Annotated in this window: 45 protein-coding genes, 1 tRNA gene and 1 pseudogene (1 of these 47 running past the window's edge); 29 read left to right on the forward strand and 18 right to left on the reverse strand. The window is 53.5% G+C overall.

The window, feature by feature from the left end; genetic code table 11:
• Positions 1–609, reverse strand: a 609-nt coding sequence (locus DW937_RS05220; protein ID WP_133300965.1) for a helix-turn-helix domain-containing protein, incomplete at its 3' end; no start/stop codon positions are given.
• 415 nt (positions 610–1024) lie between these two features.
• Between DW937_RS05220 and DW937_RS05225 the strand changes: the two genes are divergently transcribed.
• The 5 genes from DW937_RS05225 to DW937_RS05245 all read left to right on the forward strand — a co-directional run bounded on the left by DW937_RS05225 (position 1025) and on the right by DW937_RS05245 (position 8093).
• Positions 1025–1276 carry a DUF6061 family protein gene (locus DW937_RS05225; protein WP_120120332.1) on the forward strand — a complete coding sequence of 84 codons (252 nt, stop codon included), beginning with the start codon at positions 1025–1027 and terminating at the stop codon, positions 1274–1276.
• 391 nt (positions 1277–1667) lie between these two features.
• A complete protein-coding gene (locus tag DW937_RS05230) occupies positions 1668–2513 on the forward strand; it encodes a PRD domain-containing protein (RefSeq protein WP_120120333.1) in 846 nt (281 codons plus the stop codon).
• A gap of 256 nt (positions 2514–2769) precedes the next feature.
• Entirely contained in the window at positions 2770–4479 is a 1710-nt protein-coding gene (locus DW937_RS05235; RefSeq protein WP_242700197.1) for a PTS transporter subunit EIIC, read from the forward strand.
• A 117-nt stretch (positions 4480–4596) separates the two neighbouring features.
• Complete coding sequence (locus DW937_RS05240; RefSeq protein WP_120120472.1) at positions 4597–6333, forward strand: carboxylesterase family protein; 1737 nt, start codon at positions 4597–4599, stop codon at positions 6331–6333.
• Positions 6334–6656: 323 nt separating this feature from the next.
• Positions 6657–8093: a glycoside hydrolase family 1 protein gene (locus DW937_RS05245; RefSeq protein ID WP_120120334.1), complete on the forward strand. Its 1437-nt coding sequence runs from the start codon at positions 6657–6659 to the stop codon at positions 8091–8093.
• Here DW937_RS05245 and DW937_RS15030 read toward each other — a convergent pair.
• Genes DW937_RS15030 through DW937_RS05265 form a run of 4 tightly spaced genes read right to left on the reverse strand, consistent with a single transcriptional unit; the run spans position 8048 to position 11315 of the window.
• A complete protein-coding gene (locus tag DW937_RS15030) occupies positions 8048–8377 on the reverse strand; it encodes a transposase (RefSeq protein WP_243111436.1) in 330 nt (109 codons plus the stop codon). The genes DW937_RS05245 and DW937_RS15030 overlap by 46 nt on opposite strands.
• A 42-nt stretch (positions 8378–8419) precedes the next feature.
• Entirely contained in the window at positions 8420–9361 is a 942-nt protein-coding gene (locus DW937_RS05255; RefSeq protein WP_120120335.1) for a hypothetical protein, read from the reverse strand.
• A 12-nt stretch (positions 9362–9373) separates the two neighbouring features.
• Entirely contained in the window at positions 9374–10909 is a 1536-nt protein-coding gene (locus DW937_RS05260; RefSeq protein ID WP_120120336.1) for a relaxase/mobilization nuclease domain-containing protein, read from the reverse strand.
• Positions 10881–11315 (reverse strand): plasmid mobilization relaxosome protein MobC, encoded by a 435-nt coding sequence (locus tag DW937_RS05265; protein ID WP_097840115.1) that lies wholly within the window; start codon positions 11313–11315, stop codon positions 10881–10883. Before DW937_RS05265 ends, DW937_RS05260 begins: the two co-directional genes overlap by 29 nt.
• Positions 11316–12162: 847 nt before the next feature.
• Here DW937_RS05265 and DW937_RS05275 point away from each other — a divergent pair.
• The 5 genes and pseudogenes from DW937_RS05275 to DW937_RS05295 all read left to right on the forward strand — a co-directional run bounded on the left by DW937_RS05275 (position 12163) and on the right by DW937_RS05295 (position 18956).
• A complete protein-coding gene (locus DW937_RS05275; protein ID WP_097780795.1) occupies positions 12163–12843 on the forward strand; it encodes a response regulator transcription factor in 681 nt (226 codons plus the stop codon).
• 9 nt (positions 12844–12852) lie between these two features.
• Complete coding sequence (locus DW937_RS05280) at positions 12853–13890, forward strand: HAMP domain-containing sensor histidine kinase (RefSeq protein ID WP_120120337.1); 1038 nt, start codon at positions 12853–12855, stop codon at positions 13888–13890.
• A 101-nt stretch (positions 13891–13991) separates the two neighbouring features.
• Entirely contained in the window at positions 13992–14675 is a 684-nt protein-coding gene (locus tag DW937_RS05285) for an ABC transporter ATP-binding protein (RefSeq protein ID WP_120120338.1), read from the forward strand.
• Positions 14672–17026 (forward strand): ABC transporter permease, encoded by a 2355-nt coding sequence (locus DW937_RS05290; RefSeq protein WP_120120339.1) that lies wholly within the window; start codon positions 14672–14674, stop codon positions 17024–17026. Before DW937_RS05285 ends, DW937_RS05290 begins: the two co-directional genes overlap by 4 nt.
• A 195-nt stretch (positions 17027–17221) precedes the next feature.
• Positions 17222–18956 (forward strand): annotated as a pseudogene (locus DW937_RS05295) (recombinase family protein).
• Positions 18957–19025: 69 nt separating this feature from the next.
• On the opposite strand, the gene DW937_RS05300 reads toward DW937_RS05295, so the two are convergent.
• Positions 19026–19691, reverse strand: coding sequence for an HAD family phosphatase (locus DW937_RS05300; protein ID WP_120120340.1), 666 nt, complete (start codon positions 19689–19691; stop codon positions 19026–19028).
• Positions 19692–19931: 240 nt separating this feature from the next.
• On the opposite strand from DW937_RS05300, the gene DW937_RS05305 reads away from it, so the two are divergent.
• From DW937_RS05305 to argF, 15 genes are all read left to right on the forward strand, one after another.
• Positions 19932–21008 carry a branched-chain amino acid aminotransferase gene (locus DW937_RS05305; protein WP_097776827.1) on the forward strand — a complete coding sequence of 359 codons (1077 nt, stop codon included), beginning with the start codon at positions 19932–19934 and terminating at the stop codon, positions 21006–21008.
• A 226-nt stretch (positions 21009–21234) separates the two neighbouring features.
• The gene (locus DW937_RS05310; RefSeq protein ID WP_120120341.1) at positions 21235–22005 is read left to right on the forward strand and encodes an alpha/beta hydrolase-fold protein; all 771 of its coding nucleotides are present in this window, start codon (positions 21235–21237) and stop codon (positions 22003–22005) included.
• 21 nt (positions 22006–22026) lie between these two features.
• Positions 22027–22785, forward strand: a complete 759-nt coding sequence (locus DW937_RS05315; protein ID WP_120120342.1) for an alpha/beta hydrolase-fold protein — start codon at positions 22027–22029, stop codon at positions 22783–22785.
• A 168-nt stretch (positions 22786–22953) separates the two neighbouring features.
• Positions 22954–24282, forward strand: a complete 1329-nt coding sequence (locus tag DW937_RS05320) for an ATP-grasp domain-containing protein (RefSeq protein WP_120120343.1) — start codon at positions 22954–22956, stop codon at positions 24280–24282.
• A 193-nt stretch (positions 24283–24475) separates the two neighbouring features.
• Complete coding sequence (locus tag DW937_RS05325) at positions 24476–25462, forward strand: hypothetical protein (RefSeq protein ID WP_120019943.1); 987 nt, start codon at positions 24476–24478, stop codon at positions 25460–25462.
• A 212-nt stretch (positions 25463–25674) separates the two neighbouring features.
• Complete coding sequence (locus DW937_RS05330) at positions 25675–26637, forward strand: hypothetical protein (protein WP_120120344.1); 963 nt, start codon at positions 25675–25677, stop codon at positions 26635–26637.
• A gap of 131 nt (positions 26638–26768) precedes the next feature.
• Positions 26769–27596 (forward strand): MYG1 family protein, encoded by an 828-nt coding sequence (locus tag DW937_RS05335; RefSeq protein WP_120120345.1) that lies wholly within the window; start codon positions 26769–26771, stop codon positions 27594–27596.
• Positions 27583–27888, forward strand: coding sequence for a GIY-YIG nuclease family protein (locus DW937_RS05340; protein ID WP_120120346.1), 306 nt, complete (start codon positions 27583–27585; stop codon positions 27886–27888). The genes DW937_RS05335 and DW937_RS05340 overlap by 14 nt, the downstream gene beginning before the upstream one ends.
• Positions 27889–28256: 368 nt before the next feature.
• On the forward strand, positions 28257–29489 hold the full coding sequence (locus DW937_RS05345; RefSeq protein WP_097776835.1) for an argininosuccinate synthase: 1233 nt from the start codon (positions 28257–28259) through the stop codon (positions 29487–29489).
• A 315-nt stretch (positions 29490–29804) separates the two neighbouring features.
• The gene (gene argH, locus DW937_RS05350; protein WP_120120347.1) at positions 29805–31205 is read left to right on the forward strand and encodes an argininosuccinate lyase; all 1401 of its coding nucleotides are present in this window, start codon (positions 29805–29807) and stop codon (positions 31203–31205) included.
• Positions 31202–32143, forward strand: a complete 942-nt coding sequence (gene argC / locus DW937_RS05355) for an N-acetyl-gamma-glutamyl-phosphate reductase (RefSeq protein WP_120120348.1) — start codon at positions 31202–31204, stop codon at positions 32141–32143. The genes argH and argC overlap by 4 nt, the downstream gene beginning before the upstream one ends.
• A gap of 259 nt (positions 32144–32402) precedes the next feature.
• The gene (argJ, locus tag DW937_RS05365) at positions 32403–33632 is read left to right on the forward strand and encodes a bifunctional glutamate N-acetyltransferase/amino-acid acetyltransferase ArgJ (protein ID WP_120120350.1); all 1230 of its coding nucleotides are present in this window, start codon (positions 32403–32405) and stop codon (positions 33630–33632) included.
• Between the two features lie 205 nt (positions 33633–33837).
• Entirely contained in the window at positions 33838–34692 is an 855-nt protein-coding gene (argB, locus tag DW937_RS05370) for an acetylglutamate kinase (protein ID WP_005938551.1), read from the forward strand.
• A gap of 132 nt (positions 34693–34824) precedes the next feature.
• Complete coding sequence (locus DW937_RS05375) at positions 34825–36027, forward strand: aspartate aminotransferase family protein (protein WP_005938549.1); 1203 nt, start codon at positions 34825–34827, stop codon at positions 36025–36027.
• Positions 36024–36938, forward strand: coding sequence for an ornithine carbamoyltransferase (argF, locus tag DW937_RS05380; RefSeq protein WP_118527474.1), 915 nt, complete (start codon positions 36024–36026; stop codon positions 36936–36938). Before DW937_RS05375 ends, argF begins: the two co-directional genes overlap by 4 nt.
• Before the next feature lie 79 nt (positions 36939–37017).
• Here argF and DW937_RS05385 read toward each other — a convergent pair whose 3' ends face one another.
• Positions 37018–38373, reverse strand: coding sequence for a PTS transporter subunit EIIC (locus tag DW937_RS05385; RefSeq protein ID WP_120120351.1), 1356 nt, complete (start codon positions 38371–38373; stop codon positions 37018–37020).
• A 312-nt stretch (positions 38374–38685) separates the two neighbouring features.
• On the opposite strand from DW937_RS05385, the gene DW937_RS05390 reads away from it, so the two are divergent.
• Both DW937_RS05390 and DW937_RS05395 read left to right on the forward strand, forming a co-directional pair.
• The gene (locus DW937_RS05390; protein ID WP_118527478.1) at positions 38686–39885 is read left to right on the forward strand and encodes an enolase C-terminal domain-like protein; all 1200 of its coding nucleotides are present in this window, start codon (positions 38686–38688) and stop codon (positions 39883–39885) included.
• Positions 39886–39976: 91 nt separating this feature from the next.
• Positions 39977–40708: a GntR family transcriptional regulator gene (locus DW937_RS05395; RefSeq protein WP_118527480.1), complete on the forward strand. Its 732-nt coding sequence runs from the start codon at positions 39977–39979 to the stop codon at positions 40706–40708.
• Positions 40709–40754: 46 nt separating this feature from the next.
• Here DW937_RS05395 and DW937_RS05400 read toward each other — a convergent pair whose 3' ends face one another.
• On the reverse strand, positions 40755–42122 hold the full coding sequence (locus DW937_RS05400) for an MATE family efflux transporter (RefSeq protein ID WP_120120352.1): 1368 nt from the start codon (positions 42120–42122) through the stop codon (positions 40755–40757).
• 411 nt (positions 42123–42533) lie between these two features.
• On the opposite strand from DW937_RS05400, the gene DW937_RS05405 reads away from it, so the two are divergent.
• A tRNA-Ser gene (locus DW937_RS05405) sits at positions 42534–42625 on the forward strand.
• Between the two features lie 88 nt (positions 42626–42713).
• Here the strand turns inward: DW937_RS05405 and DW937_RS05410 are convergent.
• The 6 genes from DW937_RS05410 to DW937_RS05430 form a co-directional block, all read right to left on the reverse strand.
• Complete coding sequence (locus tag DW937_RS05410; protein ID WP_120120353.1) at positions 42714–43889, reverse strand: site-specific integrase; 1176 nt, start codon at positions 43887–43889, stop codon at positions 42714–42716.
• 56 nt (positions 43890–43945) lie between these two features.
• Positions 43946–44347, reverse strand: coding sequence for a (deoxy)nucleoside triphosphate pyrophosphohydrolase (locus tag DW937_RS05415; RefSeq protein WP_120120354.1), 402 nt, complete (start codon positions 44345–44347; stop codon positions 43946–43948).
• A gap of 12 nt (positions 44348–44359) precedes the next feature.
• Entirely contained in the window at positions 44360–47518 is a 3159-nt protein-coding gene (locus DW937_RS05420) for a DEAD/DEAH box helicase (RefSeq protein WP_120120355.1), read from the reverse strand.
• Positions 47519–48038: 520 nt separating this feature from the next.
• Positions 48039–49085 (reverse strand): Fic family protein, encoded by a 1047-nt coding sequence (locus DW937_RS05425; protein WP_097776854.1) that lies wholly within the window; start codon positions 49083–49085, stop codon positions 48039–48041.
• A 177-nt stretch (positions 49086–49262) separates the two neighbouring features.
• A complete protein-coding gene (locus DW937_RS14875; RefSeq protein ID WP_165852893.1) occupies positions 49263–49436 on the reverse strand; it encodes a hypothetical protein in 174 nt (57 codons plus the stop codon).
• Between the two features lie 217 nt (positions 49437–49653).
• Positions 49654–50838, reverse strand: coding sequence for an ATP-binding protein (locus tag DW937_RS05430; RefSeq protein WP_120120356.1), 1185 nt, complete (start codon positions 50836–50838; stop codon positions 49654–49656).
• 380 nt (positions 50839–51218) lie between these two features.
• On the opposite strand from DW937_RS05430, the gene DW937_RS05435 reads away from it, so the two are divergent.
• Positions 51219–52190, forward strand: coding sequence for a hypothetical protein (locus DW937_RS05435; RefSeq protein ID WP_120120357.1), 972 nt, complete (start codon positions 51219–51221; stop codon positions 52188–52190).
• On the opposite strand, the gene DW937_RS05440 is transcribed toward DW937_RS05435, so the two are convergent.
• From DW937_RS05440 to DW937_RS05455, 4 genes are all read right to left on the reverse strand, one after another.
• Entirely contained in the window at positions 52159–54984 is a 2826-nt protein-coding gene (locus DW937_RS05440; RefSeq protein ID WP_120120358.1) for a transporter substrate-binding domain-containing protein, read from the reverse strand. The two genes, DW937_RS05435 and DW937_RS05440, sit on opposite strands and share 32 nt — an antisense overlap.
• 158 nt (positions 54985–55142) lie before the next feature.
• Positions 55143–56480: a DUF4832 domain-containing protein gene (locus DW937_RS05445; RefSeq protein ID WP_165852894.1), complete on the reverse strand. Its 1338-nt coding sequence runs from the start codon at positions 56478–56480 to the stop codon at positions 55143–55145.
• Positions 56473–57138 (reverse strand): DUF4956 domain-containing protein, encoded by a 666-nt coding sequence (locus tag DW937_RS05450; protein WP_097776860.1) that lies wholly within the window; start codon positions 57136–57138, stop codon positions 56473–56475. Before DW937_RS05450 ends, DW937_RS05445 begins: the two co-directional genes overlap by 8 nt.
• 26 nt (positions 57139–57164) lie before the next feature.
• Positions 57165–57671: the 3' portion of a polyphosphate polymerase domain-containing protein gene (locus tag DW937_RS05455; RefSeq protein ID WP_097776861.1), read on the reverse strand. The gene runs 276 nt beyond the window's last position; the window shows 507 of its 783 coding nt (coding positions 277–783); its start codon lies off the right edge, out of view; the stop codon is at positions 57165–57167.

Below are 57671 nucleotides of genomic sequence, written 5' to 3' on the forward strand. Positions count from 1 at the left end.
GTCTATCCGGGGATTCTGGGTGAGGGTGTCATACTCGATGTTCTCCAAAATCAAGTCCCGGTAGATTTGATAGGCCGCTTCCTTTCGGCTTCCGGTCCGTTCCGGCGGCGGTGCCGCTGCCTCGTCCTCGTCCAAAGGCAAGGGGTTTGGGGAATGGATAGGAATGGAATCGGTATTTAATCCCTCTTTCTTTTGTTTTTCTGTAATTAGTTTATCTTTATTTAATTGCATTGGATTTTCCAACGTAGGGTTTTCCTGCGTGGGATTCTCCAACGTTGGATTTTCCAATGTAGGTGAAACCGATGCAGGAACAGGCTGCGGCAGCTCGAAGATCACATAGTCTGCACCGCGCAGCCGCCCTTTCTCGTCCCGTTCTCTGGAACGCTGGATGTATCCTGCCTGTTCCAGTTCCCGGATGGCCTGCCGTATCGCGTCAATGCTTTCCCGGTTGATACGGGCCAGCCCTTGCAGGGTGTAGTCCCAATCTTCCGGCAGGGAGAGCATTTGGGATAAAAGACCTTTGGCTTTCAGGGACAAGGCCCGGTTCCGCAGGTGGTGGTTTGACATGACCGTGTAGCCGCTGTTCTTTTCTACCCGAAAAACTGCCATTTCACGGATGCCTCCTTTCGTTGCAAACAAAAAAAGCAGCGTCCATTTGCTCCCGGTGATGGGAGAAGTGAACGCTGCGCGTACTTGATAATTTTTAGGTTGTGTGGTATATAAAAGGCAACTGTTTTTTCAATACAGCCGCCCATCGGGGTGCGATACAAGCAAGTTGCTATCCGATGACCTCAAAAACAAATTGTACTACGATGGTTTTCAAAAAATGCTGTATCACTACTCGCACCAAACAATGAAAATCCGAACCTTTTCTCGATAGGAGAAGGGTTCGGATTTTTTTGTTTTCTTCGGAAAGCAAAATGAAGGCTCCTTCCCGATGGCTGTGTGTTCAAAACCTTATCAGAAAAAACGTGTAACGAAAGTCACAACTGTAAAGGTGCCGTAAGGCAGAAAGGACACGATTATGAAGTACGATGAAAGAGCCTGTAAATTCAACATGGACACCGGCTGCGTGGAGCTGCTGCTCCGGGATGGGAGAAGGATTTCCATTGACTGCACCGGGGTCGAGGATGCGCTGAATGTGACCATGGCACAGCAGACGGAACTGAACTACCTTATCTATAATGACCCGCTGGGCTATGCCGATTTGATTCTGAATGGGGACCCGGAGGAATATTTGAAGAACGTGGCCGGGAGCCATGGGTTAGAAGATTGACCACACTATAAGAATTCCCTGGAAAACAGTTCCCATCTGTACGACAAAATTACAGATGAAAACGATTTTTATGTGCGTATAAAATGTTCGGTGCAACTTGCTCCCAGCTAAATGACGCCGGTCTTTTTGTCTGGGCTTGTGCAACAGCCCTTTTTGCTGCAGAGCAACGGACGCTCTGAGCATAATCTACAAATTTACGGTCAATTATTTGTGAAGATATCGAATAGACATTTCGAATCCTCTGCGGTATCATAAAAGCACAGGATTGTTACTCTCTGGAGGCATTACTTGTACATTTGCTTGCTGGTTTGACTTACTTGTTTGACTTGCTTGTGATCGTACTATCGTTGTTTGCCGCAGGGAGTTATTTTTTTGTAGGGCAGGGTCAGACATGGAAGTTTACAAGAAGATCAACAATAACGTTGCGCTTGCCCGCGATGCAAAGGGCCGGGAGCTCGTTGTCTTTGGCAAAGGCATCGGCTTTGCCTCCATGCCCTATGAACTGACCGATCTTTCCCGCATTCAGCGCACCTTTTACGATGTGAACGAGAAGTATTTTGCACTTCTCCGCGATGTGCCGGAAGCCGTGTTTCTGGCGGCGGACGATATCGCCGATACAGCCCGAGAAGAACTGGATTGCACCCTGAATGCAAACCTGACCTATGCCTTGGCCGACCATCTCAACTTTGCCATCCAGCGCAGCCGCGAAGGACTTAACGTTCAGGTGCCGCTTGCCTATGATATACAGCATCTCTACCCGCATGAGTACGCCATCGCAAAACAGGGGCTGCACGAGCTGTGCCGTACGCTGGCGGTGGATCTGCCGGACACCGAGATCGTGAGCATTGCCATGCACATCATCACGGCGGAAAACGAGGTGGGAGATATGCATTCCACCATCCTGACCGCCAAGGTCATTTCGGAGCTGTCTGCCATCGTGGAGCATGGCATGGAGATCCAGCTCAATAAGGAAAGCTTCAGCTACTCCCGGTTCTGTATGCATCTGCGGTATCTGGTACAGCGCATGATGCACGGCAACCCGCTCAACGCCGATAACGCCATGGACAGCATGTTCGTTACCATGCGCAACGAGTACCCGCAGGTCTATGCCTGCGTACAGCAGATCGACACCTTTCTGCACGGCACCTACGGGTGGCAGTGCAGCAAAGAAGAGCAGCTGTACCTCATCATGCATATCCACCGCGTCTGCGTTGAGCGCACCGCTGTGGAGGGGTGAACCCACAACTGAATATCCCCGGTCGTTTTACGGATCGTTACCCGCACACCGTTTGCGGGGCGTCACCCAGGACATCGAGCACCAGCTGTACAGGCCTTTTAGGGGCTTTTGTATTGCTGCAGCGGCTCATGCTTTGGGTGATTTTTCTTTTTTACTGATATAGCCGCGGCCCGGCGCGCGAGGGCTGCGTTTATATGTTTTTGGTTTGACACTATAACGGCAGAGCTTTGTATGCTCTGTGCAAGGGAGGCTTGAAATGATACAGGACGAACATGACCCGCAGGAGCTGCTGCACGCCCTGTATCCGCTGGCAGGCGGCGAGGCAAACGTCGCCGCAGCGGTGCGCCGCGGCGCAAAGCTGACCCTGACGCTCAAGGACGAAAGCCTTGCAGACGGTTCGGCGCTGGCGGCACTGCCGTACATCGCGGCAGTCAGCGTGAACAACGGCAGGCTGCGGCTGGAGTTGACCGCACAGGCATACGAAGAATGTAAAAAGGAGAATCGACTTATGGCTAGTAAATATGATGGTCTTGCGCGTATCATCATCCAGAATGTTGGCGGCAAGAGCAATATCATCTCGGTAGCACACTGCATCACCCGTCTGCGCTTCAAGTTGAAGGACGAGAGCAAGGCAAACAAGGAAGTTCTGGAGTCCACCGACGGCGTCATCAAGGTCATGCAGGCAGGCGGTCAGTATCAGGTGGTCATCGGCAATCAGGTCAACGACGTGTACGACGCCGTGCTGGAAGTGGGCCATCTCGCTGCAGCAGGCGCTGTGGATGAAGAGGGCAACGCAGTGGAAGAGACCTCAGGCGGCGGCAAAAAGAGTCCTGTCTCCCTGCTCATCGATGTGATCTCCGGCACTCTGCAGCCCACTCTGGGCGTTATGGCAGCGACCGGTATCATCAAGGGTCTGCTGGCACTCTTTGACTTCCTCGGTCTGATCCCCGCCGCTTCCGGTACCTATCAGGTGTGGTACGCAGTGGCAGATGGCTTCTTCTACTTCATGCCCATCGTTCTTGGCTACACCGCAGCCAAGAAGTTCAAGGTCAACGAGTTCATCGGCATGGCGATTGGCATCGCCCTGTGCTATCCTGCCATGGTCAACAGCACCGCAGGAACTGTGCTGGGCACCGTGTTTACCGGCACGGCGTTTGAGATGAGCTACTACCTCACCTTCTTCGGCATCCCGGTAATCATGCCTGCCTCTGGCTATACCAGCTCGGTAGTGCCCATTATTCTGGCAGTTGCTATTGCGGCTCCCCTTGAGCACTGGCTCAAGAAGGTGATACCCGATGTTATCAAGCTCTTTGTGGTTCCCTTTGTAACCCTCATCGTCATGGTACCCCTGACTTATCTGGTCATTGGCCCCATCGCAAGCATCCTGTGTAGCATCCTGTCCCTGTTCTTCAACGCCATCTACAGCATCCCCGTGGTGGGCGGTCTCATCGGCGGTGTCCTCATCGGTGCGTTCTGGCAGGTGCTGGTGATCTTTGGTCTCCACTGGAGTCTGGTACCTCTTGCCATGATCAACTACAGTCTGCTGGGCTATGACTTCATTCTCAGCCCCTACTTCTGCGTCTCCTTTGCACAGACCTTCGTAGTCCTCGCTATCGTCCTGAAGACTAAGGATGAGAAGCTCAAGAAAATCGCCATCCCTGCTTTCATCTCCGGCATCTTCGGCGTCACCGAGCCGGCGATCTACGGCGTCACCCTGCCCAAGAAGACTCCCTTCATCTACTCCTGCATCGCCGGTGCCATCGGCGGCGCATTCACCGGTCTCATGCGCACTCGCAGCTACTCCATCGGCGGTCTGGGGCTGTTCGGTCTGCCTAGCTTTATCGACACCACCGGTGTCATGGGTCTGACCAACATGATCTACATCCTCATCGCCATCCTCATTGCTTCCGTGGCTGGCTTTGCCATGACCTACGTGCTTTATAAGGATGAGCCTGCCAAGAAGTAAACGGCACCCCAAAAACAAAGGAATGTTCAGGCACCTGTAAAAAAGACCGGCAGATCAAGGCTGGTCAGAGAAGGTAAGAATTTACAACAGAAGGTAAATGCAGAAAGGTGAAATAGTATGAGCACTCGTAACGTTTATATCAGCCGTCGCAATTTCATGAAAGCAGGAGCCGTCGCAGCAGCAATGACGTCCCTCAGCGTTCCCGCAATGGCAGCCTCCGCAGAAGAGGAAAACTGCCTGTGGACAAAGATCACCCCTCGCCGCTCCACCCAGTACGGACCGGTCGTGGGTCTGGATCAGGGCGAGAGCCTTGTGTGGTACGGCATTCCCTATGGTGCAGCCCCGGTGGGAGAGCTGCGCTGGCAGGCACCGCAGGATCCTGCCGTGTGGACGGAAGCCAAAGATTGCACTGCTCCCAGTGAGGTCGCCTATCAGTACGGTTCCGGTGCCATCGGCACCGAGGACTGCCTGAAGCTGGATGTTTATACCACCCCCAACGCTCATAAGCTGCCGGTGTTGGTGTTTATCCACGGCGGCAACAACCAGACCGGCAACACCAAGGAAATTCTGGGCAGCGAGCTGGTGGTTCGGGATAACTGCGTTTTTGTCACGCTGGATTACCGGCTGGGTCTGTTCGGCTTCAACTGCCTGCCTGCCCTCTGCCGGGGCAGCGATGACACCGGCAACTTCACCCTGCTGGACATCGCCAAGGCATTGGACTGGGTCAAGGATAACATTGCACAGTTTGGCGGCGATGCGGACAACATCACCATTTCCGGTTTCTCTGCCGGCGGTCGTGACGTAATGGCAATGCTGACCAGCCCTCTGTTTGCCGGACGCTTCCAGAAGGCAATTGCCTTCTCCGGCGGCATGACCATTGCCGACGAGGCAGCAAGCGTGAGCCAGATCGCATGGGCAATTGCGCCGCTGGCGGTAGAGGACGGTCTGTTTGCAGATACGGCAGCTGCCAAGGCGTGGCTCATGACCGATGGCGAGGATGTTCGGGATTGGCTGTACAGTCTGGACTCCGCCCGTCTGTGCCCGCTGATGAGCAATGCAGGTATCCGCATGAGCGTCTTCCCCCACCTGTACGGTGACGGGGTGGTGCTGCCCAAAGAGGGCTTTGCCACTACCCAGTACAACAATGTGCCCCTGCTGATGCTGACCGGCAGCACCGAGTTTAGCATGTTTGCAGCGTGGGATGCATACTTTGGCAGCGCTGAAATGAAGGCATACCCGGCAGCAGAGACTAATGCTGCAAAGGACTTTGCAGTCAAGTACGGCTCCGATATGTACCGCATCTTCAATGCAGAATGCAGCGCCGAGACCATGTACGACCATTATGGTGCGGATATCTACCTGTGCCAAATCGACTACGGCGACCCCGATGCACTGAGCCAGATCCCCGTTCTGGGCGCATTCCACGGTATCTTTGTGCCCATGCTGTCCACGGTGAACAACTATGCGGCAATGGTGGATTTCAGCGGCGAAGGCTATCAGGAAATGGCAGTGCTGTTCAACCGTTATCTCAAGAACTTCCTCACCACCGGCGACCCCAATGGCAACCTGTTTACCGGTATCCGGGGTCTGTTCTCCGGCGACAGCGCCCTGCCTAAGTGGCAGAACTGGACCCCGGACAACAAGGTCAGCATGGTGATGGATGCTTCTGCAACGGATGCACAGATCGGCTGCAAGGATGTCTCCACCACTTATGAGGAGATCATGGACCGCATGGATGCAGACACCACGGTTTCGGCAGAGCTGAAGCAGAAGATGATCCGCAATGTCATGAACGGTCGCTGGTTCAGCGCTGCGCTGGATGCACGTTACGGCAACCCCACTCTCTGGAAGTAAGAGAGCTCCCTAAAACTTCAAAGAACCGACAGATCGGGGCTGATCAGAGGAAGGTATCCTGAAAGGCTTCCTCTCGCTGTTCGCCGCGATTGGCGTACTGGACGACGCAGGTTCCACCTGCTCACGGTCGTTGCTGCATTCGTTATCACCTATATCGTGTACAGCGACGAGCCCGCCAAGGCAAAGAAGTAAACCGCAGTTTTAGCAGGGGTTTTATAGAGATCCGTATTCAGGGGCAGGCTCCGGCCACAGGCCGTGCAGGGCCGCAGCCGTAAAGGGCCTGCCCCGCTTTTTATATCAGATGAACAAAGGAGAAAAACACCATGAGCGTTTTCCGCGACGATTTCCTGTGGGGCGGCGCCTGTGCCGCCAACCAGTTTGAGGGTGCCTGGGATGTGGACGGCAAGGGCGCCAGTGTGCCCGATATGTGCACAAACGGTTCCCACACCGTGCCCAAGTGGGTGACCACCACCATCCACCCGGACCGGCTGTACCCCAGCCACGAGGCCATTGATTTCTACCACCACTACGAAGAGGACATCGCCCTGTTTGCCGAGATGGGCTTCAAGACCTTCCGCACCTCCATCAACTGGACCCGCATCTTCCCCAACGGCTGGGAAACGGAACCCAATGAGAAGGGTCTGGAGTTCTACGACCGCGTGTTCGACTGCTGCAAGAAGCACGGCATCGAGCCGCTGGTCACCATTAGCCACTACGAGCTGCCCTACGCTCTGGTGGAAAAGTACAACGGCTGGGCTTCCCGGGAGCTGATCGGGTTCTACATGAACTACTGCAAGACCATCTTTGAGCGCTACAAGGATAAGGTCAAATACTGGCTCACCTTCAACGAGATCAACGCAGGCATGATGGCCTTTGGTCAGGTGCTTTCCACCGGTACCGTGCAGGGCTACGAAGGCCCCGCCATGGGTGCACCGGATGACCCCCAGACCCGCCTGCAGGCTTTGCATCACCAGTTCGTGGCCAGCGCACAGGCCATCATCTACGCCCATGCGCACTACCCCCAGTTCAAGATGGGCTGCATGCTGGCCTACGGCCAGAGCTACGCCATGACTTGCGACCCGGATGACCAGCTGGCCAACCAGCAGGGCATGAACGAGCACAACTGGTACTGCGGCGATGTGCATGTGCGCGGCGAGTACCCCTACTTTGCAAAGCGCCTGTGGAAGGAGCTGGGCGTGGAGATCCGGATGGAGCCGGAGGACGCCGAGACCCTGAAGAAGGGCGTGGTGGATTTTTACACCTTCAGCTACTACATGACCAGCTGCGTGACCACCCACAAGGATGTGGAGGGCATTGGCGGCAACCTGCTGGGCGGCGTGAAGAACCCCTACCTGAAAGCTTCCGACTGGGGCTGGCAGATCGACCCCAAGGGCCTGCGCTATGCCCTGAACGAGATCTATGGCCGTTACCAGATCCCCCTGATGGTGGTGGAGAACGGTCTGGGTGCCTACGATGTGAAGGGCGAGGACGGCAAAGTGCACGACAGCTACCGCATCGACTACCTGCGCGACCACATTGCACAGATGGCCGAGGCCGTGAAGGACGGCGTGGACCTGATGGGCTATACCCCGTGGGGCTGCATCGACCTGGTTTCCGCCTCCACCGGCGAGATGGCAAAGCGTTACGGCTTCATCTACGTCAACAAGTTCGACGATGGCACCGGCGATTTGAGCCGCGAGCGCAAGGACAGCTTCTACTGGTATAAGAAGGTCATTGAGACGAACGGCGCGGAACTGTAATCCGGAGCAAAACAAAAAGGTGCGCCTTGAACAGGACGCACCCTGAAAAATCCACAGACCATAGCGATATGTACAACAGGGCGTTCCCCGTCGGGAACGCTCTGTTTCTCTTTGCTGAGGGCATGATGAGCCTGCTCTGCCTGCCATGCGGCAAATTCTCTTTGCCCCTCCTCGCTGTTCCAGCAGGCAAGGATAGCCGGGTAGAATGCCCGTGCCAGACGGTCAATGACTTCATCAGGATAAGGGGAAGTGTTTGTGGACTTTTTCTTTTTGTTCAAACGCACGCTCCTTTGGACATCTGTGAACAGCATACCATGTGCCTGATGTTATGCTGTCTGCTCCTTGTCATCTGCGAGTGCAGCTTCCAGAGAAGCAAGGTAGTCCTTGTGCTTCTGAATGATCTCCAGAATCACATCACGCTGCGCATTATCGGGCATCTGCTCCAACTGGTAGTTGAACGAAATGCGGAAACGAGTAGTGAGTTCTTCCAAAGCCACATACTCGTACCGTACATCCTCCGGGTAAGCATCGCTGTCGTAAATCGATTCAAACTTTCGGAATGGCATGACAGGCGCTTTGCCCGGAACGCGAATCACACCGTCAGCGTCAGGCTTCGGTTCCACCTTCAGCTCCGGGTGCAGAATATCCTGCAAAGTTTGTGCGCGGTCATGGTAGGCCGCCTTGGCAAGGCGGTGCATATCCGCTTTGGACACTTTCGTCTGTCCGGACAGAATGCTCTGCTTTAGGCCCGGTATCAGTTCTTCCGCAATCTCCACGCCTTTCATATACTTCGAGGCACGAAGAACAGTGTTTTTACTGACACCGTTTTCCTTGGCGATACGCTCACACGTTTTAATGCTCTCACCGGAGTTCCCATTTTGGGAACTCCGGCTAAACTGACCGTTTGTGCGCTGGACATCGTCACGAATACAGCCATGTTCCGCACGTTCCGCTTCGTACTGCTTGCCGATGAGGAACAGCTTCTGCTCTGGGGTTAAATTGCGCCGCCCCAGTTGATTTTTGCAGATCCAAGCGAGGACTTCTTCCCGGCTTTCAAACGGGAGCGGCATGGTGGAGAAAGAGATTTCGGGATGCTTCTGAACGATTTCATAACGATTGTGGCCGTCAACAAGGGTATTACCCCAGACAATCAAAGGAGAAATCAGCTTGCCCTCTTTGAGGATATTTTCTTCAAGCTGCTTAAATTCATCATCGGTCAGAGGAGGAATCTGGGACTGAAACTCCGGGTCGATTTTCAGATTGATCATACGCACACTCCTTTATCTCTCCTGTTGCGCCTGTTCTTCCTCCCGGAAAAAGGACGCAACATTCTGCTTTGCGGTTTTCAGTTTGAGCAGTTCTTCCTTGGCTTCTTTGTACTGCTCGTAGAACTTTGCCTTTTCGGATGCCAGCTGCGCATACTCGGCTTCCAGCTTTTTCGGACTGGGCAGCTTCGTGATGTTGTTTGCCTTGAGATAGGCTGCTGCCGTCCGGTATGCTGTCAGTTCTGCACGGTGCTGTTCTTCAAAGGCTGCGGGTCGTTTTGCGGCTTTTAACTGTTGTTCGATGTTCTTGGTGTTGGTGTAGGCTGCGACGTGATAGCGCAGCTCATTGTTGGTTTTCATGCGACCTTCGAGGTCTTTCACCACCGCCAGCGAGTCGTGATACTTGGTTTCCAGTTCGGTGATGCGCTGGTTCAGGGCGTCCTCGTCGGTCAAGCCCTTTTCCTGCAGAAGCTTCACGGTCTGTGCCATAACTTTGAGATTGTGTTTCGTGAGCCAACGCTTATAGCCGATGCCCTTGTCCTCGGTCACCCTCGACTGGATGTCGATCAGTTTCCCGATGGTATCCTGCTTGAACTGAACCTTGGGTTTGCGTTCGGCGTTTGCCTGCAACGTGGCAAGCACTGCCGCCTTATCGAACTTGTCACCGAGATGTTTCGCCCGGATGAACTTCGTTCTGCCAGAGGGCAGATAGCTGAGCCGACCACGGCTTTCCTTGACGGTGATGCCATACTGTTGCATAAGCCTATCAGAAAAATCTTCAAAGCTGGTAACACGGTACAGCACAGACGAAAGCTGCTTCCGCAAAGTGTCTTTTATGGTTTCAAACTTCTTCTGCTTGGGCTGCTGTCCGGTTGCAGTGAGGGCTGCGTTTTCACGGTCAAGTTTCAACTGGCCGCGCCTGCGCGCCCAATACTCGGCTTCGCTCACGCGCTCTTTCGAGCCGTTGAGCAGGTCGATCTGGTACAGTCCGGCACCCTCGCACAGCTCCATGACCTCAACACGCAAGTGCCGCATGGTCTGGGCTGTGCTAGAGTGCTTCATGCCCTCTAGCCAGTCACGGGGCTTCTGCATATAGGGCTTGCGTTCCACCTCGCGCATTCGGATGCTGCCGATCACGATGTGGACGTGGATGTTTCCCGAATGGTTGTGCCCATCCGGGTGGGTGCAGACGATGGCGGGATGACCGGGGAAGTTTTCTTCGCAGAATTTCAGGCCAAGTGCCTGTGCCTTTTCCATGGTCAAGCCGTTGTCGGCTGCATCTCTTGGGTCAAAGCTGATGATATACTGGTGGCTTTTGATATCACCATGCTGGGTGTTCTTGCCATACTTGCGGTTTGCCAGCAGACAGGCTGTTGCAAACGAGAAATCGCCGCACTCAAGGGTATCGAGCAGGTAGGATTCCCGCAGCTTCGGTCTGCCTTGTTCGTCCAGAAGCTGTTTTCCGGTGAACGCGTCGTGCTGGTAAACGAGGTACGCTTCGATGGCGGTGTAATCCGAGTTCTTAGAGCTGATATGCTTGAGCGTTGCCATACAGTTCACCCAGAACTTTCTCGGCGCTGAGCCGGAATGCAGTCAGGTCTGCAAGTTCGTCAAGGAGTTTCGCCCGGATCTGCTCGGTGTCCGCACCGCCGGAATTGAAGTGCCTTGCAAGCTGGTTGAGGTTGCCGCCCACCTTGTTGCACTGGGCAAGCAGGGTGGAAACAGCGGTCAGGGTTTCTTCTCCGCCGCCGGCAACGATGACCGTTTTCTCGATTTTGACGTTGTGGATGGCACGGCGGATGAAAGTGGAGAGGGAGAGATTCAGGAGTTTGCAAGTGAGTTCCAGTGACGTTTTTTCCTCCGCTGTCACACGGAACTTGATGACGTGCGTTTTGTTGTTCGGCGTGTCGTGGTGCTGGGAATTGCTAGGGGTTAGTTGAACATTCGTTTTGGTCATTGTACCTCCTGTCTGTTCGATAACTCCTCGGTGAAGTTATGTAAGCACGACACGCCATTGCTGTTCGCACCATCAGGTGCGAACCATGAGCAGGGTTTGGGGCAGGCACGCCCCAACAAGATCACATCGGAAATGCAGACGCATTGAAGAAGTGAAGTCCCGGTGGAACACAACATTTTCAAGAATTGAAAATTTGTGGCCACGGGACGGTTCTTGCCCTCTACCGCTGCGCTCAAAACCGTTTCTGGGTAATTGTTTCCGAATTGTTAAGGCGCAAAAAATAAGTAGAGGTTGTGCTGCTCATGTATGTGGGTCACCGTTTGCTCCGAACGCAGTTCCTGCCCCTGTTTGTGCAGCGGTGTTGACGAAAAGTCGGTATCACGTTCGGTCGGCTCATGAGATTTTCAAGGTGCGTTTCCCGTAAAAGAAAAATACCGCCCATGCAGCATAGCGATGGATTTTGTCGGGTGAAACAGCGGCAAAATGAATCGGGTGTGTTGCGGGGCGGTAAATTCTTTTGCGGACTTTCCCTCACTGAAGTGGTGGGTCTCACGGTGATAACCAACCACTTTCTGTGGCTGTGTTCAAAATGAACACGACCACATCTTGTGGATGGTTTCAAACCAATCCACAAAATCGGTGGGATTTGTGACAGAGAATATCATGGTTTGCAGGATGCGTCAAGATGGTTTTGTGAAATTTATTGCGATAAAGTTGTGATAGTAGGACTTATATTTAACGCACGGCAAGAAACAATTTCCGTTTCGCACATTGTAATGTTCGCAGAAAAAACTTATAATGCTTTTGAACCTGTAGGACACACAAAACGCGGAAAAGAGAGGGAATCATGAGGAAACTGTTCCTTTTGGAAGATGATCTGAGCCTGATCAGTGGGCTGACTTTTGCATTCAAGAAACAGGGCTTTGCACTGGATACAGCCCGGACGCTGGCAGAAGCCGAGGTGCTGTGGTCAGACAGAAAATATGACCTGCTGGTGCTGGATGTTTCCCTGCCGGATGGCTCTGGCTTCGATTTCTGCCAGAAGGTGCGGCGCACATCCAACGTGCCGATTCTGTTCCTGACCGCTTCGGATGAGGAAATGAATATCATCATGGGGCTGGATATGGGCGGGGATGATTACTTGACCAAGCCGTTCAAGCTGGGTGTTCTGTTGTCGCGGGTCAATGCACTGCTTCGCCGTGCAAATGCGTCCAGCGCAGGAGAACCCGTACTGGAATCGGGCAGCATCACCGTCCGGCTGTTGCAGGGGCAGGCGTACAAAAACGGAATCTTGCTGGAACTGACCGGCGCAGAGTACAAACTGCTCTGCTTCTTTATGCAGCATCCGAATGCCGTGCTATCCAAGGAACAAATTCTGGATGCACTGTGGGACTGCGATGGGGATTACATTGACAGCAGTGCCTTAACAGTGTATATCCGGCGGCTGCGGATGAAGATCGAGGACGACCCCGGCAAACCGCAGATGCTGCTGACTGTCCGCGGCATGGGCTATAAATGGAATGGGTAAAGGAGCCGTATGAAAGTATTCGCAAACCGGGAGATCCGAAATTTGTTCCAAGCCGTGCTGGCGGTCTGGGCGGTGGCATTGGCTCTCACGCAGGGCATCGTATGGCATGCGACGCATGTATTTTCTTTCGGGTTACTGTTGGTTTTTTTGCTGCTGGGCGGCTGTCTCTGGGGCGTGCTTTTTCGCTATTTCCAAAGGCAGAGCGCGCTTCTGGAACAGGCAGTCCAGCAAATCCAAAGCTGTCTGGATGGCAACCCGGATGCACGACTGGACTGCGACCGGGAGGGAGAACTTTACCGTTTGTTTCACTCCGTTAATGCATTGGCGGCAGTTCTGAGCGCACACGCAGACAACGAGCAGCGGGAGAAGCGTTTTTTGAAAAATACCATTGCAGATATTTCGCACCAGCTCAAAACACCGCTGGCGGCGTTGAATATCTACAACGGTCTGCTTCAGGACGAAGCTGTTTCGCCGTCGGAGGTCAAAGAGTTTGCAGACCTGTCCGAACAGGAGTTGGACCGCATCGAAACGCTGGTGCAGAATCTGCTCAAAATCACCCGGCTGGATGCCGGTTCGGTCGTCTTGGAGAAGAAAAACGAAAATGTTGCTGAAATGGTGCAGGACATCGCGCGGCAGTATCACTATCGTGCCAAGCAGGAACAGAAAAAGCTTGTTCTGTCCGGCTCAGAGGCGGTTACACTTTGGTGCGACCGTGACTGGATGCCGGAAGCTGTGGACAATCTTGTAAAGAATGCCCTTGACCACACAAAGAGCGGAGATACGATTCAGGTAGAGTGGAATGCACTGCCGTCCATGGTTCAGATCAAAGTGCGCGACAACGGCAGCGGCATCCACCCGGAGGATTTGTACCATATCTTCAAACGGTTTTATCGCAGCCGCTTTTCACAGGATACACAGGGCATCGGGCTGGGTCTGCCGCTGGCAAAAGCCGTTGTGGAAGCCCATCACGGCACCATTGAAGTAGACAGCGAGCTGGGAAAGGGCACGACCTTTACTCTGAATTTTCCGATTCCTACAAAATTGTAGGCTGAGTGTAGGCTTGCAGTAAGGTTGACGTGTTATCCTTTTCTGCACAGACAGAGATAATCCGTCTGAATCGAAGGAACCTGCAAAGTGAGGGATACACTATGGAACTATTAGAAGTCAACCATCTCTGCAAGACCTACGGCAGCGGAGAAACCGCTGTCCATGCGCTGAAAGATGTTAGCTTTTCAGTGCCGAAAGGCGAATATGCGGCGGTCGTTGGCGAATCCGGCTCCGGAAAAAGCACCCTGCTCAATCTGATTGGCGGACTGGATACGCCGACTTCCGGCAAGGTGCTGATTGATGGCAAGGATGTTTTTGCCATGAAAGACCGGGAGCTGACGATCTTCCGCCGCCGCAATATCGGTTTTATCTTTCAGGCATTCAACCTCATCCCGGAACTGACCGTAGAACAGAACATCCTGTTTCCGGTGCTGCTGGACTACCAAAAGCCGGACAGGGCATATCTGGAAGAACTGCTGACCGTGCTGAATCTGAAAGACCGTCGGAAGCATCTGCCAAGCCAGCTTTCCGGTGGGCAGCAGCAACGGGTAGCCATTGGCCGCGCCCTGATGACCCGCCCTTCCCTGATTTTGGCGGATGAGCCGACCGGCAATCTGGACACCCAGAACACCAGCGAGGTCATTGCCCTGCTAAAAGAAACATCCCGGAAATACGAGCAGACCATCCTGATGATCACCCACAACCGCAGCATTGCGCAGACGGCAGACCGGGTGTTGCAGGTATCGGACGGCTGCCTGACCGATTTTGGGAGGTGCCGGGAATGAGCAGCACAGAAATGAAAAGCTATCTGAGCCTGATCCCAATTTCTGCCAAGGTACGCAGACGGCAGAACCGCATGACGATTTTGTGCATCGTCCTTGCGGTGTTTCTGGTCACGGCGGTGTTCAGTATGGCAGATATGGCGATTCGGATGGAAACCTCAAACCAGCTGAACAAAAACGGAAACTGGCATATCATGGTAAAGGATATCTCCCCTGAAACAGCCGCAGAGCTTGCCGCACAGGAGGATGTTGCTGCATTTTCGGCGTATAGCGACATCAACGCTTCCCTTACGGAAAACTACTTTGCCGGAGATAAACGTGCCGCACTGGTAGGAGCAGATGATGCAATCCTTCAAATCTTTCCGGGAATGCAGTGCAGCACTGCCCCGGCGGATGGCGAAGTGCTCGTGACAGCAAACATCCGGGATTGGCTGGATGTTACGGTCGGTACAGCGATTCCGCTGACGCTCCCGGATGGACAGACCATTTCGCTTACTGTCGCAGGTTTCAATGAGGATACCTCCGATGCGAACCAGTATGATGCTGTTGTGCTGGTGATGAACCGCAGTACATTTTCTCAGATCACCGCACAGGTAGAAGAATCCTTTGAAACACAGTATTTCATCCAGTTCAAGCCACGTACCAATTTGCGGCAGTCCATTGTGAACATCGAAAACAAGTACGGAATTTCAGAAGAAAAAATCTCCGAAAATACTTACCTGATGGCGTTGAACGCAAGCAGCAACAACGATTATATTGTAGGCTTATATGCGGTAGCGGCTGTGTTGGCTGGCATGGTCGTCCTTGCCGGAATTTTTATGATCACAGGCAGCATCAACAGCAATGTAGCGCAGCGTACCAGCTATTATGGAATGCTGCGTTGTCTTGGGGCAGGAAAAAATCAGGTTCGGATGCTTGTCCGGCTGGAAGCTCTTTTCTGGTGTAAAACTGCTGTTCCAGCAGGGTGTGTGCTGGGAGTCGTTTCCACATGGGGATTGTGTGCCTTTCTGCGTGGATTTGTCGGCGATGAATTCAGCTCTTTGCCGGCGTTCGGAATAAGCCCGGTCGGCATTGTTTGCGGAATGGTATTGGGACTAGTCACGGTTTGGTTCGCGGCATCTTCTCCGGCACGGCGGGCGGCAAAAGCTTCTCCAATCACAGCAGCAACCGGGAATGCGGTGGAAAATGCAGCGGCTTCTCCGTGTCATGCTCGGTTGTTTGGAAGTCGTGCAGAGCTTTCTTTGGGCGTGAGCCATGCAACCTCGTCCAAAAAGAATCTGCTTTTGATGACAGGTTCCTTTGCGTTGAGCATTCTCCTGTTTTTGAGCTTTTCGGTTTTGCTTCGATGGGTTGGATTTGCGCTGAATCCGTTGCAGCCCTACGCGCCGGACTTATCGGTGGGTGAAACATCCGGGCAAAATGTCCTTGACCCGGTGCTGGTGGAGCAGCTGGAAGCTCTGCCGGAAGTCAAACACGCATTCGGGCGGATGTATTGCCCGTTCCCGGCGGAATATCAGGGAAAACAGGGGTCCATCGACCTGATTTCATACGATACGATACAGTTTGGCTGGGCGAAAAAAGACCTGATTGGCGGAACCCTTCCGCAGGAGTCGGAGGATGGCACATACCCTGTGCTGACGGTATTCGACAAAAGCAACTCCCTGACTGTGGGGGATACCATTCAGCTGGAGGATGCAAAGCTCACAGTCGTGGGTGTATTGAACGACAGCCCGTTCAGTAGTACCGATTCCCCGACTGTTATCTGCACCGAAGAAACCTTCCATCAGCTGACCGGGCAAAACCGCTATGCGGTGATCGATATTCAACTAAAAGATACCACAGCAGACGCAGCCATTGCACAAATACACACCCTGCTGAGCGACACGTTAAACAAGCAGGTTGTTTTTTCCAACCGAATCGAAGGAAATCGGATGATACAAAGCACCTACTGGGCGTTCCATCTGGTGGTCTATGCGTTTCTCATCGTGATTGCAGGAATCACCATTCTGAACATCATCAACAGCATTTCCATGAGCGTGTCGGCACGAATGAAGCAGTATGGCATCCTGCGTGCCATCGGGATGGATGATGCACAGCTGAAACGCATGATCTCTGCCGAAGCTGGCACCTATGCGGTGTCCGGTCTTGTGGTGGGCATTGCGCTGGGTCTTGTGCTGAACCGGATGCTGTATACCCGGCTCATTACCCATTATTTCGGTGCAGCGTGGCAGGTGCCGTGGGGCTGTCTTGCCGTGATTGTCGTAATCGTGCTGGTGGCTGTGGTGCTGGCAGTATATAACCCGGTCAGGCGGATCCTCATGCAGCCCATTACTGCAACCATCAGTGAATTATAAGCCAGAACAACAGATGCCCACCAGCTTATGGCGAAAACCATAGGTCGGTGGGCATCTGATTTACGAAAAGAATTAAATGCTGTTCGCTGATTTTCCCATTGCAAACCGTTGTAAAATATGGTATATACATTATACGAAACTACATTTTGAAAGAACCGTTCGCCGTTTAATGATGTGTAAAGTGAGGTGCTTGCCATGACCGCCGTGATCTATGCCCGCTATTCATCGGATAACCAGCGCGAAGAATCCATTGAAGGCCAGATTCGTGAATGCACTGCCTATGCGGAAAAGAATGGCATCACCATCGTCAAGCACTACATTGACCGTGCCATCTCTGCCAAAACGGACAACCGCCCGGAGTTTCAGCAGATGATAAAAGACAGCGACAAAAAGCTGTTTGACATTGTGCTGGTCTGGAAGCTTGACCGTTTTGCCCGGAACCGCTACGACAGTGCCCGGTACAAGACCCAGCTGAAGAAGAATGGTGTCAAGCTCATGTCTGCCACCGAGATCATCTCCGAGGGGCCGGAGGGCATCATTCTGGAATCGGTGCTGGAAGGTTATGCCGAGTATTATTCCGCTGACCTTGCCGAGAAGGTCGTGCGTGGACAGACCGAGAACATCCTGAAAGGACGCTGCAACGGTGGTCGTGGAACCTTTGGTTACACGCTGGATTCGGAACGGAAGTTCCATATTGACCCTCTCACCTCGCCTTTTGTGCTGGAATCGTTCAAGAAGTACAATGAAGGCTCCACCATGAAGGAGATCCGGGACTGGCTGAACGAAAACGGCATCAAGAACCCGGTGGGCGGTGCGTTTACCTATAACAGCGTCGAACATATGCTCAAAAACCGGCGATACATCGGAGAACTGAAATTCCGGGATGTGGTCGTACCGGATGCTATCCCGCCCATCATTCCGCTGGAACTGTTTGAGGATGTGCAGGAGAAAATCGCCAAAAACAAGAAAGCCCCTGCCCGTAGAAAGGCAGAGGACGATTATCTGCTCACCACCAAGCTGTTCTGCAGCTACTGTGGGGCGTTGATGTTTGGCGAGAGCGGCACAAGCCGGACGGGTGAAGTTCACCGCTACTATAAATGTGCTACTGCCAAAAAGCACAAGGGCTGCAAGAAAAAGACCGTCCGCAAATAGTGGCTGGAAGATTTGGTAGTCAACCAGACCATGCAGCTTGTGAAAGACGATGCCGCTATGGAATCCATCATCGCCAAGGTGATGGAACTGCAAAATAAGGAGAACACTAACATTCCACTCTATGAGAAGCAGCTTCGGGATGCGGAATCTGGTATCCAGAATATGCTGAACGCGATTCAAGCTGGAATCCTAACCAGTTCCACCAAGGAGCGGCTGGAGCAGCTGGAAGAAACCAAGCGTGAGCTTGAAGCCCGCATTGCGGAAGAAAAGCTGGCGAAGCCGAAAGTGACCGAAGAATTCATTCGGTTCTGGCTGCTGCGGTTCCGTAAGCTGGATATGAGCCTGAAAGACCAGCGGCAGGCGTTGGTGGATACCTTCATCAATTCGATTTACCTGTATGATGATAAGGTTTTGATAACCTTCAATTATAAAGAAGGCACACAGACCGTGACCTTTGGAGAAGCGACAGAAGTTGCCTCCGAGGGAAATGGTTCGGATTTGGATTGCTTTACTGCACCAAGAAAAACCAGTACACGTTGTGTACTGGTTTTTCTTTTTGTCTGCACGATGGAAGGGGCTCGAACAGGGCGGCGGCGTGCAGCTTCGCAAGCAAAGCCACAGCGCGGCTTTGCTTAGCCTGCGGGTCCCAACCCGTAGGAATGTCTACCGTGGAAGCTGTAACCGAAAGATTTCATGGCTTTTTTGTTTTATAAGCCATGGTTGCACGGTTTCTGCACGGTTTTTGCACGGTCGGTGTTATCCATGTCCGATGATGTAGGGCGCTGTATTGCATTGCAATCAGTGCCCTTTTTCTTAGCGTGAAAATGGAAAAGACCACCTGTATATTTCAGGCTTCGGAAAGAAGCTTCCCTTCCTCCAGCATCTTTTTCACCTCGCGCAGGTCTTTGCACTCGGCGGTGTACAGACGGCGCATCTCGTCGTCGGCGGGGGCAAGGTCCGGCACCATCACGGTGACAAAGCCGCCCCGCGCACCGGCCCGCACGCCGTTGTAGCTGTCCTCCAGCACCAGCGTTTCAGCCGGGGCTGTGCCCAGTGCCTTTGCGGCTGTGAGGAAGATCTCCGGGTCCGGCTTTGACGAGCTGAACTGTTCGCCGGAGATGAGGGCCTTGAAGTGGCTGGTCATGTTCCAGTTGTTGAGGTGCCGCAGGATGGATGCCATCCGGCTGGAGGAAGCCACTACCATGGGAATGTGCTGCGCTTCCAGATAGGCGATGAGTTCATCCAGACCCGGCTTTTTGGGCGGCGGTGCCTGAAAGGCCGTCTCTGCCTGCGCGTGCAGGGCATCCATGATGGCATCGGTGTCGCAGTCCGGGCCGTAGAAGCGGCGCAGCACGGCCCGCATGGAATCGCCTGCCGAGCCGCGCGCGGCAGCGTCCAGCCCTTCCTTATAAGGAAGACCCAGTGTGGCCAGTGCGGGCTTCCACAGGGTGGCCCAGATGCGCTCGGTGTCGAACATCAGCCCGTCCATATCAAAAATAACACCTTTTATCATTGTGCAAAAGCTCCTTTCTGAGCCTGTAAGATCCGGCTTATGCCTTCATTGTATCATATTTTGGGCAGTTTGCACATGGAAAAGCAGGCAATTTAGCGCAACTTAACCTGTCCAAAGATGAAAGATTTTTCGTTTCCTTGTAAATCACATTCATATTATTATAATAGAAAACAACATTCGGTGTTTGCGGGCGCATTTTCACTCGCTGCGCCCGAGATCAGGAAAGAGGGAAAATAAATCATGTTGGATATCAAGATCACCCGTACCACTGCTCCGAAGGCAAAGCCTGACGAGAGCAATCTGGGTTTTGGCAAGAAGTTCACCGACCATATGTTCGTGATGGATTACACCGAGGGCGAAGGCTGGCACGATGCCCGCATCGTCCCCTACGGCCCCTTTGAACTGGATCCGGCTACTGTCGTGTTCCACTACGCGCAGGAGATCTTTGAGGGCATGAAGGCATACCGCACGGCCGATGATACCGTCCAGCTGTTCCGTCCGGACTGCAACGCAAAGCGTTTCCAGGACTCCGCCGACCGTCTGTGCATCCCCAAGATCCCTGTGGAGGACTACATTCAGGCCGTTGAAACTCTGGTGGACGTGGACCGTGACTGGGTGCCCCATTCCGATGGTGCTTCCCTGTATATCCGTCCCTTCATTTTTGCAAACGATGTGGGTCTGGGCGTGCACGCTTCCAAGCACTACATTTTCTGCATCATCTGCGCTCCCTCGGGCGCTTACTATGCCGAGGGCATCAACCCCGTCCGCATCTATGTGGAAGACGAGTACATCCGTGCCGCTCCCGGCCTGACCGGCTTCACCAAGTGCGGCGGCAACTACGCTGCTTCCATCAAGGCCGGTGAGCTGGCCGAGGAGCAGGGCTACGCACAGGTGCTGTGGCTGGACGGCGTGGAGAAGAAGTACGTTGAGGAAGTTGGCAGCATGAACATCATGTTCAAGATCGACGGCAAGGTGTACACCGCTGCTACCGTCGGCACCGTTCTGCCCGGCGTTACCCGCCGCAGCTGCATCGAGCTGCTGAAGGACTGGGGCTATGAGGTTGTCGAGGGCAAGATCGCCATTGCCGACATCATGGCTGCTGCCCGCGAAGGCAAGCTGGAAGAGGTGTTCGGCACCGGTACCGCCGCTGTCGTCTCCCCCGTCAAGGAGCTGGTCTGGAAGGGCGAGCACGCCTACATCGGCGACGGCAAGATCGGCCCTGTCACCCAGAAGCTGTACGACACCATGACCGGTATGCAGTGGGGCAAGATCCCCGATACCAAGGGCTGGATCGTGCCTGTTGAGAAAAAGAACTGATCCCGATTCTCCGGAGAGAACCTTTTTATTCAGAATAGCAGCAAACGCCGCCAGGCCTCCGCTCGGCGGCGTTTGCCGTATATTAGGATAACGCCCTCGCCCTCTCCGTCAAAACTCCAAAATTTCCCGGCGCAATTGCTTTCTGTGCCCTGCAGTGCTAAACTGAAAACAGAACAGCGGCCTGCATTGCGGCAGGCGTGCGGGAAAGATTGAGAGGAATGGACCCATGGTCAAAAAATGGAGCGTGAGCTACCCTGCTGTCAACGGCACCGAGCAGCGCAGAGTATATGTTTATCTGCCCACGATGTATGAAGCTGACCCTGACCGCCGGTATCCGGTGCTGTATATGTTCGACGGCCAGAACGTCTTTTTTGACGAGGATGCCACCTTTGGCAAAAGCTGGGGCGTGGCCGATTATCTGGACTACACCGACACCCCGCTGATCGTGGCGGCGGTGGAGTGCAACGCCGGAGCCAACAACGAACGGCTGGTGGAGTATTCGCCCTACCGGTTCGACGACCCGCAGTTCGGCCACTTCGACGGCACGGGTCAGGCCACCATGAGCTGGTATATCCACCGGTTCAAGCCCTTCATCGACCGCAGCTTCCGCACCCTGCCCGACCGGGAGCACACCTTCATCGGCGGCAGCAGCATGGGCGGCCTGATGAGCCTGTACGCCCTTTTGCAGCACAACGACACTTTCAGCCGTGCGGCGGCGCTGTCGCCGTCCATCTGGGTGTCGCCGGAAAAGCTTTCCGGCCTTGTGGGCCGGGCAAAGCTGGAGCCGGGCACCGTGCTGTACATGGACTACGGCTCCCGCGAGATGGGCAACCACGACGGGATGCGCCGCGGCTTTGCAGAGATGTGCGCAAAGGTCATGACCCGGGGCATCCACCTTACCAGCCGCATCGTGCCCGGCGGCACCCACAGCGAAGCCAGTTGGGAAAAACAGCTGCCCTTTATGTTCCATACTCTGATGTATGAGGTGGAGGAGTAAACCCTAAAAGGAGGAAACACCATGGAAATGCAGTATTTTAAGGACTACAGCCCGGCGCTGGGCCGCGACATGGAGTGCAAAATTTACGGCCACGCAGGCCGCCCGATGCTGTACATCCCCTGTCAGGATGGCCACTTCTTCGATTTTGAGAACTTCCACATGAACGATACCCTTGCCCCATGGATCGATGCTGGTAAGATCATGGTGATCTCCATTGATACCATGGACAAGGAGACCTGGTCCGACACGCAGGGCGACCCCTATTGGCGCATCCGCCGCTATGAGCAGTGGCTGCGCTATATCGTGGAGGAGGCTGTGCCCAAGATCCAGTATCTGGCCAAGGAGCGCAACGGCTGGGACGACCTGCCCGGTGTCATTGCCTTTGGCTGTAGTCTGGGCGCTACCCATGCGGTCAACCTGTACCTGCGCCGCCCGGATGTGTTCTGCGGCTGTCTGGCCCTCAGCGGCATCTACACGGCCCACTATGGCTTCGGCAATTATATGGACGAGCTGGTGTACATGAACTCGCCCGTGGACTACATGAAGCACTTCCCGGAGGATCACCCCTACATGCAGCTGTTCCGCAGCCAGAAGGCGGTCATCTGCTGCGGTCAGGGCGACTGGGAGCAGCCGGACACCACATGGTTCCTCAAGCGCATCTTCGAGGCCAAGAACATCCCCATCTGGGTAGACCTGTGGGGCCACGATGTGAACCACGACTGGAACTGGTGGTATAAGCAGACTGCATATTACATGCCCTACGTGCTGGGAGAGCAGTAAACAGGGAACTCCTCCAGTCTGCTTCGCAGACAGCCCCCTCATGGAGGGGGCCTTGTAAAAGCTCTCCGCAACAGAAAAAGGCTCCCTCCCGGAGGGAGCTGGCACGGCGAAGCCGTGACGGAGGGAGTTTTTATAGAGGTTTATAGAGGAAAGAGGAATCATAAAACCATGCAGAATTTTATTTTTATTTCGCCCAACTTCCCCACCAACTACTGGCAGTTCTGCCGTGAGCTGAAAAACAACGGCATGAACGTGCTGGGCATCGGCGACCAGCCCTACGATGAGCTGAAGCCGGAGCTGAAGGACAGCCTGAACGAGTACTACAAGGTGGGCAGTCTGGAAAACTACGACGAGGTCTACCGCGCCGTGGCCTTCTTTGCATTCAAGTATGGCCGCATCGACTGGCTGGAGTCCAACAATGAATACTGGCTGGAGCGGGACGCAGCCCTGCGCACCGATTTCCACATCACCTCCGGCTTCCAGACCTCCGATATGCCTCGCATCAAGTACAAGAGCAAGATGAAGGAGTATTACCAGAAGGCCGGCATCGCCACCGCACGCTACCACATGGTGGACGATTACGAGGGCTGCCGGAAGTTCATCGACGAGGTGGGCTACCCGGTGGTGGTAAAGCCGGATAACGGCGTGGGCGCATCCGATACCCACAAGCTGTCCAGCGACGAGGACCTGAAAAAGTTCCTCGTGCAGAAGACGGCCCATCACCCGGATGTGGAGTACATCATGGAGGAGTTCGTCCGGGCAGAGGTGAACAGCTACGATGCCATCATCGATGCCAACGGCAACCCCATCTTTGAGGCCGGCAACGTGAGCCCCATGTCCATCATGGATATCGTCAACGACAACGACAACTCCATCTATTACATCATCAAGGACCTGCCCGAGGACACCCGCGCCGCAGGCCGTGCCGTCGTCAAGAGCTTTGGCGTCCGGAGCCGCTTCATCCACTTTGAGTTCTTCCGCATGACCGAGGATCAGGCCAGCATGGGCCAAAAGGGCCAGATCGTGGCACTGGAAGTCAACATGCGCCCCTGCGGCGGCTTCACCCCGGATATGATCAACTTTGCCCGTTCCACCAACGTGTATAAGATCTGGGCCGATATGATCGCCTTTGGCGGCACCGATATGCCGGTGGGCGAGCACTTCTACTGCCCGTTTGCAGGCCGCCGCGACGGCAAGCACTTTGTGTACAGCCACGAGCAGATCATGCAGAAGTACCAGCAGAACATGCGCATGGTGGACCGCATCCCGGATGCTCTGAGCGGTGCCATGGGCAACCAGATGTACGTTGCCACATTCTCCACCCGCGAGGGCATGGAGCAGTTCTACGCCGACGTGCTGGCCACCACCGACGACAACAACGCCGCTGTACAGAAGGAACTGAGCAGCATTCTGGCTCTGGGCGAGCCGGAGACCACCCCGGCGGAAAAGCCCGCCGCTCCTGCCGCTAAAAAGGCACGCACCACAAAGAAAAAGTAAGAATACGCTCAAACAGCCCCGGAACGGCATCTGCCGCCCCGGGGCTGTTGTTATATTGCAAAAAAATGGTCACCCGTTCTGAGCGAAATGACAAATTTTTTCAGATTGGTTGACAAGATGCCGGGGGGGGTAAGATGTGGGTGTGAAGCATATTTTTGGGGTGCTTCGGCACAAAAAACAGGAGGCTTGTATTATGAGATTGTACAAAAAAGCAGCCGCTGTTCTGCTGGCGGCAGCAATGGCTGTTTCCATGATGACCGCTTGCGGCGGTGGCGGTGGTTCCACCGGCGGCAATGGCGGCGGCAGCGGAAACAATGGCGGAAGCACATCCGTGGCTGTGCCTGCACCGGACAAGTTTGAAAATGTTGGCACTGGTTCCGAAAGTGAGGGTGGCGGGTCCGGCACTTTGGGTACGCCGATCGCAAGCTTCAGCGGAAGCCAGTATGCAGCTTTTGTTCAGAATGTGAAGAATCATCAGTCCACCGGTCTGTACATGGAATACACCACTGTGGAATATGATGCGAACAAAGCATATAAATCTGGAATAAATTATATTCTTGCAGCGGATAGAAATGACATCTATTTGAAAATGAGGTCTGTCGGCAGCACATCCTCGGTTCCGAGTGTGGTATTCGGAACGGTCGAGAACAATACAGAGTGGTTGTACGCCTTGTATGAAAAGTCGAAGGTTGCAGTGGGCGAGCAGGGAGCCTATAATGAAGGCCAGCTGTGGGATGATATTGGCTTTAGTGCAGATGCTCTGCCCTATCAGATGTACAAGACTGTTGTAAAAGTGAACGGCCAGCCCTATGACGCTGAGACCTTTACGGATTCCTATGGAACCAAGTACACTATCTGCTATCAGGGCAGTATGCCGAAGTATACGATGATTGAATATGCGCATCCGGATTCAGACGGTGTGCAGTATTACGTCACCGAGTATAAGACCATCCAGTACACCACCAACGGCCTGTGCCAGTGGCCGAAAGACGGCTATAAGGTCTATAAGTACGTCAGCACTTCTCAATCCGGCAATACGGCAACGATCGTGCTGGCAGATGAAGCAGGCAAGCAGTATACGATCACTGTCGTGGAAGGCGTCCCCAATGGCCTGACCGTTAAGGATGGAAACGGCAATGTCGTTACAGACCAGTTCAAGTGGCTTATGCAGGGCGAGTAAAACAAGAATATAATTTACAACCAATAATCTTCAGCCCCGGAACGGCATCTGCCGCCCCGGGGCTGTTGTTATATTGCTAAAAAATGGTCATCTGTTCCGGGCAAAATGACAAAATTTTTCAGATTGGTTGACAAGATGCCCGGGGGGGTAAGATGTGGGTGCGAAGCATATTTTTGGGGAGCTTCGGAACAAAAAAACAGGAGGCTTGTATTATGAGATTGTACAAAAAAGCAGCCGCCGTTCTGCTGGCGGCAGCAATGGCTGTTTCCATGATGACCGCTTGCGGCGGTGGCGCAGGCGGCGGCAACGGTGGCAATGGCGGGAATGGCGGTAATGGTGGCGACACTGAAATCGTTGAACCGGTTCCCGGTCCGGATACAACGGATCCGGATCAAGGCGGTGAGACTGGCGGCACTACGACTCAGCCCGAGAAGACAAAAATCCCGGATGTGACAAAGAGTCAGTATGCACAGTCCTCGAAGAAGATCTACAATTCGAACGAGTTCTATGTTCAGGCTGCTATGGCCGATTATGATGCCAATAAAACAAAAACGAGCGAAGGACAGATGATTTTGGCCCGCAAAGGCACCGATGTTTACGCGAAAACTGCCTTTACTCAAAACAGCAAGACCCAAGAGTATGCGGTGTTCGCAGAAAAGACAAACGATGGCAAGTATGCAAGTTACCTGCTGTTTGAGGATGCTAAGACTGCATTGAAAAGTATTCGGAACGATCCGCCCATGGACTTTTCTAAAGAGGAAGAATTGCCGAACGAAATGTACCGCACTACTGTAAAAGTCGGCGGCAAAGAATATTACGCAGAAACCTATACAGATAAAAACGGTTCCGAACAGATCATTTGCTTTGACGAAAATGGCATGCCGAAATATCAATTTTCTCAGCGAAAGGATGGCACCTCTGAGACTACGGTGTTCCAGACCATCCGAATCGGTAACTCTAATAACCTGTGCAAGGTGAACGGCTATAAGGTTTATACGATGGAGAACGATGCGGAACGTAATCCGATTCTGGTCGATGAAAGTGGCAACAAGTATAAAGTTACTTTCAAGCTTGATGAGACTACCGGAGTGTGTACTGATGTGAAAGTCGAAAACAGCAATGGCGAGAATGTAACGGATGACTTTGCATGGTTTGTTAAGTATTTTAAAGGTTAAAGCACTTTTCTCAAAAAAATAACAAGATGTTTTGCCCCGGCTGTCCCACGACAGCCGGGGCTTTTCGTTGTCCCTTTTGGCAAAGTGTGGTATACTGTTGCCAGAGATTTTATTGGGAACGAGGTACATCTATGAAAATTCCTGCAAACGGCTTTACCCATGCCGGCAAGTTCCACGCCGACGATGTGTTTGCCACTGCGCTGCTGCAGATCCTGCGCCCGGATATCAGGATCACCCGCGGCTTTGTGGTGCCGGACGGTTTTGACGGCATCGTGTACGATGTGGGCTTTGGGATGTTCGACCACCATCAGGAGCCCCGGGAGTACCGCGCAAACGGTGTGCCCTACGCGGCCTTCGGCCTGCTGTGGCGGGTGCTCGGCCCCGGCCTTGTGGGCGAGCGTCAGGCCCGGCTCATTGACGAGAACTTCATCCAGCCGCTGGACCTCAACGATAACACCGGCGAGCAGAACAGCCTGTGCGATGCCATTGGCTTTTTTAACCCGGTGTGGGACTCCAAAGAGGATCAGGACACCTGCTTTTTCAAGGCGGTGGCCGTGGCAAAGCAGATCTTGGAAAACCAGATCGCCAGCGCCAACGCCGTGAACCGCGCCGATGAGAAAGTCCAGCAAGCTTACAAAAACTCCCGGGACGGCATCGTGGTGCTGCCCTGCTATCTGCCGTGGAAGAACGGCCTGTACAAGACGGACGCGCTGTTCGTGATCTACCCCAGCCAGCGCGGCGGCTGGAGCGCCCAGTGCGTCACCGACCACAAGACCAAGCGCCCCAAACTCCCCTTCCCCCAGAGCTGGGCCGGTCAGCCGCAGGAGGTCATTGAGCAGAAGAGCGGCATCCCGGGCATCAGCTTCTGCCACGCCAGCCGCTTCCTCATCACCGCCAAGGATAAGGAAACTGCCCTTGCCGCCTGCCGTCAGGTGTTAAAGAACAATGGCCGCATCTGAGCCGTGCGCCCGGCCAAAGCCTGCCTTTGTGTATATGGTGCGGTGTACCGGCGGCCAGCTGTACACCGGCTGGACCAACGCCCCCGCCGCCCGCCTGCAGGCCCACAAAAGCGGCAGAGGGGCCCGCTACACCCGGGCCAGAGGTGCAGCGGCCTTTGCCTACGTGGAGCGCTGTGCGGACAAGCGCAGCGCCCTGCAGCGGGAAGCTGCGCTCAAAAAGCTGCCCAAGGCGCAAAAAGAGCTGCTGTGCCGCGCATGGAGCGCGGCGGGCGGGCCCTTTTCCGGCGCATAAAGACAAAACGAAACCCGGAACTCTTTCAGGGCCAGACGGCTCACAAAAGGGTCCCGGGCGTTTTGTTTTTGCGGTGTGAATTCTTTCCGTGTGCTGTAGTCCGCACATGCCTCCGGACAGGCTGCATGTGCCCCGAATATATACTGCGCAAATGCATAAAATATGAATATATTCTGCAAATAACGCATAAAGATACAAATTGAACCAAAACAGAGGTCAAATCCGTGTAAGGTTTGGCGGTTTTCGGCATTGACGGAAAAGCCGCGCGGCGTATAATAAAAGCATCAACAGAAATGCAGATGCAAGAGGGTGCGGGAGGGATGCCTGCATCAGAAAACAAAAGTGTATTTTTAAAAGGAGCAATCATCATGAAAAAGGAAAACATCAAAAAAGTCGTTCTGGCATACTCCGGCGGTCTGGACACCTCCATCATCATTCCCTGGCTGAAGGAAAACTACAACAACTGCGAGGTCGTCGCTGTCTCCGGTGACGTGGGTCAGGGCACCGAGCTGGACGGTCTGGAAGAAAAGGCCAAGGCTACCGGCGCTTCCAAGCTGTACGTGCTGGACCTGAAGAAGGACTTTGTGGAGAACTACATCTTCCCCACCCTGAAGTTCGGCGCAAAGTACGAGGATTACCTGCTGGGCACCAGCTTTGCACGTCCCTGCATCGCCAAGGCTCTGGCAGATATCGCCATCAAGGAAGGTGCAGATGCCATCTGCCACGGCTGCACTGGTAAGGGCAACGATCAGGTGCGTTTTGAGCTGACCCTCAAGGCCCTGTGCCCGGATATGGCCATCATTGCTCCGTGGCGTGAGTGGGATATCAAGAGCCGTGACGAGGAGATCGATTACGCCGAGGCTCACCACATCCCCCTGAAGATCAACCGCGAGACCAACTATTCCAAGGACAAGAACCTGTGGCACCTGAGCCACGAGGGTCTGGATCTGGAAAGCCCCGCCAACGAGCCGCAGTACAACAAGCCCGGTTTCCTGGAGCTGGGCGTCTCCCCCGAGCAGGCTCCCGATGTTCCCACCTATGTGACCATCCACTTTGAAAAGGGCATCCCCACCGCCGTGGACGGCAAGGAGATGGGCGCTGTGGAGCTGGTGGAATACCTGAACAAGCTGGGCGGCGAGAACGGCATCGGCCTGCTGGATATCGTGGAGAACCGTCTGGTGGGCATGAAGAGCCGCGGTGTGTACGAGACCCCCGGCGGTGCCATCCTGTACAAGGCCATCAATGTGCTGGAGACCATCACTCTGGATAAGGAAAGCTCTCACTTCAAGGCTCAGCTGGCCCAGAAGTATGCTGATATCGTTTACAACGGCCAGTGGTTCACCCCGCTGCGCGAGGCTCTGGATGCCTTTGCCGACAGTCTGGAAAAGACCGTTACCGGCGATGTGAAGCTCAAGCTCTACAAGGGCAACATGATCAACGCCGGTGTCACCTCTCCGTACACCCTGTACGACGAGCAGACTGCTTCCTTCGGCGAGGATGACGACTACAATCAGGCAGATTCCGCCGGCTTCATCAACCTGTTCGGCCTGTCCATCAAGGAGCGCGCAAAGCTGTCCAAGAACTGGCCGGAGGTCAAGTAAGCAGCTGTAACATCTTCCCTTTCGTGTGTTTTCACACTTTCACACGGAAGTTCCATCCAACCGGCATCGTTGCCGGCGGCACCGCCGCAGGAGCGTTTTCCCCTGCGGCGGCTTTGCCGTTTTTAGAAGAAATAAAATGAGCGGCAAAAACTCCTTCCGTCAAACCCTGACGGGTTTGCCAGCTCCCTCAGTGAGGGAGCCTCTGGCGAAGAGGTGAAGCTTTCCGCACTGCCAAGGCCTCCCTCCTTGAGGGAGGTGTCACCGAAGGTGACGGAAGGAGTCTCGGCGAGCCGCCTATCAGTAAAGGATAAAACTATGGCAGAACAACTCTGGAAGGGCCGTTTTTCCAAGGCCGTGGATTCCCGCGTGAACGACTTCAACTCCTCCATCCGGTTCGACCAGCGCATGATCGCGCAGGATATGCGCGGCAGCGGCGTGCACGCCGCCATGCTGGCAAAGCAGGGCATCATCTCGGAAAAGGACTGTGAGGACATCCTCAACGGTCTGGCTTCCATCGCCGATGATCTGGCAGCCGGCAGGCTGGAGATCGACCCGGGTGCCGAGGATGTGCACACCTTTGTGGAGCAGACCCTCACCGCCCGCATCGGGGATGCCGGCAAGCGGCTGCACACCGGCCGCAGCCGCAACGATCAGGTGGCGCTGGATATCCGCCTGACCCTGCGGGACTACAGCCACACCCTGCAGGCCTACATTGTGGAGCTGGTGCGGGTGCTGTGCAAAAAGGCAGCGGAGAACACCACCGCCGTCATGCCCGGCTACACCCATCTGCAGCGCGCCCAGCCCATCACCTTTGGCCACGCTCTGATGGCATATGCATCCATGCTGCTGCGCGACCTGCAGCGCTTTGAGGATGCCACCGCCCGCATGGACGCACAGTGCCCGCTGGGCAGCGGCGCGCTGGCTGGCACCACCTACCCGCTGGACCGCCAGTTCACCGCCGAAAAGCTGGGCTTTGCGGCTCCCTGTGCCAACAGTCTGGATGGCGTGTCCGACCGCGATTTCTGCATCGAGCTGGCAAGCGCTATCTCCATCTGCATGATGCACCTGTCCCGCCTCTCTGAGGAGATCATCCTCTGGTGCAGCTGGGAGTTCAAGTTCATTGAGCTGGACGATGCCTTTACCACCGGCTCTTCCATCATGCCGCAGAAGAAGAACCCGGATGTTACCGAGCTGATCCGCGGCAAGACCGGCCGCGTCTACGGCGACCTGAACACCCTTCTGGTGATGATGAAGGGCATTCCCCTCGCCTACAACAAGGACATGCAGGAAGATAAGGAAGCCATCTTCGACGCAGTGGATACGCTGGAGCTGTGCCTGAAGACGGTCACTCCCATGCTGGATACCATGAAGACCATTCCGGCCAACATGCGCCGCGCCGCCGCCAAGGGCTTTATCAACGCCACCGACTGCGCCGACTACCTCACCAAGAAGGGGATGCCCTTCCGCGATGCCTACAAGCTGACCGGCTGCATGGTGTCCGACTGCATTGCAAAGGACAAGACCCTTGAAGAGCTGACCCTCGACGAGTTCAAGGGCTACAGCGCTCTGTTCGAGAACGATATCTACGATGCCATTGATCTGGTCAAGTGCTGCGAGGGCCGCACCAGCTACGGCGGCCCCAGCGAAGCCAGCGTGAACAACCAGATCGCACTGGCAAACGCACAGCTGGATGCGTGGGAGGAAAAGAACGCATGAGCGTGAAAGTTTTTATTGATGGCTCTTCCGGCACCACCGGCCTGCGCATTGCCGACCGTCTGGCACAACGCCCGGAGATCGAGCTGCTTTCCATTTCCGCAGAGGGCCGCAAGGATGTGAACGAGCGCGCGAAGGTGATCAACTCTGCCGACCTCGCCTTCCTCTGCCTGCCGGATGCCGCTTCCAAAGAGGTCATGCCCCTGCTGCGCCCGGACGTGAAGGTGCTGGACACCTCCACCGCCTTCCGCACCGATGCCGCATGGGACTACGGCTTCCCGGAGCTGGCGGGCCAGAAGGAAAAAATCAAAAATTCCTGCCGCGTGGCAGTGCCCGGCTGCTATGCCAGCGGCTTTATCAGCATTGCCCGCCCGCTGGTGGAGCTGGGCCTTGCACCGGCAGATTATCCCTTCAGCTGCACCGGCATCTCCGGCTACTCCGGCGGCGGCAAAAAGATGATCGCCGAGTACGAGAGCGCTGATCGCCCGGCGCACAGCAAGCTGGATGCACCCAAGAGCTACGGTCTGGGCCTTGCCCATAAGCATCTGCCCGAGATGCAGAAGATCAGCGGCCTTGCCCACACCCCCATGTTCGTGCCCGTGGTGTGCGATTACTACTGCGGCATGCAGGTGCTGGTGCCGCTGGATCTGACGCTGGCGGGCAGCACCGCCGAACAGGTGGCCGAGGGCATTGCGGCATATTACAAGGATGCTGCCACCGTCAAGGTGCACGCTCTGAACGAAGCCCTGCCGGAGAACGGCCTGTACTCCAATGCCATGGCCGGTACCGACCGCATGGAGCTGTACATGACCGTGAACGCTGCAGGCGACCAGATGATGCTGGTCTCCCTGTTCGATAATCTGGGCAAAGGCTCTTCCGGCGCGGCCGTCCAGTGCATGAACCTGATGCTGGGGCTGGAAGAGACCGAAGGGTTGGAATAAACTTGTATCTCATATGGGCAGCGTCCTCGCCCTCTCCGTCTTTGCTGCGCAAATCCACCTCTCCCAAAGGGAGAGGCCTTGGCAAAGAGATGAAGTCTGCGTGGACTGCCAAGGGCTCCCCCTTTGAGGAAAGACTTCCCCCGCGCCGGGGGAAGATGTCGCGTAGCGACAAAAGGGGGAATCTGGCGAACGTATGTGAGCCTGAGAGGGCGAGCCTGTTTGCGTGAGAAGTATTTCTTTGTGGGAAAGGAAGATCATTATGCAGTATCAAGAAGTTGCGGGCGGCATCTGCGCGCCCAAGGGCTTTGCGGCGGCTGGCGTGCACTGCGGCATCCGCGCAAACCATGCAGAAAAATACGATCTGGCACTCATCAAGGCGGACGTGCGCTGCGCCGCCGCCGGTGTGTACACCACCAACAAGGTCTGCGGCGCACCCATCAAGGTGGACCGCGCCCACCTGAAGGACGGCTACGCACAGGCGATCATCGTGAACAGCGGCAACGCCAACACCTGCGCCGCCAACGGCGTGGCTCTGGCCGAAGAATGCTGTGAGCTGGTGGGCAAGGAGCTGGGCATCGACCCGCAGGACGTTCTGCCCGCTTCCACCGGTGTCATCGGTCAGCCCATGGTCATCGACCCCTTTGCCCGGGGCATCCCTGCCGCCGCCGCAAAGCTGGCTGCGGACGAGCAGGGCAGCACCGATGCCGCCACCGCCATCATGACCACCGACACCCACAAAAAGGAATACGCCATCCAGTTCGAGCTGGGCGGCAAGACCTGCACGGTGGGTGCCATTGGCAAGGGCAGCGGCATGATCGCCCCCAACATGGCAACCATGCTGGCCTTCTACACCACCGATGCGGCGGTCTCGCCCATCCTGCTGGAAAAGGCCCTCAAGACCGTGGTGCCCGGCACCTACAACCAGATGAGCGTGGATCTGGACACTTCCACCAACGATACCCTGATCATCATGGCTTCCGGCCTTGCAGGCAACCCGGAGATCTGCGAGGAGAACGCGGACTACCACGCCTTTGTTGCCGCGCTCACCGCCATTGCAGAGCACATGTGTGCCGAGCACGCCGGTGACGGCGAGGGTGCCACCCACCTCATCACCTGCGAAGTGACCCACGCCCCCGACCTGAAGACCGCCCGTGCCGTCAGCCGCAGCGTGGTGTGCTCCAACCTGTTCAAGGCCGCAGTGTTCGGCCGCGATGCCAACTGGGGCCGCATCCTGTGCGCCATCGGCTACACCCCCGGCGATTTCTCCATTGATAAGGTCTGCGTGTGGCTTTCCAGCAAGGCCGGTGAGGTGTATGTGTGCGAAAACGCCGCCTACCACCCCTACAGCGAGGACGAAGCCGCCAAGGTGCTGGCTGAGCACGATGTGCTGGTCAAGGTGGACATGGGCACCGGCGATGCATCCGCAAAGGCATGGGGCTGCGATCTGACCTACGATTACGTCAAGATCAACGGCGACTATAGAACTTAATGGAACTCCCCCAGTCGCCTGCGGCGACAGCCCCCTCAAGGAGGGAGCCTGAAAGCCTCCCTCCTTGAGAAAGACTCCCCCGGCCGGGGGAGGTGGCACGAAAGTGCCAGAAGGGGAATGGGTGGCATCGCGCAGCGATGACGGAAGGAGTTCGTCTGGTGGAAAACGAATGCCGGAGCAAGCGTGCTGGCGGCAAGGAGAGTATATGAAAAACGAAGAAATGGCGCGCCTTTTCTCTGAGGCGACACCCTACATCCAGAAGTATCACGGAAAGACCATGGTGGTAAAGTACGGCGGCAATGCCATGATCAACGAAGAACTGAAAAATGCCGTCATGAACGATCTGGTCACCCTTACCCTGCTGGGTGTGCGCGTGGTGCTGGTGCACGGCGGCGGCCCGGCCATCAACGAGATGCTGAAAAAGGTGGGCGTGGAAAGCCATTTCGCAAACGGTCTGCGCGTGACTGACGATGCCACCATGGAGATCGTGCAGCAGGTGCTGGCCGGTAAGGTGAACAAGGATCTGGTGGCAAAGCTGCGCGGCCGCGGCGTGGGCCTGTGCGGCATGGACGGCCAGATGCTGCGCTGCACCGAGCTGGACCCCCAGCTGGGCCATGTGGGCGAGATCGTGCATGTGGACGCTACCCTGATCGCAAGCCTGCTGGACGGCGGCTTCATCCCCGTGATCGCCACGGTGGGCATGGACGATCTGGGTCAGGCCTACAACGTGAACGCCGACACCGCCGCTGCGCAGATCGCGATTGCGCTGAAAGCGGAGAAGCTGGTATCCATGACCGATATCGCGGGCCTGCTGCGGGACAAGGACGACGAGAGCACCCTCATCCCCGAGGTGGAGGTGTCCGAGATCGAGGGCTATAAGTCCGCCGGCATCATTGCGGGCGGCATGATCCCCAAGATCGGCGGCATGGCCGATGCCATCTATCAGGGCGTGCACGAGGCGGTCATCATCGATGGCCGCGTGCCCCACTCCATCCTGCTGGAGCTGTTCTCCAACCGTGGCTCCGGCACCCGCTTCTACCGCCGCAGCCACCGCGAATAAGCATTGCGCAGGTGCCGTGCAGGCGGTATAATAAGAAAAATGACCCTCTCAAGCCTTTGCCAGCATTTTCTGGCGCGAAAGCGCCTGAGAGGGTTTTCTGTTCACAGTCTCTGTTCACAGGAGGGTACACCTATGGATTCTGAAAAAGTCATCAAGCGGGACAACGAATACGTCCTGCACACCTATAACCGCAACCCTATTGTGCTGGAAAAAGGCCACGGCCTGCGCGCCGCAGGCCCCGAGGGTCAGCAGTATCTGGATTTTACCAGCGGCATTGGCGTGAACAGCCTTGGCTACTGTGATCTGGACTGGGCCGAGGCCGTTTCCGAGCAGGCCCATAAGCTGCAGCATACCTCTAACCTTTACTACACCGCGCCCTGCGGCAAGCTGGCCAAAAAGCTGTGCAAGCGCACCGGCATGAGCAAGGTGTTCTTTGGCAACTCCGGTGCCGAGGCCAACGAGGGTGCCATTAAGGCCGCGCGCAAGTACAGCGTGGACCACTACCGCAAGGACCGCACCACGGTCATCACGCTGGTGAACAGCTTCCACGGCCGCACCATCGCCACCCTGACCGCCACCGGTCAGGAGGTGTTCCACAACTACTTCGGCCCATTCAACGAGGGCTTCCTGTATGCTCCGGCAGGCGATATCGAAGCGCTGGAGGAGCTGGTGGACCGCACCACCTGCGCCGTGATGCTGGAACTCATTCAGGGCGAGGGCGGCGTGATGGCGCTGGACCCGGACTACGTGCAGGCCGTGCGCAAGCTCTGCGACGAAAAAGACCTTGTGCTCATCGTGGACGAGGTGCAGACCGGCGTGGGCCGCACCGGCACCTTCCTGTGCTGCGAGCACTACAACCTCAAGCCGGATGTGGTCACGCTGGCCAAGGGTCTGGGCGGCGGCCTGCCCATCGGCGCAGTGCTGATGAACGAAAAGGTAGCCGAGGGCATGGGCCCCGGCACCCATGGTTCCACCTTCGGCGGCAACCCGGTGGTCTGCGCCGGTGCCAACGTGGTGGTGGACCGCATGGACCAGAGCTTCCTTGCCAATGTCAACGAGCGCGCCGTCCAGCTGCGCGCAGGCATCGCAAAGCTGCCCCATGTCAAGAGCATTTCCGGCATCGGCCTGATGGTGGGCATCGAGTTCTACGACCTCAAGGCCGCAGATGTGCTGGCCGCCTGCCGCGAAGCGGGCCTGCTGGTGCTGACAGCCAAGACCCGCCTGCGCCTGCTGCCGCCGCTGACCCTCAGCGAGCACGATGTGGACATGGCGCTGGAGATCCTGAGCGATGTGCTGGGCAAGATGGAGCCGACGGCTCCGAAGGAGCAGGCATGAAAAATCTGCTGAAAATGAGCGACCTCTCCCCTGCCGAGCTGACCCACATTCTGGATGTGGCCGATCAACTCAAGGCACAGCAGAAGCTGGGCGGCACGGCCCCGCTGCTGGCAGGAAAGACGGTTGCCCTGATGTTCTCCAAGGCATCCACCCGCACCCGCACCAGCTTTGAGGTGGGTGTGTACCAGCTGGGCGGTCTGGGCAACTACATGAACACCGCCGAGCTGCAGGCCGGGCGCGGCGAGCCCCTCAAGGACACCGCCCGGGTGCTGGGCCGCTACTACGACTGCGTGGTGTGGCGCACCTACCGCCAGAGCGATCTGGAAGAGTTTGCCGAGCTGGCCGGTGTGCCGGTGATCAACGGCCTGACGGATTACGCCCATCCCTGCCAGGTTCTGGCCGACCTGATGACCATTCGGGAGCGCCGGGGCAGCCTTGCGGGCCGGAAGCTCTGCTTTGTCGGCGACGGCAGCAGCATGGCAAACAGCCTCATCGTGGGCGGACTGCTGGCTGGGATGCAGGTCACCTGCGTCTGCCCGCAGAGCTACCGCCCGGCGGCGGATGTGCTGATGTTCGCCCACAAGTACGGCAGCGCCTTCCACCTGACCGCAGACCCTGCCGAGGGTATTCAGGATGCCGATGTGGTGGCAACGGCTGTGTGGAACACCGCCAAGCCCGGCACGCCGGAAAGCGAGCAGCGCCTGCGGGATTTCGTGGGCTACCAGCTCACGGGCAAGCTGCTGGAAAGCGCAAAGCCCGATGTCATGGTGCTGCACTGCCTGCCCGCCCACCGGGGCGAGGAGATCTCCTCGGCGGTGTTCGAGCAGCACGCACCGGAGATCTTTGACGAAGCCGAGAACCGCCTGCACGTGCAGAAAGCCGTGCTGGCTATTCTGCTGGCGGGAAAATAAAAACAGAACGCCAACAGGGCCGCCGCACAAACGATGTGCGGCGGCCCTGTTTTTTATCGTGGGAGATTTGAAAAAGCAATCAGCTGCGGTCCATTTTGACCACGAACAGGTAGCTCAGAACAAAGGATAAGCCAAAGGCAATGACCCAGCCGATGGCGGCGTAGATGAAGTAAGGTCCGATATAAGCGGGAATGCTGAAAATGCTGGAGGTGATGTAGCCGTACAGGCGCACACCGAAGGCACCGATGAAGGCGCTGCCCACGCAGCTGCCGATGGTGGCAGCAAGGAAACCCTTCTTGTACTTGGTCAGCACGCCGAACAGAGCAGGCTCGGTGATGCCCAGAATGCCGGACAGAACGGAGGACAGAACGATGGAACGTTCCTTTTGGCTCTTTTCTTTGAAATAGCAGCCTGCGGCGGCACCCACAATGGACAGATTTGCAATGAACATCATGGGCATGAGCATGTCATAGCCCTTGGTGGCAAAGTTCTCCAGAGCAATAGGAGTCATGGCGTGATGCATACCCACAAGAATGGAAGCGGGGCGGATCAGACCCATGACGACACCGGCAAAGATGGGAGAGATACCGAACAGCAGATCCAGCATCCATGCCAGACCCTTGCCGATGTAAATGCCCACGGGACCAATGACCGTCAGGGCAAAGAAGCCGGAAAGGAACAGGGTGATGGTGGGGGTGATAACGGTGCGGGCGGCTTCGGGAACGATATTATCGACCCACTTGTAGATATAGCTCAGGGCAAATACGCCGAAGATGATGGGAATGACCGAACCAGAATAGTTGAATACCGGGATGGGCAGCACACCGGCAAACATAAAGTTGCTGATCTCGCCTGCCTTGGCAGCATCCACCATGGTGGGGTACATCAGAGTGGCGGCAATGGCAATGGCCAGATACTGGTTGGTCTTGAACTTCTTTGCAGCCGATGCGGCAATGAAGAACGGCAGGAAGGTAAATACGCCGCTGGCCAGCATATCAATGATCTTATAGGTGTCGGTGGCGTTGGAAACCACGCCAAGAGCCACCAGACCGCCCATAAGACCCTTGATCATACCGGCACCGGCAATGGCGGGCACGATGGGGCCGAATACGCCGGACACCATATCCATGAACCAGGAAATAAAGTCTTTCTTTTTTTCCGGCTGGGCAGGAGCTGCGATATCCTCCTTCAGATCCAGCATCTGCAGGGCGATGTCATAATATTTATGGACGCTGGTGCCAAGCACGATCTGCAGCTGGCCTTTGGCAAACTGCACGCCAATGACACCATCCAGCGCCTTGATGGCGTCCTCCTGGATCTTGCTGGTATCCTTGAGCTCAAAGCGCAGACGGGTCATGCAATGCCAAGTGTTCACAACATTGTCTTTGCCGCCGACATACTCGATGATTTTTGCGACGACTTCAGTCTTTTCCATAAGGGAGAGCCTCCTTCTTCGGTTTCCTTTTTCCTTGATTGTGTTCCAAAGCGAAAATCCAGCACGTGCGTTGTGACGCTAATATACCACGGAAAAATTTCATTGTAAAACATACCATTTCTCGGAAATGATTTAAAAAAGCAACGATAACATGCTGTTAAATGATTTTATTTTCAAAAATTGGACTGTTTTATTTTGCGGTTTTCGCCAAATAAAAAGCAGGAATTGATTTGCCGCCAAAGGTATGATTGAATAGTTCTGCAAGCAAAAATGCAAACCCTTTTCAATCTGCTATAAAGAGGTGTGCTTCTTATGAAACCTACGATCATTACAGATATCAAATGTTTTGTCACGAACCCGGAACGTCATAATCTGGTGGCTGTCAAGGTGCTCACGAATAAGGGCGTTTATGGTGTGGGCTGCGCAACCTTCCAGCAGCGGCCGCTGGCGGTGAAATGCGCGGTGGAGGATTACCTCAAGCCCATCCTGATCGGACGCGATGCCAACGATATTGAAGACCTGTGGAACCTGATGATGGTCAATTCCTACTGGCGCAACGGCCCGGTGCTGAACAACGCCGTGGCCGGTATTGATATGGCTTTGTGGGACATCAAGGGCAAACTGGCAGATATGCCGCTGTATCAGCTGCTGGGCGGCAAGGCACGAACGGCCATCCCTGCCTATACCCATGCCGTTGCTGATACGATGGAGGAACTGTACCGCGAGGTGGATCGCATTTACAACGAGGGCTACCGCCACATCCGCTGCCAGCTGGGTTTTTACGGCGGCATCCCGGATGAGCTGCATACCCCGGAAGATCCCATTCCCGGCACCTACTTCAATCAGGACGACTATATGCGCAATACAGTGTATATGTTTGGCAAGCTGCGGGAAAAGTACGGCAGCAAATTCCACATCCTGCACGATGTGCATGAGCGGTTGACCCCGAATCAGGCCATCCAGTTTGCAAAGGATCTGGAGCCGTACAAGCCATTCTTCCTGGAGGATCTGCTTTCCCCGGATCAGAACGAGTGGCTGGGACAGCTGCGCAGCCAGTGCGCGACCCCCATTGCCACCGGCGAGCTGTTCAATAACCCCATGGAATGGAAAGAACTGGTCGTGAACCGCCGGGTGGACTACCTGCGCTGCCATGTTTCCCAGCTGGGTGGCATTACCCCGGCGGTAAAGCTGGCGCACTTCTGCGAACCCTTTGGTGTGCGTATCGCATGGCACACCCCATCGGACATTACCCCCATCGGGGTGGCGGTGAATACCCATCTGAATATCCATCTGCACAACGCGGCCATTCAGGAGAACATCGAGCTGAAGGATAAGATCAAAGCCTGCTTCCCCGGCTACAACGAGGCAAAGGGCGGCTACTTCTACCCCATCGAGCGCTCGGGCATCGGTGTGGATATCGACGAGGAAGAAATTGCAAAATATCCGGTTCGGTATCGTCCGCATGAGTGGACGCAGAGCCGCATCCCGGACGGCACGCTGGTGACACCGTAAATCTGAAAAACGATCTTTACCACAGAGCTTTACAAATTTGTACGCTCTGTGGTATTCTTTTTGAGGAAATGAATTTTGGGAGGGCGTTACAATGAGCGCAAAAAAGACGGATTTTATTGTGACCGACCTCATCAGCAAGATCTTCCAGCGCAAGACGATCATGGATAAACTGCCCAGTCAGCGGGAGCTGGCAGGGTTGTATCATGTGTCTCGGTTTACGATCCAGAAGGTGATGTCCCGGCTGCAGTCCATCGGGCTGATCTATATGACGCAGGGCGATGGAACCTATGTCAATAAGCGCGCTCTGGGGCATCCGATGGTGTACAATTCGCTGACCGAAGTGCCTTACGATGAGTTGCGTTCCAAGCTGATCTATCTGAAGCAGGTCGAACCTTCCAGCGAACTGCAGCGCATCTTCAACCTGAAAACCGGTCAGAAACTGTGGGAGTTCCGGCGCATACGTATTGTACGGTATGAGATCAGTCAGGTAGAAACCGGCTGGATGCCGCTGGCGCTGTTTCCGGGGCTGAACAAGGACGTGCTGGAGGATTCCATCCAGAACTACGCCTTGCAGCAGAAATACCGTATTGCCTATTTTATCACCAACTACCATGCCGGTGCACTGGATGCAGAGCACGCGGAACTTCTGGGAAGCAAAAAAGGCGTTCCGGCAATGGAGATCACATCGCGCGGCGTACTGCGGGATGGCAGCATTTTTGTGTATAGCCGCATCAGGGCGCTGCAATATGAATGCACCTATGTTTCACCCTTTAATAAGGATGTGTTCCTCTCCCGTCGGGAAAAGCCGGACGATCCTGCATAAACATCGTGCCTGCCGGGTAAAAACGGCAGGCACGATGTTTAAATCATTATACTTTCATTGCTCCCCTGTCCAGAATTTTATCGAACCGGGCAAAGAAGGTGATGGTGGTGATGGTGGTGGCCAGAATGTCGCTGACCGGCTCGGCCAGAAACACGCCGAACACTGCATCCGGCAGAACGTGCGGCAGAATGAAGATGAGGGGGATCAACAGAATGATCTTGCGCAGGCAGGCCAGCAGCAAGCTGACCTTAGCCTGTCCCAGCGCCATAAAGCTTTGCTGGCAGGCGATCTGGAAGCCCATGGCAAAAATGCCCGCCATGTAAATGCGCATGGCCCACGTGGTGTACTGGATCAGTGCGGTGTCCGAGGTGAAAATGCCCGCCACCGCGCCGGGAAACAGCATCATCAACAGCCAGAACAAGCAGGTGTAGGCCCCGCACAGCGTCAGCTGAAAACGGAAGGCTTCCTTGACGCGGGCCTTCTTGCCTGCGCCGAAGTTGAAGCTCATCACCGGCTGTCCGCCCTGACAGATGCCCTGAATGGGCAGCGTGCACAGCTGGGATGCGCTGGTGATGACGGTCATGGCACCCACAGCCACATCGCCGCCGTACCGCGCCAGACTGGAGCTGAAGCTGATGGAAAGCAGGCTCTCGGTGGAGAGCATCACAAACGAGGAGATGCCCAGCGCCAGCACCGGCAGAATGATCTGCTTTTTCGGGCGCAGGTAGTCTCTGCGCAGGCGCAGGATGGTCTTTTTGCCGGTGAGAAAGCGGATGATCCATGCCGCGCCCACGGCCTGACTGAGCACCGTGGCAATGGCCGCGCCCCGCACGCCCAGCCCGAACCCGAAGATCAGGATGGGGTCGAGGATAATGTTGATCACCGCGCCGATCACGGTGGTAAGCATACTGGTTTTGGCAAAGCCCTGCGTGGTGATAAAGGGGTTCATGCCCAGCACCACCAGCACGAACACCGAGCCTGCAATGTAGATGCGGCTGTAGCTCAGGGCGTACGGCAGGGTGGCATCGCTGGCACCGAACAGCCGCAGCAGCACCGGTGCCCCGGCATAGAAGCCGATGGTCAGCACCACGGCAAAGAACATCAGCACGGTAAAGCTGTTGGAGATGATCTTTTCGGCCCGCTGCCTGTCCCCCTGCCCCAGAGCAATGGCGGTGCGCGGCGCGCCGCCCGCGCCCACCAGCATGGCAAAAGCGTTCAGCAGCATCAGAATGGGTGTGAACAGCCCCACGCCGGTCAGCGCTGCCGCGCCAATGCCCGCAATGTGGCCGATGTAAATGCGGTCCACGATGTTATACAGCAGGTTCACCACCTGCGCCACCACGGCGGGGATCATGAGCTGCAGCATCAGCTTTTTGATGCTGCCGGTGCCCATATCTTGTTTTGCCTGTGCCATTGGAATTCTCTCCTCTGTACTTCAAATTTGAAAAATATCGTTCCTATTATACTCGGCTCCCGCCCAAAAGAACAGCCTTTTTTGCAAAGAAACCGCGCTTTCTGCCCCAAAAACGCAAAACGGCCCGGCTGCGTATGTCTTGCAGCCGGGCCGTGCCGTAACGGAAGAAAAGTGTTGACGGAAAACCGCTTTTTTGCTATACTGTAAAGGCTAATATATGGAGATGTATCGAAGCGGTCGTAACGAGAACGACTCGAAATCTAACTGGCTTTTTGGAAGTGGGTTTCCGATTTTGCTAGGTTTCATGCGGGTTTTCCGGCTTCGAGAGCGAACGATTTTCGGTCGTTCTCTCCTGAAATTCTCTCCAAAGTTTTCCCAGAATGCACGGTGCATTCTAAAAATTTAATATTTGGAGCATTACTCAAGTGGTCGTAAGAGGTCGCACTCGAAATGCGATAGGCCGGGAGACCGGTGCCAGGGTTCGACTCCCTGATGCTCCGCCAAATCGAATGGACAGATGAATTTTATTCGTCTGTCCATTCTTTTTTGCCGGAACATCGCCCGTCCACCCTGTCTTTGGGGCGTATGGCATCATGCTGACGCATTGCCATAGCCCAGCCCCTCCAGCATCGCCTGTGCAGACGAGAGCTTGGAAGCGTAATCGAGGTGGGCGTAAATATTGGCGGTGGTGGAGAAGTCGCTGTGCCCCAGCCATTCCTGAATCTGCTTCATGGGAACGCCATTTGCCAGAAGAAGGCTGGCGCAGCTATGACGCAGGTCGTGGAAGCGGATAGGACGCAGACCGTTTTTTTCCAACAGCTTCGGAAACTGCTCGGAAACGTAGTTGGGGCGGATGATGTTCCCGATCTCGTCCACACACAGATAGCCCAGATAATCCCGGTTGTAGCTTTTACCGCACAGGCGGCGGTAGGTTTCCTGCTGACCTTTCAGCATCAGCAGACAGTCACGGATGGGCGGCACAAGAGGCAGCGTCCGCAGACTGGATTTCGTTTTTGCGCGGTCTGCCTGCACCAGAACCTTTTTGCCGTCGATGGATGCCTGCGTGACGATGTGCTTGATCTCCAACGTGTTGGCTTCAAAGTCGATGGCATCCCATTTCGGACCCAGCACCTCGCTGCGGCGCAGGCCGTAGAAGGATGCCAGCAGAACCGGGATCTCCAGTTTGGTGCCCTCTGCGACCTCCGTCAAAGCATGAATCTCATCGGCACTGTAATAGCTGCCTTTGAACTCGTTCTTCTTCGGACGCTCGACCTTATCTGCCGGATTGGTGGGGATCAGGTCGATCTTTACCGCATACTTCAACGCCTTGTGGATGTTTGCATGATAATGGATCACCGAATTTGCCTTGACCCGTTCAAGCTGTTTGTTGTAGAAATCCTGCAAGTCAGTGGCTTTCAGGTCTACCAGCTTGATGCCGCGCTTTCGGAAATAGGGAACGATCACACGCTCCACCATTCCCTGATAGCTGGCATAGGTCGTGATCTGGACAGTGCTTTTCGTGACTTCCAGCCATTTCAGCATGAAGTCCGAAAAGAGAATGTCATCGTCTAAGCGAATTTCCGCAGGTGCAGTGGGAACCATGAAGTTTCTCCGACGTTCCAGCAAAAGAGCCTCGGCTTTCTTCTTGTTCCTCTTGACGGACAGACCGGTGGCTTCCCACTTGGTCTTTCGCTTTCCGTCTGCGTCCTTGTAACTCAGAACGATGTAGTAGAAGTCATTTTTTTCTTGCAGATAATTGATCCCCATACAGCAAATTGGTAATTTTTGTAAAATTGCAACAATAAAAATCTGGACGATGGATTTCATCCCAATGTCGCTCGAATCCGTTCCAGAATCGTCTGGTCAGCCGGGAGCCACTGTACAGAATCCAGTTCGTCTTTTGTCAGCCAGCGCGCGGCTTCGGCTTCTTTCAGAACAAGGTCACCAGAAAGGACCTCACACCAGAAGCAGTCCATCGAAAGATGAAATGCAGGATAGTCGTATTCGATGGTGCCGATTTTATCATGTACCGCAATTTCGGTGTCCAACTCTTCCTCAATCTCTCGCTTCAGCGCCTGCTGCGGGGTTTCACCCGGCTCGATTTTGCCGCCCGGGAACTCCCATCCGCCCTTGTACTCGCCGTAGCCGCGGGCGGTGGCATAAATTTTATGTTTCGTCTGAATATCGTCGCAGATCACAGCTGCAACAACGCGAACAACCTTCATGATATTCTCCTTTTAACCGACCACCAGCTTGTTGGTCTTTTTGAGAAACTTTGCAGGGATTGGGCGGTTCAGCCGCCATGTGATATTCATGGGGCGGGAGCCCTCGTGTTTCACATAGTTCACCGTGCCCAGATAGGTATACGCTCCTGCACCGCCAAAACGGGCCTCTGCCTTGAACTCGCGCACGAACAGCAGCACCCGGCTTCCTTTTTCCCGGTGATGGATGTAGCGCTGCCCGGTGGCAGAGTTTTCGGCGGTGGTGCTCTGGCTCTGCCAGTGGAAAAGGCTTTCGTTGATGGAATAATCCTTGTACATGGTGGTGGGGGAGTAATCCTTGTCCGCTTTGTTCAGGGTCACAAAGAATACGTCCAGCTGCTTTTCCGGCAGCCACTTCACGCCCTCGCGGACAGTGGCAGGCTTCAAAAAGTCCAGCGCCACCAGCAGCTGGTCACGGGTATAAGTACAGTGCAAATCCAGCGGACAATCAAAGCCCACATCCACCGGCTCGTCAATAAAATCGATGCGGTCATATTGATACTGCAAAAGTGCCTGCAGCTCCCCCAGCAAAACGGGACTGTCCGAGAGAGCATACAGGTTATCGAGAACTTCTTCATCCTCCCAGCTTTCTGCAGTTTTGCCCCAGAGGGTCACATAGAACATCTGCAGCATCCGCTTCTCTACTGGCGATAGAGCCGCAAAGTCGGTGTTGTCCAACTTTGGCAGAAGCTCCAGCAAAAAACGGATCCACCTGCGGGAATCCACGACTGCAAAGCGTGCAAGGGCTTTGGTCATGGTCTCTTCCAAAGGTTCTGCAAAATCGGATGCCGCCCCTGCGCGGACGCACAGCCGGCTGAAGCAGACCTTTTTGCTGTAAATTGCACGCGGGTCAAGATGATAGTAGTCGAGGAAGTTCCTGAGTGTCAGGGGTAGACCGGTATCCTCGGTAAAGGCAGTTGCCCGCGCCACAAGCCCGGAGGTGCGGTCATAGGAGGCGCTGATATTGTCAAGCACATATTTTGCGGCGATCTTTTCCAGCTGGATATAACAGCCCTTGGGCGCAGAGACAAAACCCTCTTTAATCTCTCGGCTGACGCTGTGGGTGGTGTTGGAGAGCAGGGCCGTAAACTTTTCCTCGAAATTGTACTTCTTGTTTGCTTGCCCGATGAAGTCCAGCACGGTCAGGCATTCCTTGTTTTCAGCCAGACGCAGGCCGCGGCCCAGCTGCTGCAAAAACACGGTCAGCGACTCGGTGGGGCGCAGGAACAGCACGGTGTTGACTTCCGGGATGTCCACGCCTTCGTTGTAAATGTCCACCACAAAAATGAAACGAATCCCTCCGGAAATGAGCCGCTGTTTGGCGGTGTTGCGCTCCTCATCGGAAGAATCGCCGGTCATCGCTATGGACGGGATGCCGTGGGTGTTAAAATAGTCCGCCATGAACCGGGCGTGCTCGATGGAAACGCAGAAGCCAAGCCCCTTTACCTCGTCAATATCGGTGACATATTTCAGGATAGAATTCACCACAAGGTCAGCGCGGCGCTGTGCTACCATGCCGCTGAAGGTGTACAGGTTGGACAGTTCGGCCTTATCATAACCGCCGGTGCGCCATTTCAGACTGCTCAGGTCGGCCGCATCGGTCACGCCGAAATATTGGAACGGGCACAGCAGTTTCCGGTCAATGGCTTCCGGCAGGCGAATCTCGGCGGCAACGCGCCCACCGAAATAATCCAGAATGCTCTTGCCGTCCATACGCTCCGGTGTGGCAGTCAGGCCCAACAAAATCTGTGGCTGATAATACTCCAACAGCTTCTGATAGGTGGGCGCGGCGGCATGGTGGAATTCGTCCACCACGATATAATCGTAGAAATCAGCCCCGGTCTTGGCGGTAAAATCCTGCGAGTTGAAGGTTTGGATGGAAATAAACAGGTGTTCAATGCTGTCCACTTTGTAATTGCCGACCAACAGTTCGCCGAAATTGGCATCTTTCAACACGGCACGGAAAGTGTACAGGCTCTGTTTCAGGATTTCTTCCCGATGCGCCACGAACAGCAGGCGGCAAGGCTTTCCGGGATGCTGTTTGCAGAACCGCTTGTAGTCCAGCGCAGAGATGACCGTCTTGCCGGTACCGGTGGCAGCAACCACCAGATTGCGGTTGTGCCCGCGCACGGCGCGCTCCGCTTCCAGCTTGTCCAGAATTTCCTGCTGGTAGGAATACGGCAGAATATCCAGTGTGTAAATGCCACCGTGGTGGGTCTCGCTGTACTTTTCGGCTTTCAGGGCCCGCGCAAGGCGCTCCCGCTGACCTTCGTCGTAGTACTCGAACTCGCCGGCGTTCCAGTAGCTTTCAAAGGTGGCGGCGATCTTATCGATGGTCTCCGGCAGATCTTTCCGGGTCACTTTCACGTTCCATTCCAAGCCGCTGGAAATGGCCGCGTTGGACAGGTTGGAGGAGCCAACATAGGCCGTCGTGAAACCGGTATCCCGGTAGAACACATACGTCTTGGCGTGGAGTCGGGTGCGCTTGGTGTCGTAGCTGACCTTGATTTTCGTGTTGGGCAGCTGGCGCAGTTCTTCGATAGCCTTTACATCGGTGGCACCCATGTAGGAAGTGGTAACGATACGCAGCTCTCCGCCGTTCTGGGTAAACTGTCGTAGCTCGTCCATAAGCAGGCGCAGACCGCTCCACTTGATGAAGGATACCAGCATGTCGATGTGGTCGGCAGACACGATCTCCTTTTTCAGTTCAGTGTACATCTGCGGCTCGTGGATGGCACCGGTGAACAACGAGCTTTGCGCAAGAGACGTTTCCGGCCGTTCGATGTCTTTGGCCGCTTTTCCGGTTGCAAGGCGGGGGTCATTTTCCCGTAAAAGCGCAAGAAGCTGCTCTGCACGCTGGTCAACGCCCAGCGCGGCAAAGTCAGGTTCTTTGGTGGTAGTCTGGATGGTGCTTACGATCTGGTTTGCCAGAGCAATCTGTGCTTCGATGCCACCGCCATTGTCCTGTACGTTGTCGAAGCCTTTCTGTACCACTTCGGTCAGGTACTGCGCCAGCACTTTAGAGGCTTCTGCCGTGTCGATGGGCGCAGTGGATTTACGAGCTTCCGGAACCTCCGAAAGCTCGCGGTTCAGCGCATTGTTAATGACCTGTTCGTACAGTCCGGGGTGAAGCATGATGACACTTCCTTGCAGTTTTTTTCTATTATAGCGCGGACAAAAGCCCTATTCAATGCTCACAATACGGATGAGACATTGCTTAACCACTCAAAAGCACAATAAACAGGCAGGTTGCTGACATATTTCTGTACTAATCTCTGGAAAGAAGTCAGAAAGGTGTAGCTGTGGTCTCTGCTGTGTAGATGGCGGTAAGGACACTACTTGCGGCGTGTCATCAGGACCACCGAAGGCGGAAAATATGAGGACTACTGCGAAGAGCTTTCAGAGTGGGTGGAAGTTCCTGACCCGGACGATGATGACTGAACTCAAATGGATACAACAAGACCCACAGATTGGGATGAGCATCCAATCTGTGGGTCTTGTTGTATCCATTTGCTGATACTTATTGATACCAATTGGTATCAATATACTGACAACCAACAATAAGTCAAGTAAATAGGGCTACTTTATCCCTTACTCAATGCGGATTCCCTTAAAATTGGCCGTATTTTAAGGGAAAGATGGAGCGATTAAGGGATTACTTCAACCGTAGGTACACAGTTGATTTGCCTGCTCCCTCGCGTTTCAACTCGCCGTTTTCAACGAGTTTCCGCAAGGAACCCTCAATGGAACTAAGGCTCAGCGAAGGGCAGAGTTCCCGGATATCCTGCTTGGTAAAGCGCCCGATCTTGTTCTTCGTAGCATTCCGAACAACTTCAATGGCTGGAAGTTTTGTTTCCACGAGGGCAAAGCGTTCTTCAAAATCGCGGTATGCAGAGAGAATGGTTCCCAAAATATATTTGATGAATGGAACAACATCCTCTGTGCCCTCGTACCATCCGCTTTGCGCCTGCGCAAGAGCTGAATAGTAGAGGTCTTTGTTCTTGGCAATCTTGGCTTCAAGTGAGATGTATTTCCCGACATAGAAACCGTTCTGATACAGCATCAGGGTCGTGAGAAGGCGGCTCATCCGGCCATTGCCATCGTTGAACGGATGAATACAGAGAAAATCATGGATGAACACAGGAATTGCGATCAATGGTTCTACTTCAAAGTTCCCGATCACACGGTTATATTCTTCGCAGATTCGATCAAGAGCCGCTGGCGTTTCGTAAGGAGCCAATGGGGTGAAAAGAACTTCGCTATGTCCATCGGGATAGGTTGCGCTGATATAATTCTGTACGTTCTTCGTCCGTCCTGCGACGGGGTTGTTCATGTGGCTGTACAAAACCTTATGCAGCTGCAAAATATAATTCTGCGTAATCGGAATCACATCAAAATTTTCATGAATGAGGTTCAGGACATCACGGTAGCCTGCAATCTCTTGTTCATCACGGTTGCGCGGCGTCGTTTTTTCCTCCACGAGCTGCTTGATTCGGGTGCTGGTGGTCACGATTCCCTCGATGGCATTGGATGCTTCGGTGCTTTGCACCTTTGCAATCTCCACCAGACGTTCCAGCTCTTCAGGACGCTGCTTCAAGTAAAGTTCCTGCTTACCCGCTTCTTTATAGATTGCAGCAATATAGCCGAGAATCTCGGAATCCCATTTTTGCTCTTTGATTTTGGAGTAATTGAATGCTCTCATGCCCTTACCACCCTCTCTTTCCCTTAAAATATACTACATTTTAAGGGAAAAGCAAGACGATTAAGGGATTCTGCTCTAAAAAAGTTGGACATTCGAGAAGAACAAGCATATACGGCAGCAATGCCGCCTTAAAGTGAAAAGGCGGTGGTTTTTGCCCTAACAATGATATAAATGATATTAATTGGTGTCAGCTGACTTCTGATATTCAGCCATGATTTTTCTTGCCCTGCCACGAGTAGTGTCCTCAAAGGTCTCATCTTCGCTGAAGCGCAGCCAGAAAGGGTCTTCCATCAGGCAGGCATTGGTGCGCTTGACAATTTCCCATGCGTTGTAGTCGGGCAGTCTCATCATCTCCAGAATCTCTTTGCAATCCATCCGATTTCGGGGAAAATGCGTTTCTTTGCCCAGACGACTACATCGACCAGCGGCACCTTGCGGCTGTTTCCAATAAAAAGGTTCAAGGGCAGGTCGTACTATAGCACGCCCTCATTAACGCAGAGATACTGCCTATCTTCGCTCAGATGAGCGATTTCCCGTTTATCTAACATCAGTTTCAGGTAAGCCATATTTATACGCTCCTTAATAATTCTTTCCTCATGTGTGGAATCGCCCCATACCGGCCTTGCAGATAGCCTTTGGCGATGTTCTCGCCTTTCCGCGGGGAGAATTCCGTCAAAGCATAAATATCGGTCTGCATGGTCTTTTCGTTCTTCTCTGCAAACCAGATCTGGTCACGGCGCAGCAGGGTCAGGTCGAGAAGGCCATTATCATGGGTGGTGAAGATAAGCTGGGCGTGGTTCGTATTGATGGCAGTATCCTGTACCATCTCGATCAGATGTCGGGTCAAAAGCGGGTGCATACTGGATTCGATCTCGTCTACGACCAGCACGGCTCCGGATTCCAGAGCGGCCAGCCACATTCCGATGCGGGAGAAGAAACGCTGTGTGCCGACCGAATCCAGCCCCAAAGGAAGCCAGAATCCCTTGGAAGTGCCCTCCCTGGAATCCAGCGTGTGCAGGGCAGAGATGACGGGTTCGTCCTTGGAGCCGGTAATGCGGATGTCCTTGATGCCGAGGTCTGCGCACAGCATTTCATGCAGGATACGGCTCTTTTCAGAGCCGCCCTGCCGGATAGCAGACAATGTGGCATCCAGCCGCATTTCTGTTCCCATAAATCCTGTCAGTTTTTCAAAAAACCACAGATATGCCTTCTCGGTCTGCGGACAATTCCACTCGTTGGAACTGGATAGGTACAGACGATTTTCGGCGGTTCGTCCAGAAAGTGTAAGCTGTTCTTGGACGTTTTCACGAAATTGGTAGCTGCTTCCCTCTCTGGAAAAAATCAACGCTTCCCGGCCATTTGGCCAGTGATAGAGATATTCGGTCAGGACTTTGGACTTGTCAAACGAGAACCCATAGGCATACTTGATGCCGCCATAAAAATAGATGGCTTCAAAGCTGGTCGGTTGTGTAGGCTGATTGGTAAAAGCAAACGGTTCCTGCGGAAGCGGTTCACCCTTCAGCAGCTTGGCATATCGGCCGCAGACCATTTCCCGCATGAGCAAAAGAGCATGGAGAACATTGCTCTTTCCGGCCGCATTTGCGCCATACAGTGCCAGCACAGGCACAAGCTGTTTCTTCTCGTCCGGTGAAATCAGGCAGTCAGCCAGACTTTTGTCCGTGGATGCTTTCAGGCTGATAATGGATGTTTCCTTGATGGAACGGTGGTTGGTGACTGAAAATTGAAGCAGCATCGCAATTCCTCCCAGATGATTTTCTGAATCCAGTGTACTCTATTCTAGGCGGAAACTCAAATTTTAATTTTGAAATTTGCAAGCATCATGCAAAAATCAAGAACAAAACTTGAAATATCAGCTTTTGATACCGCTCAGATACTATCAAAGATTATTCTGCGTACACGATCTCCCTCAACATTACCTCCTCGGCCGGTGCTTTCAGCTCGGTCTAATTTAAAAACATTCTTGAGCTCCGTTCGACAAAAACACATTTCCTAGTTCGAGAGATAGTTATTTACTATTTTAATGTTCGATAGTTGCACTATATGTTGAAAATACGCAAAAGAGAGAGTATACTTCTGTAAAGTAAAATTGAGATGCAATGGAGGAATCAGAATATGAATAATCATCATGTGGAAGATGATGGATTCGCGGTATGGGTTGTTCCTATTGATAAACGAGACGGATCATGTGATGTTGACCTTCATATAAATCAGTGGATTATGCCAAGCCGAAAAACGTCTTCAGTGAAAGTATTCTCTGATTTTGGTATAAGAGTTAGTCACGCGCACAATATAAGTAACATTTGCTTTTTTGTGCCTTTTGATATGAAAGAGAGTTATACGGATTTATCTAAAAAATTGAAAAATCCAGATATCTCACGCGGAATTTTTAACACGAATTGCACAATAAATGCGAATGATGGAAAAAATATTTTTGAATTGAGCTATAATTCTCATCAATCAAACGTTTTAGAAATGATCCCCCGTATGAAGGGGGTAAATAATGGGGTACTTGTGACCTTTGATTTGAAATCGATCATTGACAGTTTAACAAAAGATGAAGTGTATGTGCGCTTCAGAATCAAAAATAGTAAATTAGGTGTTTTTTTAGAAAAAGAATCTAAAATGATTGAGTCATTTGCAACCCTTTTGTCGAGTCCGATTATTAAAGAGGGTTATTCTTATACTATACGGGTTAATGAAATGCGCTGTCTGCCGGATGAGATCAGACGTGATATTTTTTTGCAAGAACAAAAAGTAAAGAAAATAATTTTGACGGTTTGTATGAATGGTCAACTTCTTATAGACAACAATACGTGTTATAAAACTCGTACACTTGAGAAAGCACTATACAAAGATTATATACCATCCAATTTTATCTCAGAAAATTGTATGGTATACCAATGGTTGCAAGAAAAGCCTAATGGAAGTCATTATAATTTAACTACTACATTTTATAAAGAATATATCAATAAAAAGAGCTTCCTTATATATGCAATATTTGTCGTTCTGTTCTCAGCGTTAGGTGGAGGAGTTGTAGAAATAATAAAACTTATTATTTCACATACCTTAAAATCGTTTTTATAACTTCATCCATCACAATCGGCTTTGACAAATGTGCGTTCATTCCTGCATCCAGTGATGCCTGAACATCTTCTGCAAATGAATTAGCTGTCATTGCTATAATAGGAATGTTTTTTCCATCCGGTCTGTCATTCATTGCCCTGATTGCTTTTGTCGCTTCATAACCATTCATTTCAGGCATCATGACATCCATCAGGATTACATCAAATGTGCCTTTCGGATGATTTCTGAACATCTCAACAGCATTCTTTCCATCCACAGCTCTTTCAACATTCATCCCGAATTCTTCCAACTGCACGGCAGCAATCTCTGCATTCAGTTCATTATCCTCTGCAAGAAGGACCTTCACACCTGTAAGATCTACCTTTTCAGAAAAACCTGTGTCTGACTTATTACATTCCTTATCTGTAATTTCCAAAGGAATATCCACAGTAAATGTGGTTCCCTCATGCTTTTTACTCTGCACAGAAATGGTTCCGCCCATCATATCCACATACTTCTTTACGATAGCCATCCCCAGTCCAACTCCGTGGTACTGCGTTCTCACATCGGAATCTTCCTGTGCAAATTCCTCAAAAACCTCTTTTGTAAATTCCTCACTCATGCCAATACCAGTATCCGAAATGCGGTAACGTATATTTATATATCCATCCCTGCCCTTTTCCTGACACTGGGCTTCAAATGTAATCGTCCCTCCATCCGGAGTGAATTTTACGGCATTGCTCAGAATATTGACCAGCACATCGCGCAGGCGTGCAGGATCCGCAAGTACATTTGGAATCTTTGCGTCTTCACGCTGAATCTTAAAGTTGATATCCCTGTTCGTAAGAAAGCCTTTTATAATATCCAATGCAGAATCTGTAATGTTTTTCACATCCGCCGGTACCGGATCGTATTTCACTTTTCCACTTTCGATATGGGTCAGATCTAATACATCATTGATCAGCGACAGTAAATACTCTGAGCTTTCGTCAATCTTTTCCAGACAATTTTTCACTTCGTCTGACGGATTGTTTTTCATTGCAATACCGGTAAATCCTATGATTGCATTCATCGGTGTCCTCATATCATGGGACATATGTGACAAAAATGCTGTTTTTGCCTTGTTTGCAGCCTGTGCATGCTCTGCCAGTTCCGCCATTTCCTCAGCTTTCTCCTGAGCCGCCTTCTGAGCTTTTTTTCTTGCACTGAGACGCACCATTATCACAGCCATAGCAGTCAGCAGCCATCCAAAAATAAGTAGAGCCCAAACAGTAACAACAGGATACAGACGGATCCAGTCAACAAATGTCAGCTCTGTTGCTTTGTATGTGGTATACTGTGCTGCAAGATCTTCAACAAGATTTTGGGGCATGGCATACATTGCTTTCGTCAGAATACCAGCCAGCGCATGGTTCTCAGTTGATGAAATCACCATGCGGTAGGTGAATGTAGGCTGTTCCAGCAGAGTATATGTCATTGTGCCCGTAGTGTCACTGTTCACAAACGCCTGTGCCATGTAATAGTAGACGAAGGCAGCATCTGCTTTACCCTTACGGACAGCTTCCATCATTTCCTGTCGGGTACTGCACATCAGTTTTTCTGCACCGGGTGCCATTGCATCTTCAATTGAATTAGATGCTGTCTGGTCAACAGTAGTAACAACATTGATTTTTCCATCAAAGTCACGCCGTGTCACCCTTGCCAGCTGCATCGTAATGAAAGGTGCAGTAATCCCCCATTTTTTCGTCTCAGCATAGTTATCTGTTTCCAGGCGCGCATCGATGCTAATATCTGTAGTTTCCTTATTTTTCTGATAAGCAATATACTCATCTCTGGTGGCAGGTGTAAGAAACTCATAGGAAATCCCGACATAGTCTGCAATTTTCCGGAAGTAATCCGGGATAATACCCTTCATCTCACCATTTTCATTATAAGAATATGGATAACGGGTCGGATCACACAGAACATGAAGCGGGTTTTCCTTGGAATACTGTGAAATTATACTTTTTTCTTTCTCCGTATATTCCAGATTCTTAGTTTGTATGCTTTCATAATTTTTATTACGAAGCGTCGTTTTCCAGTCACCCTCAACTGCATTCATCTGGTCGATTGCATAATTGATCTCATTCAGCAATTCTGTATTACCTTTTTTAACAATGACATAGAAATCGCTGCTGTCAAATTTATCCACGATACGCTCATTGTTTGTTTTTCTCATAGAAGTGGCAGCAATCGCATCAACATTTCCGCTCTGAAGAGCTTCCTCCATCTCTGCTGTCGTATCAAAATAAAATGGATCATATGTAAATCCTTTATTGTCTGCAAAATCCGCAAACTCTTTATCTCGTGAGCTTCCGTTCAAAAATGCCACACGCATACCGTTGTAAGTACTGTAATTGCCATCCACAATCGTGCTGTTGTCACTGCGGACGGTCAGAATCCCATTATTGGTTCCGATCGGACGTGAAAAATCAAACGTTTCTTCTCTTTCCGGTGTTTTGCGGGGAGATGTTACCATATCAATCTCGCCATCTTCAAGCATCTGCTGCATATCATCCCAGCTCTTATCATATCCGACATATTCGTAATCTACATCCCAATAACGGGCCATCAGCCGAAGAAAATCATAGCCATACCCACTGCGGTTGCCTTCTTCATCCATCACATGATAACCATCCATGGCAAAGAAACCGACTTTGACAGTTTCATGCTGCGAACTGTCCTCGGCTGCATATGCAGTCAGGGGAAAAAACATCATACACACGCATACAAAAACCAGTAACACTGCCACATATTTCTTTGCTCTCAAAATCATATTAAATCTCCTGTCTGGCAAATATATTTCTCTATGTGTCCTTTTCCTGCTTCGCGCATGTACGGCAGGACCGCCTTGTTCCCATTGACTGTGCCGAAGAAGTTCACATCGAACTGTGCCTTTGCCTGATCAAGCGGTGTAATGATACAGTGGAACAATTAAAACAAAACGGTTCGTCCGTTTTGTTGCGGTGCATTCATAGCAAATCGCACGGCATCACGGTCGGTCATGGGATCTACAATGCCAATCGTCAGGTGCTCCTTGTGAAGCAATAAGAGCGCCCATAGATCAACTTCCTTCAGAACAACCTCTACGGTCTGCGTTTCGCCGGGCATCAATTTCGGAAGAGAAAGAGGAAGCTGCACCGTGCTTAGCGTGGTACCGTCTGTGCTCTCCAGATAAAGATTCGCTGCCCAATCCCAATAAAATGGGGCGGCACCCTCATTTGCCACAGTCAAGGTGACCACAGCTTCTCCGTCATGCGGCATCAGCTTCAGTGTTGTCACACGGAGCCGGTAGCCCAAACGCTTTAAGACCGCCTGATATCCCTGTGAATATGCGGGCTGTGCTGCTTTCGGACCAAGAAAGCTCATGTGAGAAGCATCCAATAGCTGCAGTGTGCGGGAAAGCTCTGTGTCCAGCAGCTCCTCCATCGGCAGGCTGCTGGTAAACTCGCCGCCTACGGGCGCATCCTGCCAGAAATTCTGCATAGCAGAAAGTCCATTCGCTTCTTTGCCGTACCAGCCGCCGTTTTTGATCCAGTTCAGCCACTCATTGGTGTCCTTTTCGTGGCCGGTCATATCGTTGTAAAGACCAAGCCGGTTACTTACAGCGATGTTGAACGGTCGCCGCATCAGGAGCTTTGCATTGGAAAATGCATTCAGATAGTCTGTTGCATATTGATCCCGAATGGTTTCGTCCGGCATAGGTACAAGACCATCGCTGCTTTTGATATGCCATTCGCCCCAGTGGCCGAGACTGCCCAGTTCTACATAAGTCACAAAGCCATCTGCGTCAAAATGCTCGGCCAAGGCTGAAACAACTTTATGGTGTGCGGCACGAAGGATATCGTTTGCATAATCCGGGGAATAACCTTTGCCATACGAGGTACTGTACCAGCTGCCATCGGCAGTCTGAGCATATAACCACTCCGGAATATCAAGGTGCTTCTTCTGGCCGGGTACGTCACAAACGAACCGCAGTACCAGATGGATGCCCTGCTCGCGCAGGGCGGCAAGTCCGTACCGCTGTTCGATAGCATCCCACGCATACTGGCCTTCCGTTGGTTCCACCTCTCGCCATGTCAGCTCCAGATAGCGCAATGTGGCATTCGGATGGTCCGTACTGCCTGCCATTGGAGCGTAGCCGACCTGTGCGTTGGCAAAGGCAGACGGATCTTCCTGATAGGTACGCGTGCAGATCATATTCCGAACCATACCAAACCCCACCCCAAGCAGACAAACCGCAGATACGAAACCTTTTGAAAGCTTATCCATGGTATTCGCCATTATATTGGATCAGTGTAACATCCTGTACGCCATTTACGGCGCGCAGGCGATCTGTAAATTCCAGATTCGGGTCTTTGCTGAATACCTCTACCGCCATTTCGGTGCTATCCTTGCGCATGGTCTTGGACTTTACCACAAATTTGCAGCGGCCAAAGGCACGAACGATATCGTCTTCTGCGTCTGTACCAAGATAGTGAATGACAGCAATGTACACTCTGCCTTTGGCCTGCCAGTGGTAGAAAAAGAGGATCATCCCGATCATGACAACGGCTGTTACAAGGCCCAATGCGTACATACCGGCACCGGCTGTAATGCCGGTAGTGATCGACCAGAACAGGTATAACAGATCCAGAGGGTCTTTGACGGCAGTACGGAAGCGGACGATAGACAACGCACCGACCATACCAAGGGAGATGACAACGTTGGTACTGATGGCCAGTGTTACCATGCAGGTCAGCACACACATGCCAACCAACGTGACAGCAAAGCTGCGGGAATATACAACGCCGGTATAAAACTGCCGATAGACAAGATAGATGAGGATTCCCAATGCCAGTGCAGTCAGCAGGGCAAGCGCCAGTTTGGGAGCATCGTATTGGGTAAAGGTGTTCAGGACGGATTTTTTGATAAAGTCTTTTGTGCTCATGGGCGAAAGGTTCCTTTCTATAGGGCTCAGGTCTCCTGCCAGTAAGCAAATCCGTTCATATAGGCGGTTTTGTCACAACAGAGGACATATTTTGATACAGCCGTAAGCTCCTGCGCACGGGGCGGCAGAAGATTCCGGACGATTTGGGGCAGATATTCTGTAAATTTTACTTCCATTACCAGCTTACCCGGTTCCAGCACCGGAAGCGCAGGAAGCGTGGAGTCGAAGATATCCCGGCTTCCAACCGCGGCGCGTACATCCGTATCAAAGGTGATGCGTACCGTACCGGCATCCATGATCCATGGCTCGCGGTCGTAGTCTACAATAACACGGGGACGCAGCATGTTACAGATACACTCGGTATAGAACTCCTGACACAGGCGGTAACGGCTATGCAGGAGAAAATCATAGTCCCCGGCGAGAATGGAATCAAACTCTGCGTGGGTCAGAGGCGCGGCTTCTTTATAGATATAACTGCCAAATTTTTTCTTTCGCTCCAGCTTGATGCTGCGGTCGCTGCAGTTATAAATGCG

This window comes from Faecalibacterium sp. AM43-5AT (assembly GCF_003603345.1).
Lineage (GTDB): Bacteria > Bacillota > Clostridia > Oscillospirales > Ruminococcaceae > Faecalibacterium > Faecalibacterium taiwanense.

Coding starts and splice junctions, on each gene's coding strand:
- DW937_RS05225 (WP_120120332.1), top strand. CDS start 1,025: ATGAAGTACGATGAAAGAGCCTGTAAATTCAACATGGACACCGGCTGC.
- DW937_RS05230 (WP_120120333.1), top strand. CDS start 1,668: ATGGAAGTTTACAAGAAGATCAACAATAACGTTGCGCTTGCCCGCGAT.
- DW937_RS05235 (WP_242700197.1), top strand. CDS start 2,770: ATGATACAGGACGAACATGACCCGCAGGAGCTGCTGCACGCCCTGTAT.
- DW937_RS05240 (WP_120120472.1), top strand. CDS start 4,597: ATGAGCACTCGTAACGTTTATATCAGCCGTCGCAATTTCATGAAAGCA.
- DW937_RS05245 (WP_120120334.1), top strand. CDS start 6,657: ATGAGCGTTTTCCGCGACGATTTCCTGTGGGGCGGCGCCTGTGCCGCC.
- DW937_RS05255 (WP_120120335.1), bottom strand. CDS start 9,361: ATGATCAATCTGAAAATCGACCCGGAGTTTCAGTCCCAGATTCCTCCT.
- DW937_RS05260 (WP_120120336.1), bottom strand. CDS start 10,909: ATGGCAACGCTCAAGCATATCAGCTCTAAGAACTCGGATTACACCGCC.
- DW937_RS05265 (WP_097840115.1), bottom strand. CDS start 11,315: ATGACCAAAACGAATGTTCAACTAACCCCTAGCAATTCCCAGCACCAC.
- DW937_RS05275 (WP_097780795.1), top strand. CDS start 12,163: ATGAGGAAACTGTTCCTTTTGGAAGATGATCTGAGCCTGATCAGTGGG.
- DW937_RS05280 (WP_120120337.1), top strand. CDS start 12,853: ATGAAAGTATTCGCAAACCGGGAGATCCGAAATTTGTTCCAAGCCGTG.
- DW937_RS05285 (WP_120120338.1), top strand. CDS start 13,992: ATGGAACTATTAGAAGTCAACCATCTCTGCAAGACCTACGGCAGCGGA.
- DW937_RS05290 (WP_120120339.1), top strand. CDS start 14,672: ATGAGCAGCACAGAAATGAAAAGCTATCTGAGCCTGATCCCAATTTCT.
- DW937_RS05300 (WP_120120340.1), bottom strand. CDS start 19,691: ATGATAAAAGGTGTTATTTTTGATATGGACGGGCTGATGTTCGACACC.
- DW937_RS05305 (WP_097776827.1), top strand. CDS start 19,932: ATGTTGGATATCAAGATCACCCGTACCACTGCTCCGAAGGCAAAGCCT.
- DW937_RS05310 (WP_120120341.1), top strand. CDS start 21,235: ATGGTCAAAAAATGGAGCGTGAGCTACCCTGCTGTCAACGGCACCGAG.
- DW937_RS05315 (WP_120120342.1), top strand. CDS start 22,027: ATGGAAATGCAGTATTTTAAGGACTACAGCCCGGCGCTGGGCCGCGAC.
- DW937_RS05320 (WP_120120343.1), top strand. CDS start 22,954: ATGCAGAATTTTATTTTTATTTCGCCCAACTTCCCCACCAACTACTGG.
- DW937_RS05325 (WP_120019943.1), top strand. CDS start 24,476: ATGAGATTGTACAAAAAAGCAGCCGCTGTTCTGCTGGCGGCAGCAATG.
- DW937_RS05330 (WP_120120344.1), top strand. CDS start 25,675: ATGAGATTGTACAAAAAAGCAGCCGCCGTTCTGCTGGCGGCAGCAATG.
- DW937_RS05335 (WP_120120345.1), top strand. CDS start 26,769: ATGAAAATTCCTGCAAACGGCTTTACCCATGCCGGCAAGTTCCACGCC.
- DW937_RS05340 (WP_120120346.1), top strand. CDS start 27,583: ATGGCCGCATCTGAGCCGTGCGCCCGGCCAAAGCCTGCCTTTGTGTAT.
- DW937_RS05345 (WP_097776835.1), top strand. CDS start 28,257: ATGAAAAAGGAAAACATCAAAAAAGTCGTTCTGGCATACTCCGGCGGT.
- argH (WP_120120347.1), top strand. CDS start 29,805: ATGGCAGAACAACTCTGGAAGGGCCGTTTTTCCAAGGCCGTGGATTCC.
- argC (WP_120120348.1), top strand. CDS start 31,202: ATGAGCGTGAAAGTTTTTATTGATGGCTCTTCCGGCACCACCGGCCTG.
- argJ (WP_120120350.1), top strand. CDS start 32,403: ATGCAGTATCAAGAAGTTGCGGGCGGCATCTGCGCGCCCAAGGGCTTT.
- argB (WP_005938551.1), top strand. CDS start 33,838: ATGAAAAACGAAGAAATGGCGCGCCTTTTCTCTGAGGCGACACCCTAC.
- DW937_RS05375 (WP_005938549.1), top strand. CDS start 34,825: ATGGATTCTGAAAAAGTCATCAAGCGGGACAACGAATACGTCCTGCAC.
- argF (WP_118527474.1), top strand. CDS start 36,024: ATGAAAAATCTGCTGAAAATGAGCGACCTCTCCCCTGCCGAGCTGACC.
- DW937_RS05385 (WP_120120351.1), bottom strand. CDS start 38,373: ATGGAAAAGACTGAAGTCGTCGCAAAAATCATCGAGTATGTCGGCGGC.
- DW937_RS05390 (WP_118527478.1), top strand. CDS start 38,686: ATGAAACCTACGATCATTACAGATATCAAATGTTTTGTCACGAACCCG.
- DW937_RS05395 (WP_118527480.1), top strand. CDS start 39,977: ATGAGCGCAAAAAAGACGGATTTTATTGTGACCGACCTCATCAGCAAG.
- DW937_RS05400 (WP_120120352.1), bottom strand. CDS start 42,122: ATGGCACAGGCAAAACAAGATATGGGCACCGGCAGCATCAAAAAGCTG.
- DW937_RS05410 (WP_120120353.1), bottom strand. CDS start 43,889: ATGGGGATCAATTATCTGCAAGAAAAAAATGACTTCTACTACATCGTT.
- DW937_RS05415 (WP_120120354.1), bottom strand. CDS start 44,347: ATGAAGGTTGTTCGCGTTGTTGCAGCTGTGATCTGCGACGATATTCAG.
- DW937_RS05420 (WP_120120355.1), bottom strand. CDS start 47,518: ATGCTTCACCCCGGACTGTACGAACAGGTCATTAACAATGCGCTGAAC.
- DW937_RS05425 (WP_097776854.1), bottom strand. CDS start 49,085: ATGAGAGCATTCAATTACTCCAAAATCAAAGAGCAAAAATGGGATTCC.
- DW937_RS14875 (WP_165852893.1), bottom strand. CDS start 49,436: ATGATGAGACTGCCCGACTACAACGCATGGGAAATTGTCAAGCGCACC.
- DW937_RS05430 (WP_120120356.1), bottom strand. CDS start 50,838: ATGCTGCTTCAATTTTCAGTCACCAACCACCGTTCCATCAAGGAAACA.
- DW937_RS05435 (WP_120120357.1), top strand. CDS start 51,219: ATGAATAATCATCATGTGGAAGATGATGGATTCGCGGTATGGGTTGTT.
- DW937_RS05440 (WP_120120358.1), bottom strand. CDS start 54,984: ATGATTTTGAGAGCAAAGAAATATGTGGCAGTGTTACTGGTTTTTGTA.
- DW937_RS05445 (WP_165852894.1), bottom strand. CDS start 56,480: ATGGATAAGCTTTCAAAAGGTTTCGTATCTGCGGTTTGTCTGCTTGGG.
- DW937_RS05450 (WP_097776860.1), bottom strand. CDS start 57,138: ATGAGCACAAAAGACTTTATCAAAAAATCCGTCCTGAACACCTTTACC.